The organism is Calidifontibacillus oryziterrae (genome assembly GCF_000331575.1).
Taxonomy (GTDB): domain Bacteria; phylum Bacillota; class Bacilli; order Bacillales; family Bacillaceae_J; genus Calidifontibacillus_A; species Calidifontibacillus_A oryziterrae.
Map to the genome: position 1 here is coordinate 448,198 of NZ_KB223527.1, position 57,671 is coordinate 505,868.

At 36.7% G+C, this 57,671-nt stretch carries 50 protein-coding genes, 1 pseudogene and 2 riboswitches (1 of these 53 running past the window's edge); of the genes and pseudogenes, 18 read left to right on the top strand and 33 right to left on the bottom strand.

What is annotated here, in order from left to right:
* Positions 1 to 40: 40 nt before the first annotated feature.
* From dapF to D612_RS0110785, 5 genes and pseudogenes are all read right to left on the bottom strand, one after another.
* Positions 41 to 904, bottom strand: coding sequence for a diaminopimelate epimerase (gene dapF, locus D612_RS0110765; protein WP_017755479.1), 864 nt, complete (start codon positions 902 to 904; stop codon positions 41 to 43).
* Positions 905 to 919: 15 nt separating this feature from the next.
* Entirely contained in the window at positions 920 to 2,164 is a 1,245-nt protein-coding gene (locus tag D612_RS0110770; RefSeq protein WP_017755480.1) for an LL-diaminopimelate aminotransferase, read from the bottom strand.
* 79 nt (positions 2,165 to 2,243) lie between these two features.
* Entirely contained in the window at positions 2,244 to 6,764 is a 4,521-nt protein-coding gene (gene gltB, locus D612_RS18290; protein WP_017755481.1) for a glutamate synthase large subunit, read from the bottom strand.
* Positions 6,765 to 7,203: 439 nt separating this feature from the next.
* A pseudogene (locus tag D612_RS0110780) lies at positions 7,204 to 7,674 on the bottom strand (methyl-accepting chemotaxis protein); the annotation flags it as partial.
* Positions 7,675 to 7,734: 60 nt separating this feature from the next.
* Positions 7,735 to 8,508: an ABC transporter ATP-binding protein gene (locus D612_RS0110785; RefSeq protein ID WP_017755483.1), complete on the bottom strand. Its 774-nt coding sequence runs from the start codon at positions 8,506 to 8,508 to the stop codon at positions 7,735 to 7,737.
* A 229-nt stretch (positions 8,509 to 8,737) separates the two neighbouring features.
* A riboswitch (glycine riboswitch) is annotated at positions 8,738 to 8,815 on the top strand.
* A gap of 94 nt (positions 8,816 to 8,909) precedes the next feature.
* Between D612_RS0110785 and D612_RS0110790 the strand changes: the two genes are divergently transcribed.
* Positions 8,910 to 9,185, top strand: coding sequence for an ACT domain-containing protein (locus D612_RS0110790; RefSeq protein ID WP_017755484.1), 276 nt, complete (start codon positions 8,910 to 8,912; stop codon positions 9,183 to 9,185).
* A 20-nt stretch (positions 9,186 to 9,205) separates the two neighbouring features.
* Complete coding sequence (locus D612_RS0110795; protein WP_026092468.1) at positions 9,206 to 10,567, top strand: PFL family protein; 1,362 nt, start codon at positions 9,206 to 9,208, stop codon at positions 10,565 to 10,567.
* A 106-nt stretch (positions 10,568 to 10,673) separates the two neighbouring features.
* Here the strand turns inward: D612_RS0110795 and D612_RS19775 are convergent, their stop codons facing one another.
* Complete coding sequence (locus tag D612_RS19775) at positions 10,674 to 10,853, bottom strand: hypothetical protein (protein ID WP_017755486.1); 180 nt, start codon at positions 10,851 to 10,853, stop codon at positions 10,674 to 10,676.
* 99 nt (positions 10,854 to 10,952) lie between these two features.
* Here D612_RS19775 and D612_RS0110805 point away from each other — a divergent pair, with 99 nt between their 5' ends.
* Positions 10,953 to 12,149, top strand: a complete 1,197-nt coding sequence (locus D612_RS0110805) for an MFS transporter (RefSeq protein ID WP_017755487.1) — start codon at positions 10,953 to 10,955, stop codon at positions 12,147 to 12,149.
* A gap of 22 nt (positions 12,150 to 12,171) precedes the next feature.
* On the opposite strand, the gene D612_RS0110810 is transcribed toward D612_RS0110805, so the two are convergent.
* Complete coding sequence (locus tag D612_RS0110810) at positions 12,172 to 12,387, bottom strand: hypothetical protein (protein WP_017755488.1); 216 nt, start codon at positions 12,385 to 12,387, stop codon at positions 12,172 to 12,174.
* Between the two features lie 278 nt (positions 12,388 to 12,665).
* On the opposite strand from D612_RS0110810, the gene D612_RS0110815 reads away from it, so the two are divergent.
* Positions 12,666 to 13,094, top strand: coding sequence for a hemerythrin domain-containing protein (locus D612_RS0110815; protein ID WP_017755489.1), 429 nt, complete (start codon positions 12,666 to 12,668; stop codon positions 13,092 to 13,094).
* A gap of 103 nt (positions 13,095 to 13,197) precedes the next feature.
* On the opposite strand, the gene narI is transcribed toward D612_RS0110815, so the two are convergent.
* The 4 genes from narI to D612_RS0110835 are packed head-to-tail and all read right to left on the bottom strand — an operon-like array spanning position 13,198 to position 19,739.
* Positions 13,198 to 13,926 (bottom strand): respiratory nitrate reductase subunit gamma, encoded by a 729-nt coding sequence (gene narI, locus D612_RS0110820; RefSeq protein WP_017755490.1) that lies wholly within the window; start codon positions 13,924 to 13,926, stop codon positions 13,198 to 13,200.
* 42 nt (positions 13,927 to 13,968) lie between these two features.
* Positions 13,969 to 14,541 carry a nitrate reductase molybdenum cofactor assembly chaperone gene (narJ, locus tag D612_RS0110825; RefSeq protein WP_233274992.1) on the bottom strand — a complete coding sequence of 191 codons (573 nt, stop codon included), beginning with the start codon at positions 14,539 to 14,541 and terminating at the stop codon, positions 13,969 to 13,971.
* The gene (narH, locus tag D612_RS0110830; protein ID WP_017755492.1) at positions 14,507 to 16,063 is read right to left on the bottom strand and encodes a nitrate reductase subunit beta; all 1,557 of its coding nucleotides are present in this window, start codon (positions 16,061 to 16,063) and stop codon (positions 14,507 to 14,509) included. The genes narJ and narH overlap by 35 nt, the downstream gene beginning before the upstream one ends.
* Positions 16,053 to 19,739, bottom strand: a complete 3,687-nt coding sequence (locus D612_RS0110835; RefSeq protein ID WP_017755493.1) for a nitrate reductase subunit alpha — start codon at positions 19,737 to 19,739, stop codon at positions 16,053 to 16,055. The genes narH and D612_RS0110835 overlap by 11 nt, the downstream gene beginning before the upstream one ends.
* Before the next feature lie 338 nt (positions 19,740 to 20,077).
* Between D612_RS0110835 and D612_RS0110840 the strand changes: the two genes are divergently transcribed.
* Positions 20,078 to 20,341, top strand: a complete 264-nt coding sequence (locus D612_RS0110840) for a CGCGG family putative rSAM-modified RiPP protein (protein ID WP_017755494.1) — start codon at positions 20,078 to 20,080, stop codon at positions 20,339 to 20,341.
* Positions 20,338 to 20,604, top strand: coding sequence for a hypothetical protein (locus D612_RS18295; RefSeq protein WP_017755495.1), 267 nt, complete (start codon positions 20,338 to 20,340; stop codon positions 20,602 to 20,604). The genes D612_RS0110840 and D612_RS18295 overlap by 4 nt, the downstream gene beginning before the upstream one ends.
* Positions 20,605 to 20,638: 34 nt before the next feature.
* On the opposite strand, the gene D612_RS0110850 is transcribed toward D612_RS18295, so the two are convergent.
* The 3 genes from D612_RS0110850 to D612_RS0110860 form a co-directional block, all read right to left on the bottom strand.
* Positions 20,639 to 21,121 (bottom strand): hypothetical protein, encoded by a 483-nt coding sequence (locus D612_RS0110850; RefSeq protein ID WP_017755496.1) that lies wholly within the window; start codon positions 21,119 to 21,121, stop codon positions 20,639 to 20,641.
* Positions 21,122 to 21,279: 158 nt separating this feature from the next.
* Positions 21,280 to 21,513, bottom strand: a complete 234-nt coding sequence (locus D612_RS0110855) for a DUF2249 domain-containing protein (RefSeq protein WP_017755497.1) — start codon at positions 21,511 to 21,513, stop codon at positions 21,280 to 21,282.
* Positions 21,514 to 21,631: 118 nt separating this feature from the next.
* The gene (locus tag D612_RS0110860; protein WP_017755498.1) at positions 21,632 to 24,004 is read right to left on the bottom strand and encodes a nitric-oxide reductase large subunit; all 2,373 of its coding nucleotides are present in this window, start codon (positions 24,002 to 24,004) and stop codon (positions 21,632 to 21,634) included.
* Positions 24,005 to 24,195: 191 nt separating this feature from the next.
* Between D612_RS0110860 and D612_RS0110865 the strand changes: the two genes are divergently transcribed.
* Positions 24,196 to 24,882, top strand: coding sequence for a Crp/Fnr family transcriptional regulator (locus D612_RS0110865; RefSeq protein WP_017755499.1), 687 nt, complete (start codon positions 24,196 to 24,198; stop codon positions 24,880 to 24,882).
* A 76-nt stretch (positions 24,883 to 24,958) separates the two neighbouring features.
* Positions 24,959 to 27,016 (top strand): formate dehydrogenase subunit alpha, encoded by a 2,058-nt coding sequence (gene fdhF, locus D612_RS19980; protein WP_407637462.1) that lies wholly within the window; start codon positions 24,959 to 24,961, stop codon positions 27,014 to 27,016.
* Positions 27,017 to 27,735: 719 nt separating this feature from the next.
* Here the strand turns inward: fdhF and D612_RS0110885 are convergent.
* Complete coding sequence (locus D612_RS0110885) at positions 27,736 to 27,939, bottom strand: tautomerase family protein (protein WP_017755503.1); 204 nt, start codon at positions 27,937 to 27,939, stop codon at positions 27,736 to 27,738.
* The gene (locus tag D612_RS0110890; RefSeq protein WP_017755504.1) at positions 27,920 to 29,128 is read right to left on the bottom strand and encodes a YbfB/YjiJ family MFS transporter; all 1,209 of its coding nucleotides are present in this window, start codon (positions 29,126 to 29,128) and stop codon (positions 27,920 to 27,922) included. The genes D612_RS0110885 and D612_RS0110890 overlap by 20 nt, the downstream gene beginning before the upstream one ends.
* 155 nt (positions 29,129 to 29,283) lie before the next feature.
* Between D612_RS0110890 and D612_RS0110895 the strand changes: the two genes are divergently transcribed.
* From D612_RS0110895 to D612_RS0110905, 3 genes are all read left to right on the top strand, one after another.
* On the top strand, positions 29,284 to 30,153 hold the full coding sequence (locus D612_RS0110895) for a LysR family transcriptional regulator (RefSeq protein ID WP_017755505.1): 870 nt from the start codon (positions 29,284 to 29,286) through the stop codon (positions 30,151 to 30,153).
* Between the two features lie 112 nt (positions 30,154 to 30,265).
* A complete protein-coding gene (locus D612_RS0110900) occupies positions 30,266 to 30,937 on the top strand; it encodes a response regulator transcription factor (RefSeq protein WP_017755506.1) in 672 nt (223 codons plus the stop codon).
* Positions 30,927 to 32,342, top strand: coding sequence for a sensor histidine kinase (locus tag D612_RS0110905; protein WP_017755507.1), 1,416 nt, complete (start codon positions 30,927 to 30,929; stop codon positions 32,340 to 32,342). Before D612_RS0110900 ends, D612_RS0110905 begins: the two co-directional genes overlap by 11 nt.
* A gap of 289 nt (positions 32,343 to 32,631) precedes the next feature.
* On the opposite strand, the gene D612_RS0110910 is transcribed toward D612_RS0110905, so the two are convergent.
* Together D612_RS0110910 and D612_RS0110915 are read right to left on the bottom strand one after the other, a co-directional pair.
* Positions 32,632 to 32,934 (bottom strand): spore coat protein, encoded by a 303-nt coding sequence (locus D612_RS0110910; RefSeq protein ID WP_017755508.1) that lies wholly within the window; start codon positions 32,932 to 32,934, stop codon positions 32,632 to 32,634.
* Positions 32,927 to 33,136 (bottom strand): hypothetical protein, encoded by a 210-nt coding sequence (locus D612_RS0110915; protein WP_017755509.1) that lies wholly within the window; start codon positions 33,134 to 33,136, stop codon positions 32,927 to 32,929. The genes D612_RS0110910 and D612_RS0110915 overlap by 8 nt, the downstream gene beginning before the upstream one ends.
* Before the next feature lie 180 nt (positions 33,137 to 33,316).
* On the opposite strand from D612_RS0110915, the gene D612_RS0110920 reads away from it, so the two are divergent.
* The 3 genes from D612_RS0110920 to D612_RS0110930 are packed head-to-tail and all read left to right on the top strand — an operon-like array spanning position 33,317 to position 35,060.
* Entirely contained in the window at positions 33,317 to 33,523 is a 207-nt protein-coding gene (locus tag D612_RS0110920; RefSeq protein WP_017755510.1) for a hypothetical protein, read from the top strand.
* Between the two features lie 19 nt (positions 33,524 to 33,542).
* Positions 33,543 to 33,905, top strand: coding sequence for a spore coat protein (locus D612_RS0110925; RefSeq protein ID WP_017755511.1), 363 nt, complete (start codon positions 33,543 to 33,545; stop codon positions 33,903 to 33,905).
* Positions 33,906 to 33,923: 18 nt separating this feature from the next.
* Positions 33,924 to 35,060 carry a zinc-dependent alcohol dehydrogenase gene (locus tag D612_RS0110930; RefSeq protein ID WP_017755512.1) on the top strand — a complete coding sequence of 379 codons (1,137 nt, stop codon included), beginning with the start codon at positions 33,924 to 33,926 and terminating at the stop codon, positions 35,058 to 35,060.
* A gap of 74 nt (positions 35,061 to 35,134) precedes the next feature.
* Here the strand turns inward: D612_RS0110930 and D612_RS0110935 are convergent, their stop codons facing one another.
* Positions 35,135 to 36,004, bottom strand: coding sequence for a 5'-3' exonuclease (locus tag D612_RS0110935; RefSeq protein ID WP_017755513.1), 870 nt, complete (start codon positions 36,002 to 36,004; stop codon positions 35,135 to 35,137).
* Between the two features lie 197 nt (positions 36,005 to 36,201).
* On the opposite strand from D612_RS0110935, the gene D612_RS18760 reads away from it, so the two are divergent.
* From D612_RS18760 to D612_RS0110950, 3 genes are all read left to right on the top strand, one after another.
* Positions 36,202 to 37,728, top strand: a complete 1,527-nt coding sequence (locus D612_RS18760) for a TIGR00341 family protein (protein WP_017755514.1) — start codon at positions 36,202 to 36,204, stop codon at positions 37,726 to 37,728.
* Positions 37,729 to 37,829: 101 nt separating this feature from the next.
* The gene (locus tag D612_RS0110945) at positions 37,830 to 38,078 is read left to right on the top strand and encodes a hypothetical protein (RefSeq protein WP_017755515.1); all 249 of its coding nucleotides are present in this window, start codon (positions 37,830 to 37,832) and stop codon (positions 38,076 to 38,078) included.
* A gap of 371 nt (positions 38,079 to 38,449) precedes the next feature.
* Positions 38,450 to 38,650 (top strand): hypothetical protein, encoded by a 201-nt coding sequence (locus tag D612_RS0110950; RefSeq protein ID WP_017755516.1) that lies wholly within the window; start codon positions 38,450 to 38,452, stop codon positions 38,648 to 38,650.
* Between the two features lie 125 nt (positions 38,651 to 38,775).
* Here D612_RS0110950 and D612_RS0110955 read toward each other — a convergent pair whose 3' ends face one another.
* From D612_RS0110955 to D612_RS18310, 10 genes are all read right to left on the bottom strand, one after another.
* Positions 38,776 to 39,420 (bottom strand): response regulator, encoded by a 645-nt coding sequence (locus D612_RS0110955; RefSeq protein ID WP_017755517.1) that lies wholly within the window; start codon positions 39,418 to 39,420, stop codon positions 38,776 to 38,778.
* An 11-nt stretch (positions 39,421 to 39,431) separates the two neighbouring features.
* The gene (locus D612_RS0110960; protein ID WP_017755518.1) at positions 39,432 to 40,535 is read right to left on the bottom strand and encodes a HAMP domain-containing sensor histidine kinase; all 1,104 of its coding nucleotides are present in this window, start codon (positions 40,533 to 40,535) and stop codon (positions 39,432 to 39,434) included.
* A gap of 13 nt (positions 40,536 to 40,548) precedes the next feature.
* Entirely contained in the window at positions 40,549 to 41,412 is an 864-nt protein-coding gene (liaF, locus tag D612_RS0110965; RefSeq protein WP_017755519.1) for a cell wall-active antibiotics response protein LiaF, read from the bottom strand.
* Positions 41,413 to 41,561: 149 nt separating this feature from the next.
* Positions 41,562 to 42,263 (bottom strand): PspA/IM30 family protein, encoded by a 702-nt coding sequence (locus tag D612_RS0110970; protein ID WP_017755520.1) that lies wholly within the window; start codon positions 42,261 to 42,263, stop codon positions 41,562 to 41,564.
* Between the two features lie 51 nt (positions 42,264 to 42,314).
* Entirely contained in the window at positions 42,315 to 42,752 is a 438-nt protein-coding gene (locus D612_RS0110975; protein ID WP_017755521.1) for an MFS transporter, read from the bottom strand.
* A gap of 364 nt (positions 42,753 to 43,116) precedes the next feature.
* Positions 43,117 to 43,806 (bottom strand): ECF transporter S component, encoded by a 690-nt coding sequence (locus D612_RS0110985; RefSeq protein WP_017755523.1) that lies wholly within the window; start codon positions 43,804 to 43,806, stop codon positions 43,117 to 43,119.
* On the bottom strand, positions 43,782 to 45,452 hold the full coding sequence (locus D612_RS0110990; RefSeq protein ID WP_017755524.1) for an ABC transporter ATP-binding protein: 1,671 nt from the start codon (positions 45,450 to 45,452) through the stop codon (positions 43,782 to 43,784). Before D612_RS0110990 ends, D612_RS0110985 begins: the two co-directional genes overlap by 25 nt.
* Complete coding sequence (locus D612_RS0110995; RefSeq protein ID WP_017755525.1) at positions 45,443 to 46,318, bottom strand: energy-coupling factor transporter transmembrane component T; 876 nt, start codon at positions 46,316 to 46,318, stop codon at positions 45,443 to 45,445. The genes D612_RS0110990 and D612_RS0110995 overlap by 10 nt, the downstream gene beginning before the upstream one ends.
* Positions 46,311 to 47,093, bottom strand: coding sequence for a DUF4430 domain-containing protein (locus D612_RS18765; RefSeq protein ID WP_017755526.1), 783 nt, complete (start codon positions 47,091 to 47,093; stop codon positions 46,311 to 46,313). Before D612_RS18765 ends, D612_RS0110995 begins: the two co-directional genes overlap by 8 nt.
* Positions 47,094 to 47,195: 102 nt before the next feature.
* A complete protein-coding gene (locus D612_RS18310; protein ID WP_017755527.1) occupies positions 47,196 to 53,309 on the bottom strand; it encodes a DUF4430 domain-containing protein in 6,114 nt (2,037 codons plus the stop codon).
* 177 nt (positions 53,310 to 53,486) lie between these two features.
* Positions 53,487 to 53,669, bottom strand: a riboswitch (cobalamin riboswitch).
* Between the two features lie 164 nt (positions 53,670 to 53,833).
* Between D612_RS18310 and D612_RS0111010 the strand changes: the two genes are divergently transcribed.
* Entirely contained in the window at positions 53,834 to 55,252 is a 1,419-nt protein-coding gene (locus tag D612_RS0111010; RefSeq protein ID WP_017755528.1) for a hypothetical protein, read from the top strand.
* Positions 55,253 to 55,306: 54 nt separating this feature from the next.
* Here D612_RS0111010 and D612_RS19480 read toward each other — a convergent pair whose 3' ends face one another.
* The 4 genes from D612_RS19480 to D612_RS18315 form a co-directional block, all read right to left on the bottom strand.
* Complete coding sequence (locus D612_RS19480; protein WP_017755529.1) at positions 55,307 to 55,474, bottom strand: hypothetical protein; 168 nt, start codon at positions 55,472 to 55,474, stop codon at positions 55,307 to 55,309.
* Between the two features lie 145 nt (positions 55,475 to 55,619).
* On the bottom strand, positions 55,620 to 56,726 hold the full coding sequence (yfkAB, locus tag D612_RS0111020) for a radical SAM/CxCxxxxC motif protein YfkAB (RefSeq protein ID WP_017755530.1): 1,107 nt from the start codon (positions 56,724 to 56,726) through the stop codon (positions 55,620 to 55,622).
* 154 nt (positions 56,727 to 56,880) lie between these two features.
* Positions 56,881 to 57,039 carry a hypothetical protein gene (locus D612_RS0111025; protein ID WP_017755531.1) on the bottom strand — a complete coding sequence of 53 codons (159 nt, stop codon included), beginning with the start codon at positions 57,037 to 57,039 and terminating at the stop codon, positions 56,881 to 56,883.
* A gap of 126 nt (positions 57,040 to 57,165) precedes the next feature.
* Positions 57,166 to 57,671, bottom strand: partial view of a sensor domain-containing protein gene (locus D612_RS18315; protein WP_017755532.1) — the 3' portion only. The gene runs 1,198 nt beyond the window's last position; the window shows 506 of its 1,704 coding nt (coding positions 1,199–1,704); the start codon falls outside the window, past its right edge — the gene reads right to left on this strand; its stop codon occupies positions 57,166 to 57,168.

Sequence of the window (57,671 nt, forward strand, 5' to 3'; positions counted from 1 at the left end):
TACCTCCAATTAATAATTTTTAAGTTTAATACCTTCGATGTTATAAATCTTGAATATTCATCAATTCTCCTTGGCAAATATACGCTGCTTCACCTCTTTTCCAAACGTGGTTATTTTCATCCCATCTTATTGTCAAATCCCCTCCGGGAAGATGAACTGTGATCGGAATATATCTGTCAATCATGTTGTTTAAAGTAGCTGCTACAACAGCAGCACATGCACCTGTACCACATGCCATTGTTATACCGGATCCTCTTTCCCAGACACAATAATGAATCTCCTGGCGATTTTCCACATTAACAAAACCTACATTTACTCGTTCTGGAAACAGCTCCGAATTTTCAATTGTTGGACCAATCTTTTCCACAGGCACTTTTCCTACATCATCAACAAATAGAATCGTGTGAGGATTCCCCATCGATACACAAGTCATATGGTATATCTCATTGTCAATCGTAAATGGTTCATTAATCGTTGTTGTCGAAGGGTTACCGAGCATTGGAATCACCCCCTTTAATAATTGTGGTTCCCCCATATCAACGGTTATATATCGTATAAATCTCTCACCTACTTCAACTTCCACTTTGACTTGAACGATTCCTCCTAACGTTTCGATCGTAAAATCAGGGTTGGCGGCATACATATGATCATATAAATACTTTGCTACACAGCGTAATCCATTCCCACAATTCTTTCCTTCTGACCCATCCTCATTAAAAATCCTCATTCGGAAATCAGCAACTTCAGAAGGGCAAATTAAGATGATTCCATCTGAACCAATACCAAAATTCACATCCGAAACTTGTCTAGCAAGTTGAGCAAAATCTATATTCTCCAATGAAAAATCTAATAAATTGAAAAAAACATAATTGTTTCCTAACCCATGCATTTTAGTGAATTGCATTCTTTATCCTTCTTTCTAAAAGATAAACTTTGACTTACTCAATCTATCTTTAATTTCTGCCAAGACACGCTCTTCATCGTCATAATCCTTTGCTTGGAATGTTACTGAAAATCGAACATATTGACCTACATCGTCCCAAGGAACGGTAGAAATTAGATGCTCCAAGATTAAATATTGACTAAATTCTTCTGCCGATTGAAACTGTGGTCCATTCTCCACACCTTTAGGAGCCTTTGTATATAAGAAAAAGGACCCTTTTGGTTTTTTCGCATGAAACCCACACTCTTCTAATATATTGGCTAACTGTTCATGACGGCGCGAATACTTCTCAGCTGTTTTTTCAGTAATCTCAGGGTGCTGAAGCGCGAACGCAGCTGCTTTTTGAATCGCTATAAATTGACCTGAATCATTATTATCCTTAACCGTCGCAAACGAATGGACAATTTTAGGATTTCCGGCTATAAAACCAATGCGCCAACCAGTCATATTAAAGGATTTAGATAACGAATGGAGTTCGACACCAACATCCTTTGCCCCTGGAACAGAAAGGAAGCTTAGCGGTTTTACACCATCAAAGACTAAAGCAGCATAAGCCGCATCGTGAATGACAATCAATTGATGATTCTTGGCAAACTGAACAACCTCTTCAAAGAACTCCTTATTTGCAACAGCACCTGTTGGATTGTTTGGATAATTTAAATAAAGCAACTTCGCTTTATCTAGAACGCCGTCACTCAATGAATCAAGCTTTGGAAGAAACCCGTTTTGCTCTAAAAGCGGTAAATGAACAACTTCTCCACCACAATACTTTGTATGTGTTCCTAAAACCGGATAATTAGGTGATGGCATTAGTGTAATATCACCACGATTTATAAATGCTGTTGGGAGCATTGCTAACGCTGGCTTCGAACCGATAATATGGTTAATTTCTGTTTCTGGATCTAGATCAATAACACCAAAAACCTCTTTCATATATACGGCAGCTGCCTTTTTAAACTCAGGGATTCCATTATCCGCATAAAAGCGATTCTCTAGTTTAGCTGCTTCCTCTGCTAATTTCCCGACGACCCTCATGTCTGCCATTTCATCTGGTTCACCTACACCTAAATCAATTAACTCAATATTTGGATTGGCTTTTATAGCTCTTCTTTTAGCCCTTTTAATTTTTTCAAATTTATATATTTCCTCTTTCAAACCGAATTCTGGTCCACCAATACGATCTGCAAAGAGTTGTTGAATGTAGTCTGTATTAGTTGGCATGACTATTCCTCCTAGTCTTTTTCCCTATACATGGGATTTGAGTTAGATGAGAAAACTTCACTTTATCCCACACATCCCCTTATAAAAGTGAATTTACTTCCTCATTCTCTTGAATAGACTGAACAACACGTTTATATTCTTTTGGTATAACCTTCACCCACTTTGTTAAGTTTTCATTCCAATGGTGTAGAATATAGGATGCACGAGAACTGCTTGTGTAATGGTAATGATTTAGAATGAGCTGTTTCACTTCCGATATTTCTCTTTGATCAACTAAAGGATCTAACTCGACCATTTCTTTGTTACAAAGCTTTGCAAATCCTTGAATATCATTTGCATACACATATGCAATTCCACCTGACATTCCTGCTCCAAAGTTTTTGCCAACAGTTCCAAGAACAATGACACGTCCACCTGTCATATACTCGCAGCCGTGATCGCCAACCCCTTCGACAACCGCTTTCACACCACTGTTTCTTACACAAAAACGTTCACCAGCAAGTCCGCGGATATATGCTTCTCCTGATGTCGCTCCATAAAATGCAACATTCCCAATAATCGTATTTTCTTCAGGTTCTAAAATTGATTTTTCAGATGGATTTACAATGATTTTTCCGCCAGATAAACCCTTACCTACATAGTCATTTGCATCTCCTTTAAGGGATAGCTTGACACCTTTTGGAAGAAATGCACCAAAGCTTTGACCGGCTGTTCCTATAAACTGCAATTGAATTGTATTTTCTGGCAAACCAGCTTCTCCAAAGCGTTTTGATATCTCGCTGCCTAAGATTGTTCCGACAGCCCTATGAATGTTTTGAATTGAAAAGCTTGCTTTTACTTTCTGCTTGTTTTCAAGTGCTGGTTTGCAAACTGTTAGTAATTCTTGATAGTCGAGTGAGTCTTCTAAACCGTGATCTTGAGCTTTCTGGTTGAACATTCCACAATTTGTTGATACTGATGGTTGATACAGAATGTCTGATAAATCTAAATCTTTGGCTTTCCAATGTGCCAGAGCTGCATTACTTTTCTCTAATAAATCTGTTCGTCCAACCATTTCATTCATTGTTCTAAACCCTAATTTGGCCATCAATTCCCTAACATCCTGAGCAATAAAACGCATAAAATTCTCTATGTCTTCAGGCTTACCAATGAATTTTTTGCGAAGCTCTGGATCTTGTGTCGCAATTCCAACAGGGCAAGTATTAAGGTGACAAACACGAACAAGGACACAGCCTAAAACAACTAATGCACTTGTTGCAAAACCATATTCTTCAGCACCTAATAATGTTGCCATAACGACATCTCGACCAGTCATCAATTTTCCATCTGCTTCTAAAACAACCCTGTCGCGCAGACCGTTAAGTAACAACGTTTGGTGCGCTTCAGCTAACCCAAGCTCCCAAGGTAATCCTGCATGTAATATACTTGATCTTGGTGCTGCACCAGTTCCACCATCATGGCCGCTAATTAGAATTACATCAGCCAAGCCCTTGGCAACACCAGCCGCAATCGTCCCAACACCAGCTTTCGATACAAGCTTCACACTAATTCTTGCTTGTGGATTAGCATTTTTTAAATCATAAATAAGCTGTGCTAAATCTTCAATTGAATAAATATCATGGTGTGGCGGAGGTGAGATCAAACCAACTCCAGCTGTAGATCCACGCACTTCAGCAATCCATGGAAATACTTTACTACCTGGTAGTTGCCCACCTTCACCCGGTTTTGCACCTTGTGCCATTTTGATTTGAATTTCATCAGCGTTTACTAAATAGTGGCTAGTAACTCCAAAACGACCTGATGCAACTTGCTTTATCGCACTGCGACGATAATCACCATTTTCATCACGCGTGTAGCGGCTTGGGTGTTCGCCACCTTCACCACAGTTACTTTTTCCACCAATTCGATTCATGGCAATCGCTAGTGTTTCATGTGCTTCCTGACTTATTGAACCGTATGACATCGCACCTGTTTTGAAGCGACGAAGTATAGATTCAACAGGTTCTACCTCTTCAATTGGCACTGGGCTAGTTTGTTTGAATTTAAACAAATTACGAACAAAGATTAGCTGGTCTTCATTAGCCTTTTTTGTATAATTTTTATAGAGTTCATAGTCATTGTTACGACAAGCTGTTTTTAACATACGGACTGTCTCCGGATTGAAGGCATGTGCTTCTCCATCTTTCCGATATTGAAAATTACTCCCTGTATCTAAACGTCTGTTTTTTTCAGCAAACGCTTTTTCATGACGCATTAGTACTTCTTTCGTAATTGTATCTAGTTTAATTCCACCTAAAGCTCCAGTTGTTCCAGTAAAATAGTGATCAATAACAGAAGAATCAATTCCAACTACTTCAAAGATTTGTGCTCCACGATAGCTTTGAATTGTTGAAATTCCCATTTTTGATAGTACTTTTACAATTCCATCTGTTGTGGCTTGAATATAATTACGAACAGCTTCTGAGAAACTAATTTTCTCCTTAATATCACCGTTAGTTAGCATTTCTTCTATACTTGCAAATGCAAGATAAGGATTAATTGCATCAGCTCCATAACTTATTAACATTGCTACTTGATGTACATCTCTTGCCTCGCCGGTTTCAGCAATTATACTTACCTTTGTTCTTGTACCGTGCCGAACTAAGTGGTGGTGAAGGCCACTAACTGCTAGCAATGCCGGAATCGCTGAAAATTTCTGGTTCAACCCTTTATCTGACAAGATAATAATCGACGCACCATTGCATATCTCATCATCTACTGATTTAAATAAGTTATTCAAGGCAGCTTCTAATCCTATTTCTCCGTTAGCCACTTCAAAAAGAATTGGATATGTTTGCGACTTAAATGGTAACATTTGATTACTACGAATCTTTGCTAATTCGACATCTGACAAAATTGGCGTTTCCAAGCGAATACGCTGGCAGCTTTCCGCTGTTGGCTTAAGAAGATTACCCTCTACACCTAGAAGTGTTGCAGTAGATGTAACAAACTTTTCGCGGATCGCATCAATTGGTGGATTCGTTACCTGTGCAAATTGCTGTTTGAAATAGTTATATAAAAGTTGGGAATGATTTGAGAGTACCGCTAATGGCATGTCATTACCCATTGAAGCAATTGGCTCCTTACCGTGGACAGCCATCTCTGCAAGAACTTTCTTTAATTCTTCCACCGTATAGCCAAACACTTGCTGATATTTCGAAATATCAATATCATTTTTTGCTTGTTGTGTACGAGGCGCAGGTAGTTGGTTAATATGAACACAGTTTGTATTTAACCACTCGCGATATGGATATTCAGTTGATACGGTACGTTTTACCTCTTCATCACGGATAATACGTCCTTCTATTAAATCAACAAGTAACATTTTACCTGGACTTAATCTTCCCTTTTCGATAATTCGATCTGGTTCAACCTCAACTACTCCTGCCTCAGATGCAAAGATAATTGTTCCATCAATCGTGACGTAATAACGAGCTGGCCGGAGACCATTACGATCTAACATCGCACCAATTAAGCGACCATCTGTAAAACCTAGTGCTGCCGGACCATCCCATGGTTCCATTAAATGACTGTGATATTCGTAAAATGCTTTTAATGAATCATCCATGGTTTCTATTTGCTCCCATGGTTCAGGAACCATCATCATTGCCGCTTGTGGCAACGAGCGGCCAGATAGAGTTAAAAATTCTAAGCAATTATCAAAAGAAGATGAATCACTACCATTTAAATCTATAATCGGTATTATTTCTTTTGTTTTCTCTCCAAAAACAGATGATTCAATTATTTGTTCCCGTGCTTTCATCCAATTGACATTACCTTGCAGTGTATTAATCTCACCATTATGGATTAACATTCGGTTTGGATGTGCTCTTTCCCAACTAGGAAATGTATTCGTACTGTAGCGTGAATGAACAAGCACATATGATGATGTAAATGTTTCATCTTGCAAATCAAGATAATATTGATCTAATTGCTCAGGAGTCAGCATCCCTTTGTAGACAATTGTTCTTGATGATAGACTTGCAACATAGAAGGTTTCATTCCCTGCAAGCAGTTTTTCTTTGATCACTTTTTCAGTTCGCTTGCGTATAATATAAAGCTTTCGTTCAAATGTCTGTTCATCCATTATTTCTGCTGCCTTTTCAATAAATAACTGACGAATAAAGGGCTGACTTTGTTTTGCTGTTTCACCAATAGCAGCATCATTTGTCGGAACGGTTCGCCATCCAAGAAGTTGTTGTCCTTCTTCTTTGATAATTTTGTTGAATACTTCCTCACACTGAAGTCTAAGTTTAGAATTTTGAGGTAGGAATACCATTCCTACGCCATAGCTTCCTTGTTTATAAATTCTTAACTGTGACCAACACCTACGAAAAAATTGATGTGGCAACTGCGTCATGATTCCTGCACCGTCACCTGTGTCAGGATCACTCGCTTGCCCACCACGGTGTTCTAATCGGCAAAGCATCGATATTCCTTGCTTTACGATATTGTGAGAAGTTTCTCCGTTGAGATTAGCAATAAATCCTATACCGCACGCATCATGTTCATAAGCTGGTTTATAAAGTCCTTGTTTAACTGGTGGATTCATTTGTTTCATCCTTTCACCCTTTCCATTCTTTCTCAACATTAGTTATAAAAGATAAAAATTTGACATTTATTGATTGTAATACAATATTAAAAACAATTAGAATGTTCTTGGAATTTATTATATGTTTCATGTATCAATCTTTCCAATATTTATTTTTTATTTAATTAATCTAATTTTGAGATCGATTATAATGTAAGCGCTTTAATTTTTAAATATATGAAATTTTGTACAAGCTTCGAAACCAGGCGGAATCTACGTTTTTTAAGTAAAATTAAAGTTTAGGACAAAATTAAGAATTTTAAGATAAATACTCAAAAAAAATACTTTTTTTGAAAAATATATAAACATTGAGATTAATTTTTTATTTTTCGTGCATTTAAGAGATTGATTCACAAAAAAACAGCTAACATTTGATTGTTAGCTGTTTTTTGCGTTGTCAATATTACATTTAGACAGTAAATCGATTTATCTCTTGTTGAAGTTTACTAGATAAAAGCGCTAAGTCTTGAATGCTTGCAGTTATTTGTTCGACGGTAGCAGATTGCTCTTCACTTGAGGCTGCCACTTGTTCTGCTCCCGCTGCCGTTTGCTGAATAATTCCTGATATGTCATGAATCGAACTTAATACTTGTCCTGCGTTTTTATTTAATATATCTAATACATCATTTACATCTCTTACACTTTTCTCCGTTTGTTCAACTCTCTGTACAATCTCTTGAATCGATGTCCCACTATTTTCAATAATAGTTACTTGGGTTTCAAATGCTTTTAAATTACTCTCCGTCTTTTGGATCGTGTTCGTCGTTTCCGTTTGAATATCAACAATTAAACTAGTAATTTTTTGTGATGCACTCTTTGATTGCTCTGCTAATTTTCTAACTTCGTCAGCCACAACTGCAAAACCTTGTCCGTGCTCCCCTGCTCTAGCAGCTACTCAATTAAGTGAATATATGTAAAAAATACTATGTAAATTTTCTTTTTAGTCAAGAATTTTTAAATATTTGCGCTGATTTAGCTCGTCAATTTTTACATTTCTTTGTAAAAAATCAGTTAACGTTTGTTCATTTATCAAGCTTTCTATCGGTCCCTTCGAATACAATTGACCATTTCGTAGTAACAAAGCATGACTAAAAACAGGCATAATCTCTTCAATATGGTGAGTTACATAAAGTAAAGTTGGTGTCTCCAAATCATTACCAAGAGCATTAATAAGCTCCAAAACTTGCTCACGAGCTAGAACATCTAAGCCAATACAAGGCTCATCGAGAATAAGAAGGTCTGGTTTGGCCATCAATGCTCGCATGATCATTACCTTTTGCTTCTCACCTTGTGATAACGTTTCAAACGTACGATGGATAAGCTTACTACAATGAAATCTTTCCATAAGTGTAAGTGCATAATCAATATCTGCATCGTCTGGATTTTCATAAAGACCAATTGACGCATATTTCCCGCTTAAAACGATATTCTCGGCATAATCATAATCAGGAAGTCTTTTATCAATGGCTGAACTAACAAAACCGATTCTCTTGCGTAGCTCATAAAGGGGATATGTACCAAACACTTTCCCTAAAACTGTCACTTTTCCCGTTGTCGGCCAAAGATACCCGCAAATAATATTAAGTAAAGTTGTTTTACCTGATCCGTTCAAACCGAATAAAACCCAGTTTTCACCTGCATTCATATCCCATGTAATGTTTTGGAGTAAATATTTATCTTCGCGTCTGCAAGATACATTTTCCAATGAAATCACAATTTGTCCTCCTTCAAATCACTTTTTTTATGTAATATAATATGGTAATTTTGACATCTAAGCTTTAATTAGTTAAATAAACAAGTACAAAAAGCAATATGTAATTGTTAATAAAATATACATTATTTATTTTAAACAATATTATATTGACTAGTATAATATAAATTGTTATTATCGCATTATTCTTTTTATATTATTAGCGATGACTGTTATGGATAAAACTATAACACGAGCAGCTTCTGGAGAGACTGTTACATAGCAGCGCCGAAGGATTCACAATCTCAGGCAAAAGGACAGAAGAGTAACCTTTGTATATTCATTTGGTTATTCTACTTGCCTAGATTGGAAAAATCCAATCTTTTTTTATTTTATTTTCACAATACTATATGAGGTGATTTATGATGGCAATGAAAAGAGCAGTTGTAAGTGTAATCGGAAAAGACCAAGTAGGAATTATCGCTAGAGTAACGAACGTTTTGGCTGCTAATTGTGTTAATATTCTCGATATAAGCCAAACGATATTACAAGATTTCTTTACAATGATGATGCTTGTTGATGTATCAGAAATTGGAAGTCTTGACTCCCTCCAAAAACAATTTGATGAGATTAGTCAAGAGATGAATCTTAAAATAAACATTCAGCTTGAAGAAATATTTCAAGCTATGCACCGCGTTTAAAGGAGAGAGGAAATATGAAAATGGGTATCGCAATTGACGAAATGATCGAAACGATCCGTATGGTGCAAATGGAAAACTTAGATGTTCGCACAGTTACGATGGGCATTAATTTAAGAGATTGTGCAGATTCGAATTTTGAAAAAATGAACGAGAACGTATTTGTGAAAGTTACTACATATGCAAAAAGGCTAAAGGAAGTTGCTGAGCAGGTAAGTAAAGAATTTGGGATTCCAATTATTAATAAACGAATTTCAGTTACTCCGATTGCCGAAATATTAGGAAACGCTACGAAGGAACAAGCGATTGAATTAGCCAAAACTTTAGATAAAGCAGCACACCAACTAGAGGTTGACTTCATTGGTGGCTATTCAGCCCTCGTTCATAAGGGAATTGCTAAAGGTGACCAAACCTTACTAGATGCATTACCAGAAGCCTTAACTGTAACAGAACGTGTCTGCTCATCTATTTCCGTTGCTTCAACAAGATCAGGTATTAATATGGATGCAGTTCGCAAGGCTGGTGAGATAATTAAAGAGGCATCTGAACGAACGAAAGATCAAAATGGTATTGCTTGTGCAAAGTTAGTTGTGTTCTGTAATCCAGTTGAAGATAATCCATTTATGGCAGGTGCTTTTCATGGTGCTGGAGAAGGAGAAGCTGTTATCAATGTAGGTGTTAGTGGTCCCGGAGTTGTGTTGAGCGCTTTAAAACGGTATCCTGATGCAGATCTTGGCGCAGTCTCTGATGTCATCAAAAAAACAGCGTTTAAAATTACCCGTGCAGGAGAATTAATTGGTCGTGTCGTTGCTGAACGTCTAAATGTACCATTTGGCATTATGGATTTATCATTAGCACCAACAAACGCTATGAATGACAGTGTTGCTGAAATCCTTGAGGAAATCGGCCTTGAACGCGTTGGAACGCATGGCACAATTGCTGCCCTAGCACTTATGAATGATGCTGTCAAAAAAGGCGGAGCCATGGCTAGCTCATATGTAGGTGGGCTTAGCGGTGCTTTTATTCCAGTTAGTGAAGATAACGGAATGATTAAAGGGATAGTCGATGGTGCCTTAACATTATCAAAGCTTGAAGCAATGACATGTGTATGCTCTGTTGGGTTAGATATGATCGCAATATCTGGTGATGCGTCGGCAGCAACAATTTCTGGAATTATTGCTGATGAGTCAGCGATCGGAATGATTAATAAAAAGACAACAGCCGTCCGTGTTATTCCAGTACCAGGCAAAGCTGAAGGAGAAATGGTTGAGTTTGGTGGTTTGCTAGGAAGAGCTCCGGTGATCGGTGTCAATCCATTCAATTCTGATAAGCTAATACAAAGAGGTGGTCGCATTCCTGCACCACTTCAAGCATTAATTAATTAATTAATTCATTATTGGTTGAGTTAATATGTAAATAAATAGTGCAATTCGTGAATAAACGAGCGAATTTGTAAAATAAAAAGTGTGTCCATCAAGAGACACACTTTTTTTATCCTAGTGAATTAGACCATTCAGTAAATAAACCTGTTCCATTGCAGCTCGTACAATTAATCGGAGATGCAACAAAGAAGTCACTCCCAACAAAATAATGAATTCCTCTACCTTTACAATCAGGACATTTATTCTTCTTTTCCATAGCTTGAAGGCGTTTTCCCTTATTAAAGAACAAATTCCATCACTCCTTTTTCTTCCCTACGATGATTTTTCTTATTCTTATTATGTTCAATAATAGAATGTGTATGTGTATAATATCGTTAGGAGGGATTTAATGGATGCCATCGTCGAAAAGCGACTTGAGAAAGAAAAACTTTGGACAAAGGACTTTATAATACTATCGCTTTCAAACTTATTTTTATTTTTTGGATTTCAAATGCTGTTACCTACTTTACCCATTTACGTGAAGGAATTAGGGGGCCGAGATACAACTGTAGGCCTTGTTATAGGAATATTTACGATATCAGCCCTGCTTATACGACCATTTTCCGGGGCTTTTTTAGATACTTTCGGAAGAAAATTATTTTTATTAATTGGACTACTTATTTGTTTAATAGCGATTGGAACCTATGTTTTGGCAACAACAGTATTTTTACTTTTATTGATTAGAATTATTCATGGATTTGGCTGGGGTGTTTCGACAACAACATTTGGAACTGTCGCTTCAGATATTATTCCTGCTTCTCGCCGCGGTGAAGGGATGGGGTATTATGGAATGTCTACAACATTTGCTATGGCTGTTGCACCTGTAACTGGAATTTGGATTATCAATCATTCTGGTTTTTCTTTACTTTTCTTACTCGCTTTTATAAGTACTGTTATTTCTTTAATTCTTAGCCAAGTTCTAAAAATCAAAACGCAGAGAATTGACACAACTACTTCAAACAATACCAATTTCGCCTCCCGTCTTTTCGAAAAAACTGCTCTATTCCCTTCATTACTTGGAGCATTAATGACATTTACTTATGGTGGTATAGTTGGCTTTATTACACTATTTGGTAGCGAAGTAGGTATTGAAAATGTAGGCTGGTTCTTTTCCATAAATGCGTTGTTTGTTTTACTTGTACGACCGATTTCGGGCAAATTATTTGATAAAAATGGACACCAATGGGTGCTAATCCCTAGTGCATTTTTTGGTATCATTAGCCTGTTAATTTTATCATATTCAACAACGCTTCTAGGACTAATCATCTCAGCAACTTTTTTTGGGATCACATTTGGATCAATTCAACCTGCTCTCCAAGCATGGTTGATTCATAGAGCTGCCCCTAATCGAAGAGGTGCAGCAAACGCCACGTTTTTTTCAGCATTTGATTTAGGAATTGGTGGTGGATCAATCATATTAGGTGCAATTGCTGCTGTTAGTAGCTACGCAATGATGTACCGCTTATCATCCATACTATTTGTTATTTTCTTTATTATTTATGTAACTTATCTACTAAAAACCCGTACACAAAAGTTCTATCAATAGCTGTAGCATGGGAAAACCCATGCTACATTTTTTGTACTTCTTGATCAAACATTTGTTTTTGTTCAGTCATTATTTCTATTGCTTGATCAGAAATCATACTCAACTCCTTATATAGCTCTCTTGATGATTGATCATCACCTTCATTAACTTCTTGAAAGATTTGTTCTGCCAATTCACGTCTACGATGTCCAAGCTGTCGCAACTCATCACCTAACTGTTCAAGCTTATTACGATCCATATTAATACCACCTTTACTGTTATATTTTTCTTGTGTAAAAGTAAACTGTTGATTATGAAACGAATGAACACTTTTGATGGTAGTTTTTTCGAATTTCGATCAATAATCCCTATAATATTTTTCCAAAAAACGGATTCGAAATTTAAAACTGTGTTTAGCATTGCGTGTTCTGATCATAATAAATACTAAAGTTGCTCTCTAGGAAAGTCTTTCGAGAGGTTATATCAAAGTTAGAAAATGCCTACAATAAAATATAAAGATCTAGGAGGTGTAACAATTTGTCAGGACCATCACTTCATAAATTAACGGCTCACAAATCAATACACGATGGAGCAGTTTCTGAAGGAAGAGATTTGCTAGAAATAGTAGAAAAACTGCACCAAAAAGGCAATAAAAAGCAAGCAAAAATTGCTGCAGATGCATTAGTTGAGCACTGGGAAACAAGGACAATCACCCATGCAGATGCAGAGGAGGATGGCTTCTATAAAAGTAAGCTTGAAGAAAATCCTGAAATGGAGCTAACCCTTGCAATGCTAAAACGTGATCACGCCTTGCTGCGGATACTTATTGCAGACATAAAACAATCCTTGTCTGAACAAAATAATGTAAATCAAGAGGTTATTGATCGATTTAGAGCTATATATGTACTCGTGCAAATTCATAATCGTGATGAGGAACAGCTACTGCTTACTAATGATTTTAGCTAAATAATTACATATGAATTAATAATCAGCTCCGCTTTTGTCATCATAAACAAGAACTAAGCCACTCAGGGCTTTCACCTAAAGTGGCTTTTTACTTTTATCATGGCTAATTTTTCCGCTCGGTATTTTCAGCAAACTCCATCGCTTTTTTAGGATTCATTTTTCGAAATACGATATATTTTCGAGTTAAATATTCTAACGGTAGGCTCCAAACATGAACAAGCCTTGTATATGGCCAAATCGCAAATAATATAAAAGCTGCTAAGATGTGAAGCTGAAAGCCTAGAGGTGCATTCATTACAAGTTCTGGTGATGGTCGAAGCGTTAAAATTCCACGAAACCAAGGTCCAATTGTAGTTCGATAATCAAAAGTACCACCAGTTGCCGTATAGCCAACTGTGTTAGTAAAGCCAACAACAGTAACAACGCCGAGGATCAATAATACAATAAGATCAATCGGCGAGCTATTTCGCTTCAACCTTGCACTATTCAAACGACGAATTGTCAACAAGGCGCCACCTATAACCATTGCAATTCCAGCAGCTCCACCAAACCAGGTTGCACCAAAATGATACATCTCTTCAGTGACTCCAATTACATCATAAAAGCCTTTTGGAATTAACACACCTGCAACGTGTCCGAAAAATACAAAGATAACACCATAATGGAATAAATTACTTCCCCATCTTAATAGATTATCTTTTTGTATAAACTCACTGGATTTTGCGGACCATCCCATTTGGTCTTTATTATATCGGTGAATATGTCCAACTACAAAAATTGTTAGTGATAAGTATGGAACAATTACCCATAAGAAGTAATCAAAGTTTGTCATGAAACGCCTCCATTTTTTCTAGTTGAGTAACTCTATAGCAATCTAGCCTGCATTAAAATCTTTAATCTCCTCAATTCCAATTTGTAAATAGGGAGCCATGGCAATCGTACAAGCCTTTAATAAATATGCGTAAGGATTATCATCCTTCTCTAACTCACAAAGCAACCGCTCAATAGCTTGCTTATGTATTAAAAACATTTTTTGAACATACTTTGCATCAGCCAATGCTGCAAACTCTAAAATAAGCGGTAAATAATCAGGGAGCTCATCGTTTTTTATATAAAATCCCGCCTTTGCAAATTCCATTTTCAATTTTACAAAGGCTAAACCTCTCTCTTTATTTTCGCCAAATCGTTCATGGGTTAAATAAAGGGTGGTCCGCTCACTGAAGTCAAACCACCTAACGTAATTCTCACATAATAGCTGAATTGGAGTATTAGCCACATAGGTAAAAAACGTCTCAAAACAATACCGCATTCCTTTATTTTCCACACAACTTATGAACTGATTTATCTCGACATTATCAATCCATTCCTCGTTTGGATAGCGCAACATCAACGAGCATAAATGAAAACTATGTTTATGTTCTTCCATCCATTTCCGTTCCAGTTCCACCAAGATCACCCCAATACTGTTCGCTAAAAGCATAAAGATCATCATAATTTTCCGTACCTAAACTACAACCGCTACAATCTTCCATAAACTCATAACCTGTACTTCCTTGGCCAATATACATATTTCCAGCTTGTTCACGATGTGATTTAGGTATAACGTAGCGATCATCGTATTTTGCGATAGCAGAAAGCTCGTACAGTTCAATAACATGATCTTTCGTTAAACCAGCTTCCTCTAGAATTGTTTCATCAAACGGTTTGCCTAAATTAGAGCTCCTCATATAGCTTCTCATTGCAACAAGCTTCTTCAATACCCCTTCTATCACTTTTGTATCACCGGCACTCAGTAAATTCGCTAAATATTGAATTGGGATGCGGAACTGTTTTATCGTTGGAAAAATCACATTCGCACTTAATGAATCAATTTGTCCACCAAAAGCATTTGTTATTGGACTTAATGGTGGAACATACCATACCATAGGCAGCGTTCGATATTCAGGGTGTAATGGTAACGCTACTTTGTACTTTACTGCTAGCTTATATACTGGGGATTCCTGTGCAGCTTCAATCCAATCATCCGGAATTCCATCTTTTTTGGCCTGCTTGATAACCTCTGGATCACTCGGATCAAGAAACATTTTTAACTGGGCCTCATATAAATCCTTCGGATCTGAAACTGATGCAGCTTTTTCTATTTGCTCAACATCATAAAGAACAATGCCAATATAGCGAAGTCGGCCTACGCATGTTTCTGCGCAAACCGTTGGTTGACCATTTTCTATTCTTGGAAAACAAAATGTACATTTATCTGCTTTTTGTGTTTTCCAGTTGAAATAAACTTTTTTATACGGACATCCCGTCATGCAAAAACGCCAGCTCCGACAAGCATTTTGATCTACGAGAACAATGCCATCCTCATCCCGTTTATAAATTGCACCAGAAGGACAAGAAGATAAACAAGAGGGATTCATACAATGCTCGCAAATGCGAGGCAGATACATAAGAAAAGCATGTTCAAATTCCTCTATTACCTTTTCATCTATACCATTCATGTTTGGATCTTTTTTCCCCGTTTTATATACACCAGCTAAGTCGTCCTCCCAGTTAGGTCCCCAATTTATTTCCATGTATTCTCCCGTCAGTTGTGATTTTGGACGGGCTACAGGTTGATGTTTGCGCTCCGGACTTTTAATTAAGTTTTCATAATCATAGGTCCAAGGCTCGTAATAATCATCAATTTGCGTTAAATTTGGGTTGTAAAAAATGCTTAGTAGCTTACTTACACGACCACCCGCTTTTAATTCGAGCTTCCCGTTTCTTAACTCCCAACCACCTTTATGAGTGTCCTGGTTCTCCCATTCACGTGGGTAGCCTACACCTGGTTTTGTTTCAACATTATTCCACCACATATATTCCGCACCTTGACGGTTTGTCCATGTATTATTACATGTCACACTACAAGTATGGCAACCGATACATTTATCAAGGTTCATGACCATACCAAATTGGGCTTTAATCTTCAAGCCAATCCACCTCATCCCGTTCTAGTTTACGGATGATAACTTGTTCATCTCGTTGATTTCCAGTTGGACCGTAATAATTAAATCCATAACTAAGCTGAGCATAACCTCCAATCATCTGTGTAGGTTTCATGTTAATTTTTGTTGGACTATTAAAAGTACCACCCCGATCCTTAGTAATGGTCGTTCCAGGGACATTAATAAGACGGTCTTGGACATGGTACATAAACGCGACTCCTTGCGGTAAGCGATGGGTTACAACGGCCCTAGCAACAACAACACCATTGCGATTGTATAGTTCGAGCCAATCATTATCCTGGATTCCGACACTTTCGGCATCTCTGTTATTCATCCATACATTTGGTCCACCACGGAAGAGCGTTAACATTGGAAGGGTGTCATAGTACGTACTATGATAGGACCATTTATAATGTGGAGTTAAATACCGTAACTCTATTTCCTGTTTGGTTGTTTCAGGCTTACCATTTTTATTATAGAAGGCTGCCTTTCTTAGCGGCGCTTTAAAGGTTGGCAGCTCTTCACCAAATTCCAGCATCATTTCATGATCGAGATAAAAATGCTGCCTTCCAGTTAACGTCCTAAAAGGGATTAATCGTTCTATATTAGTTGTAAACGGATTATAACGGCGGTTTCCTGTTTCCGTGCCACTATATACTGGAGACGAGATCACCTTTCGAGGTTGTGCGGTAATTTCATCAAAGGACATATGCTCTTCCGCTCGTTCAATTGCTAAATCCTTTAGCTTTTGACCAGTTTTCTTCTCCATTGCTCCCCATGCCTTCATTGCTAGTGAACCATTAGTTGTACTAGAAAGAGTTAAAATTGCTTCCGCCGCATGACGGTCGAATGAAAGGTCTGGACAATCTTTATATTCTTTTGTTCCTTTTGCATGTCCTAATATATCCTTCAGTTCATCATATTCTTCTTTTGCATCCCAAATAAGTCCCTTTGCACCAATCGTTTCGCGAATATTTGGTCCAAGTGCGATAAATTTTTCGTATACTTTTGTATAATCTCTTTCAACAATATGAACCCGCGGAAAATTCTCACCAGGAACAGGCTCCGCTCCAGTCTGTTTCCAATCGGATATAAGACCATAAGGCTGTGCCGTTTCATCAGGTGTATCGTGAAGAAGCGGACCTACCACAACATCCTTAATTGGATTTGGAAAATGCTTTTCTGCTAACGTTTGAAAAACCTTAGCAAGATTTTTAAAAATATCCCAATCCGGCTTACTTTCCCATGGTGGAGTAATTGCTGGATTAAATGGATGAATAAATGGATGCATATCTGTTGAGCTAATATCGAACTTCTCATACCAGGTTGCTGCCGGAAGAACAATATCTGAATACAGCCCCGTTCCTGACATCCGAAAATCTAAATTCACTAATAAGTCTAATTTCCCTTCTACTGCATCTTCGTTTGTCGCAATTTCATCAGTATCCAATGACTCGTTTTCTGTTGTTAACACATGTGAATGTGTACCTAATAAATATTTTAAAAAATATTCATGACCCTTTGCCGAACTTCCAATTAAATTAGCCCTCCAAACAAACATTGTTTTCGGAAAATTTACCGAATTACTAGGCTCTTCAATTGAAAACTTCATCTCACCTTTTTTTATTTGGTTAACTACAAATTGAACGGCTTCATCGTTTGTCTTAGCATTTGCTTCCTCGTACAACTTAATTGAATTTTTGTTAAACTGTGGATACGAAGGAAGCCAGCCGAGTCTTGCTGCTAAGACGTTATAATCACCGATATGACTAAATCGTGGCGTATCAACAAGGGGTGAAATTAAATTTTCCGTTTTCTGATCCTCATATCTCCACTGTTCAGTTACGAAATAAAAAAATGAGGTCGCATTTTGTAAACGCGGTGGACCACCCCAGTCCCGAGCCATTGCAACGGTTTGCCAGCCCTCTAATGGTCGAACTTTTTCCTGACCGACATAATGTGCCCAGCCTCCGCCGTTCACACCTTGAGAGCCAGTTAGTAACACAAGATTAAGAACTGCCCGATAAATCGTATCTGAATGGAACCAATGATTAATTCCTGAGCCCATGATAATCATGGAACGACCTTTGCTATCAATTGCATTTTGCGCAAACTCCCTCGAAATTTGCGCAGCAAGCTTACGGTCTACTCCGGTAATCCCTTCCTGCCATGCTGGGGTAAAAGGTTTCGGATCATCATAACTTTTCGGATAATCACCTGGTAATTCAGCGCGGTGAACACCAGCTTGCGCTAGCATTAGATCTAATACGGTTGTCACATAGATTGTTTCTCCATTTTGATTGATTGTTTTTACAGGAACTCCGCGCTCAAAAATTTGTCGATCCTCAAGACTAAAGTATGGAAAATGAACAGTTACACTTTGATCTTCCATTCCTAACAAAGTTAATGCTGGTTCAATATCTCCAAGTCCATTATCAAGGTCCTTTAATTCTAAATTCCAATGCCCCCCTTCAGACCATCGCTGCCCAATCGTACCATTTGGTGAAGCAAATTTGTTATGGGACTGATCAAATACAAGTGGTTTCCACTCTGCCTTGTTAACATTTGCACCAAGATCACTAGCTCTTAAAAAACGATCAGCAACATAGCTTTCTCCTCGCTTTTTCAATTTCACTAAAAAAGGTAAATCAGTGTACTTTTTAACGTAATTTTGAAAATATGGTATTTGTTGATCGACATAAAACTCTTTTAGGATGACATGTGTCATAGCCATAGCAAGTGCAGAATCCATCCCAGCTTCTACGCATAGCCAATTATCAGCAAACTTAACAAATTCAGCATAGTCAGGACTGATAGCAACAACTTTTGTTCCGTTATATCTCGCCTCTGTATAAAAGTGAGCATCTGGTGTGCGAGTTTGTGGAATATTTGAACCCCAAACTAGCAAATAACTTGAATTAAACCAATCTGAACTTTCTGGCACATCGGTTTGCTCACCCCAAACCTGTGGTGAAGATGCAGGTAAATCCGCATACCAATCATAAAAGCTAAGTAGAGGTGCACCTATTAAGTTTAAAAAGCGGCCACCACCTGCATAGCTAACCATTGACATTGCGGGTATAGGAGAAAAGCCAAAGATCCGGTCTGGTCCGTGGTTCTTAATGGTATGGATAAGCTGAGCAGCTATCATTGCATTAACTTCATCCCAATTTGCTCGAACAAATCCACCTTTCCCGCGGGCTGTTTTATATAGCCTTTTCATTTCAAGATTGGTTGAAATTAGTTCCCAAGCTTTTACTGGATCATTTGTTTTCGCCAAAGCTTCCTTCCATATTTTTAGCAATGATGCTCTAACATACGGATAGCGCACACGCTGCGGACTATAAATATACCAAGAAAACGTTGCTCCTCGTTGACATCCACGCGGTTCATACTCTGGCATATTTGGACCTGTTGTCGGATAATCGGTTTGCTGCGTTTCCCATGCGACGATCCCATCTTTCACATGGACCTTCCAACTGCATGATCCTGTACAATTTACACCATGTGTTGTTCTTACAACTTTGTCATGCTGCCACCTTCTGCGATAATGTTTTTCTGATTCTCGATCAGCATGTGATAATGTACTATGATTTGAAATATCTGTTGTTTTTCCGAAAAATGTAAATTTCTTCAATAACGGTGGAATTTTTTTTTGCATACCTATTCTCCCTTCTTAGAAAAGCGTCTGATACGTGCGTACTGTAAAGCTAGGCTTCTAAACAGATTAGCTTCCATAATAGCCACTTAGTTTTTTACATTTACTGCATTCTAGAGCTAGTTAATTTTTCTATGGAAATTATTTCACTATATTAGTTGTTTTTCCCATTGGCTTTTTTTATACATGAAATGTTTTTTTGTTTAAGGATCTGTTGCGTGAAAATCCCCTTTAAATAGATTTGAGAGAGTGATTTCCCTCACTTAAAAAAGAATTGACTTTGTTACAATAATTTTTATAGTAAAAAAACAATAATCATAAATTAAGCGAAGGTGATAAGAATGGTAGCTAAAGATTGGTCAAAGGATTTAGAGCATGATGACTATGAAAACAATATAGATTTCATTATTGAGGATGCAGTAAAAGCCGTTGAGCAAACATCGATTGGCCATTATGTAAATCTTGTAACCTCAAATACATTCGGCAACCCAGATTCGTATTTAACACCGGTTTTAGATGCACGATTCGGAAAGAAAATTAGGACTAAGTTTATCGATCAATGTGGTTGTGGCGGTTACGTACTAAGGGTGTGGAAATTAGCATGAAAATAAGTGAAGAAGTATTAACTACATTTGAAAATCGTCAAGTTGTCGTTAATGTTTATGAAGATGAAGAACTTGTAAAGAGAGAAGGATTTTTCTTTGATTCAATAACAATTTCAGAAAGGAATATAAATTTTGTAAAAAACAACACTAATAAGCTCTCAATTGAGTACACTCCTTTTAATGAATTTGTGAAAGGCGATACGTTTAAAGATTATTTCATTCTAAAAAACGGTAATAACTACATTGAGATTTATTTCCCTTAAAATTTAAAACGAGCTATAGCAAGCTCGTTTTAATTTACACAAAAATATGTAATAGGAAGAAACCTAAAAATACAAACGCCATTCTCAAATGGAATTTCCTTCGAAACCCTGATGCCTTTTTTCGACGAAGCCATCCACTATATAGATGGATCACTAAGATGCAAATTGCCACAAAACCACTTAGTTTTTTCATATGAAAAACACCATATGGATGAAAATAAATCATGATAACTGCATGAATGGTAATGATTGCCGTGGCTGTGATCCCGATCGGCACATGCGCCTTCATCAGTTTCCGTGAAAACAGCGCTAGGTTCTTTTTTAAATCCTTCCGCTTACTTTTTTTGATAATTAAAAAAATGAAAAACATATTCACATTAATTAAAAACAAAAGAACAGCAATAACTGCAAATGATTGACCAATACTTAGAATCGGTGAATGGTATTCTTCGTTCCAAAAACTTAAAAATATAATAATAAAAATGAACAACAAATTACTAATGATCCATCCTCGCATCGAATCCCACCATTAATCAAGATCTTTCAAATGTATTTGCTTTGTAAAAATTGCTATATAGTAAAAAAGGCCACCCCTAACAGTAGAGATAGCCTTCTAGATGAATATTATTTTTAGTTTCAACCCATCAAATTACGAATTAACTTTCATTTACTATTTTATTTTTTACCGATTGCCACACGCCATACATCAGGACCTTCTTCAAGGTATTCCCAAGTGAATTGATCCTGTCTTTCCATCATAAATTGATATTGTAAAGGACGTGGATCATGGTCGTTTGTTAATTCCATGAATTCCCCAGATTTTAACTCATCAAACGTTTTAAAAATCATTGGGTGCTTCTCTCTTGGCGGAAAATCTGGTGCATTTATCTTAGCTGCAAATTGTAACATGTTGTTGTCCCCCTTTAAAAGATCTACATTGTACACTTTTATTATAAATACTAGTTCACCCGTAAGGTGTGGTCTATATCACTTGTTTAGATGCTATTATATCCCACCTTCTAATGAGCTATTCTTCATCAATTGCTAAATCTTTAACTGGTAAAGCTTCTCCATCTTTATGTGTTGGCTTACGCAAATTCAATAATGCCTTTACGCTAACAATCACTATTCCAACAACGCCTAGCAAGAAAATTGTGTCCGGTATCGCACGGATCGTGATCAATTGTTGAACAGTATCTTGTTGCAAAAACAATTCAGGCGAACGAGATGCCCAATAGCCTTCCTTAAATGCCATTTTTAATTGCATGAAGCCAACAGGAAGTAATGAAATAATAATCATACCTGCTAAACCAATATTTAATAGCCAGCAAGAAATTTTAATAAGTTTGTCATTCCATTTGTCGGGTTTTACAATATTTCGCAATGAGAATAATAGAACGGCAATCGCAAACATTCCATATACACCCATCATTGAACCATGTCCATGTGCTGGTGTTAAGAATTGACCATGTTCAAAATAGCTTACTGCTGGCAAGTTAATTAAGAAACCTAATACGCCTGCCCCAACTAAGTTCCAAATACCTACAGAAATTAAAAACCAGAACGTTGACTTATAAGGGAAATCATGACCGCCATCACGCATAATCTTATAGTGTTCATAAGCCTCTAATATTAACAATGTTAACGGAACTACTTCAAGTGCTGAGAAAACTGCTCCTAATCCAATCCAGGCTTCAGCAGAGCCGTTGTAGTAGTAATGGTGACCGATGCCAATTACACCACTTCCCATTAGTAAAGTTAATTGGAAATAGAGGGCTTTTACAGTTGAACTTTTTGTAACTAAGCCTAGTTGTACTAATAAGAAACCGATAATAACAACTGCAAAAACTTCGAAAATTCCTTCTACCCATAAGTGAATAATCCACCAACGCCAATAATCTGCCATTGTAAAATGTGTATCTGGATTAATTAATAATGCAAATACATAGAATAAAGGAACAGCAATAGCTGCATAGAATAATAAGTGAATCAATCCACCTTTATCAGTTTCCCGCTTCAAACCACTTTTAATACCTCTAAATACTAGGAATAACCATATGCTCATTCCGGCGATTAATACTAGTTGCCATACACGGCCAAGCTCGATATACTCCCAACCATTGTGACCAAATAAGAACCAAAGGTTACCTAACTTTCCATTTGCTCCTAACCACTCACCAATCATACTTCCGAACACTAGCACTACTAAAGCCCAAAATAACACATCTACTAATAATCCTTGCTTCTTTGGTTCGTGTCCACCTACTAATGGTGCAACATATAAACCCATTCCGAGCCATGCTGTTGCGATCCAGAATACTGCCAATTGCAGGTGATAACCTTTCGTAATTGAGAATGGTAAAACGTCATGTATCCATTTAATTCCAAAGAAACTATCAGGTTCAATATAGTAGTGTGCTAATAACGCACCAAACATTGCTTGAATAAAGAATAATATTGAAACAACTGCAAAATACTTACCGGTTTTAACTTGTGATGGTGTTACCGGTTGATTTTGTAAATCAATCTTTGGAAAATTACTATCTTTATATGCAGGGTGCATATCTAAGTGATAACGGTAGAAAATAAATAAAATGATACCAATGAATAAAACTAATAACGTTACACTAACGCCACTCCACCATACTGCTGAAAATCCCATTGTATTACCGGCATCTTCATAGTAAGGCCAGTTATTTGTATAAGTAATTTCGTCACCTTGGCGTAATGTACTGGATAACCAAGCAGTCCAGAAGAAGAAGTCAGCGATTTGTGTGATTTGATCCCCTTCTGCTACATATGCTCGGTTACTCTCTGGCATGTGTTCTTCCTTAATTAATCCAGCTTTTAATCCCCAATTATCACCATTTGTAAATACATCTTTATAATAAGTTCTAACTTGTTCAAGTCCATACACTTGCGCAGCTGTTAATGGTAAAACATCCTTCGCTGCATCATAACGATTTTCCCGCATTTCTGTTATGACTTGTTCTTTAATGATGTTCTGTTCATCTGCTGCTAACTGTTTGTATAATTGACCATATATTTCATTTGCTTTGTAATCCTGCATTCCTTCTGTATACACTTTTAAGCTTTCCGCAGTGTAGTCTGGTCCCATATAAGATCCATGACCAAGCACAGTTCCATAATCCATTAAAGCATACTTTTGAAACACTGCTTGCCCGCCCATGATTGTCTCTTTCGTTAGTAACACATCACCATTTTCATTTGTTACCTCTAATGGCCTAGGAGCATTTTCTTTAAATATCCAATAACCCCCAACCAATAAAACTGTAAAGGATATGAGTAATGTGAAAACTAAAACAGATTTCATAAAGCCATTCTTTTTCTTTGGCTTACTATTTGATCCCCCATATGTATCTAGTTTCCTAGCTTCCATCTTTTTCACTCCAATTAAAATTCTAATCTTCTGGCATGCCGTCGACATTCAAATCATAGCACCACCTCGTTAAACCCTTCTGTGATTCACAACAATAGTAAGGTGTGTTTTTAATCACTGTCCGCATAGTGTTAACGTTGTAAAATATTCAAGAATGTAAATTTTCGAAGAAACTGGGGTTGGCGGTTTTTATGGAGCGAATAACTACTCATTTAAAAAAACTCCCGCTATTTAGGGAACTTGATGACCAAGATTTAAAAGAATTCAATAAAATTATGAAACTTCGTCATTATAAATCTAAAATGACCGTTTACATGCAGGATGATATTTTTAATCGTGTCTTTTTTATTTTAAAAGGAAAGATTAAAATTTTTAAAAATGATATGACGGGTAAAGAGCAAATAGTTAGCATTTTACAAAGTGGCGATATGTTCCCATTAGCCGTATTTCTAAAAAATGGCAATTACCCAGCGAATGCACAAGTGCTTGAAGATTGTACATTAATTACGATTAATATAGAGGATTTAGAAAAAATTTTGGTTAGTCACGCTGAAATAAGCATAAAATTATTTAGATTGATGGGTGAAAGAATTATCGAATTGCAGGACCGTTTAGAAGAACAAATATTACATAATACAACAGAGCAAATCATTCTATTACTTCTGCGATTGTGCAAAAGCTATGGCCAAAAAGGTACAAACGATGAATTTGTGTTACATACTCATTTTACAAATAGACAGCTTGCTAACATGGTAGGCTCAACTAGAGAAACAGTTAGTCGAACTTTAAACAAACTAAAAAAACAAAAACACTTATATTTTGATGAAAAAGGATTCCTCCACCTCTATCCGGAAAAACTTAAAGCTGAAGTTTACTAGTGTGTTACTCCTCATTTTCTGTTAAAATACTAATAACTATCTTCACTTACTAAATAGGGATTAGGAGGAAACTATAGTGGGGGAAACGAAACAAGTTCACACGATTTGCGGTTACTGCGGTACTGGCTGTGGACTAATACTCGAAATTGAAGATAACAAAATTAAGAAAATTAGAGGAGATAAAGACGCTCCTGTTAATAAAGGTCAAACATGTGTTAAAGGTGCTTTTGCCTTTAATTATGTTCATGCTGAGGAAAGACTACGTTCACCGCTTATCCGAAAAGCCGATAAGTTAGTTGAAACAACGTGGGATGAAGCTTTACAATATGTAGCTAATAAGCTTGGTAAGATTAAAGCTGAGTTTGGCCCAAATGCAATTTCAATGTTTGCTTGTGCGCGAACAACAAATGAGTCTAACTTTATTACCCAAAAATTTATGAGAACAGCTATTGGCAGTAACAATATCGATGGCTGTAATCGTACTTGACACGCTCCAAGCGTTGCCGGTCTGGCAACTGTATTCGGAGATGGTGCTCCAACAAACACATTGGATGATTTTGATGATGCAGACGTCTTACTTCTGATGGGTTCTAATACGACTGAAGCGCACCCGATCATTGCAAATCGGATGAAAAAAGCTGCGAAAAACGGTTTAAAAATAATTGTAATTGATCCACGAAAAATTGATATGGTTAAAGCGGCTGACCGTCATTTGCAAATCAAAGTAGGTACAGATATTGCGTTTATGAACGCCATGATGCATATGATTCTAAAAGAAAAACTATACGATGAAGCGTTTATAACTAAAGTCACATTAGACTTAGACAAGTTACAAAAGCAGGTTGAACGGTATACTCCAGAATATGCAGCTTCTATTACTGGTCTTACAGCAGAAGAGATTGTACAAACAGCACGGGATTATGCGACAGCTCCAAATGCAATGGTTGCTTACACATTAGGGATTACGGAGCATCATTGTGGAGTTAACAACGTTTTCGATATTGCTAATCTTGCCCTTTTAACCGGTCATGTCGGTAAAAAAGGAAATGGAATTATGCCACTCCGTGGTCAAAACAACGTTCAAGGAGCCGGCGATATGGGCTGCCTTCCAAATCAGCTTACCGGCGCTCTTCCGATTACAAACGAAAGCTATCGTATACGCTTTGAGGAAGCTTGGAATGTAAAACTTGATGCAAAAGTTGGCGATACACAAACAAGGACATTCGATCGAATGGAAGCCGGTGAAGTAAAAGCACTGTATGTAATTGGTGAAAACCCATTAATGGCTGATGTTAACATGTCACATACGAGAAAGTTATTAGAAAGATTAGATTTGCTCATCGTTCAAGATATTTTCCTGACGGAAACTGCACAAATGGCTGATGTCGTTTTCCCTGCTAAATCATGGGGAGAAGTAGAAGGGACGTATACAAATACAGAACGTCGTGTTCAACGTGTCAGAAAAGGCATAGACGCTGACCCTAATGTGAAAGAAGACTGGGAAATCCTTTGTGAGTTATCAACGATGATGGGATATCCAATGAGCTATGAATGTAGTGAACAAATCTGGGATGAAGTACGTGAGTTGGCACACGAAATGTATGGCGGTATGTCATATGAGCGTCTAGATCAAAGTGGTTTACATTATCCGTGTCCTACTATTGATCATCCTGGAACGTTTATTATGCACGAACATTTACATGACGAATCTACTAGCGGACGGAAATCACCATTCATTCCTGTAGACTTTACAGAACCAATCGAATTGCCGGATGCGGACTATCCATTTATGCTTACAACAGGAAGACGCTATGAATCATATAATACACATTCACAAACACGTTACTATCCTGATAATGTGAAAATAAAGCAAAAGGAAGAAACGGTTGATATTCATCCAGAAGATGCTAGTTCGTTAGGAATTAATGACGGAGAAGTCGTTGAAGTATCTTCACGAAGAGGTTCATTACAAGTGAAAGCAAAAATTACAGATCAGGTTGTCCCTGGCTTAGTATTTATGAGCTTCCATTGGAGCGAAGTTCCTACTAATGTATTAACAATTAATGAATTTGACCCGATTTCAGGTACTGCAGAATTCAAGGCATGTGCGGTGAACATTCAAAAATTGATGTAACAATTAACGAGTTCACCCCAATTTCAAGTACTGCTGGATTGAAGGCATGGGCTGTGAACATTCAAAAATTGTAATTAAACATCTTTCTTAGATAATTGCGTGTTCCGTGAAGAAAACAAATTATTTTAGATAATTTTTGCATAATATTACTTGTTAAATAGATTTAATGAAGTATTAAAATTTGAGCAGTCCGCAATCGGACTGCTCGTTTTACATATTTTGCAATGTATAATCGATTATATTGATAGAACGTTCAATTCGTCGATAGAACACCAAAGTATATTGATAGAATGTCCAATTATATTGATAGAACCATTAATTTCGTTGATAGGATGCCTTATTTGGTTAGTAGAATTCCCAATTCAGTAAATTAGGGGGTGAATAAGTAGATTCAACAAGACATTTCGGCATTTTACCCATATGGTTTGGCATTTTACCCATATGGTTTGGCATTTTACCCATATATCTGTGCATTTTACCCATATATCTGTGCATTTTACCCATATATCTGAGCACCTTACCCATAAATCTGAGCACCTTACCCATAAATCTGAGTACTTTACCCACATGGTTTGGCATTTTACCCATATATCTGTGCACTTTACCCATATATCTGTGCACTTTACCCATATATCTGAGCACTTTACCCATATATCTGAGCACCTTACCCATATGTTTAAAATTACACTTCTTAATTAAGCACCCATTTAGAGATAATACTATTGTCCTCGCTTTCTCCGAACTGTAACGGTTTCGCCACCAATTCCCCAGTTATCAGTATCTACTTCATCTATGACAACTACGGTTGTTTGTGGGTTTTTTCCAAGTACATCTCGTAATAAATTAGTAGCTCCTTCAATTAATTGTCTCTTCTGCTCTGGTGTTGCTCCCTCTTTTGTAATTTTAATATTTACGTATGGCATATACATCTTCCTTTCGTTTATTTATATTTTTAATAAAAACCCGGCCAACAATCAATACAATTACAGCTAGGAGTAGTACACCTGATGCTAGACCTAGTGCAATTGTGTATTGACCGTATTTTGCTACTAAAACACCGGCAGCGATTGGACCAATTACCATCCCAATACCGTAAATCGTGGTCATGATTCCGATTACTAAATTGCTATTTCTAGGCTGGAGCTCACGAGCGTATGAAGTGGCTAAAGATGTAATCCCCATAAAAGTAGCACCAAATAAAAACGCCCCTACTAAAGCACCGCTAGCATTAAACATTATAACGGGTAAGACAACGCCGACCGCTTGAATGAGCAATGCAATATTTAATGCATTTATGTAACCAAACCGCTCTCCGAGTTTAACCCATAGAAAAGTTGAAGGTATTGCTGCAATCCCAACAAATACCCAACTTAATGCTGCATACTGGGACAGCGAAGGAATGCCCTTTACAATATCGACTATAAATGTTGCACTTACGATATAACCTAACCCCTCTAATCCATATGCAATAATAAGCCACGGTAAAAAATTAGCTATCTTGCCTTTTCCCGCCTCTATATTACTAGTATTAAAGGTTTCAATCATTGAATGGTTGTCATCCTTGAGCGTGAATAGAACGACAAAGCCTAGAAATAATGAAATAATAGCTAAACTAAACCATGCTCCTCTCCAACCGAAAAACGAGTCTAACAATGGAACAACAAGCCCAGTCATAAATATTCCAATTCCTACTCCACTATAGAAAAACCCAACCCATGTCAAGCGACCTTTTGCTGCAAGAATGTCTAATAATATACTAGACGTAAGAACAAAGATTAATCCACTAGTAATACCAGCTATAAATCTTAGAAAAAGCCAAGCATAATAGTCTGTTGAAAACCCCATCCACGCAACAGACAAGATATTAATGAATAGCGTCCAGGTTAGCCACTTCTGTTTACGTGCTCCCCCGTTTATGAAACTAGCCAATAAAGCCCCAACGAGATAACCTAAATAATTACTAGAAGCTAAGATGCCAGCAGTTTTCTCAGAAAAACCAATAGCTTCCTTCATAAGTGGTAAAATCGGTGTGTAAGCAAAGCGGCTAACGCCCATTGCAATGATTAAAGAACAAATCCCCCCAATTACAGGCAATACTGGCCGTTTAGACATTCTTTTTTCATAACCCCCTTTCGCTATGTCAAGTTTAATTGTATAGTAGAATTGCTATTATGAATAGTGAATGTTTTTGATTATAGATATCAAAATATTTGATATCTATATTTATACAAATATTTTTTGATTTACAAAGATAGGAGTGATTCCATTTGGATACCACTAGTTTAGAAGTATTTCGTACAGTTGCACAAAAGGGTAGCATCAGTAAAGCTGCTCTTTCTTTAAATTTTGTCCAATCAAATGTAACTGCCAAAATAAAACAATTAGAGAAAGAACTGAACACTCAAGTTTTTTATCGACATAGCCGAGGAGTATCCCTTACACCATCAGGAAAAACATTGCTAGAGTATACAAACAGAATTATGTTTCTTTTTGATGAAGCTCGTAAAGCTGTTCAAGACTCACATATTCCTAAAGGACCACTTTCAATAGGATCAATGGAAACGACTGCAGCTGTTAGACTTTCTCCTATTTTAGTAGCTTACCATCAAAACTACCCAGATGTTGATCTATCAATTAAGACCGGTCCAACTGAAGATCTTATTCAATCCGTACTTCGTTATGATTTAGATGGTGCCTTTGTAGCAGGGCCTGTCCATCATCCGGAAATCGTTCAAAAAGCTTTCATTGAGGAAGAATTGGTATTAATATCTGATTCCAAACTAACCTCAAAATCTGTGATTGAAAATATTAATAATAAAACAATCCTCGTTTTTCGACCTGGATGTTCCTACCGGGCAAAACTGGAGGAGTGGTTACGGAGTACAGGAAATTTTCCAATTAAAATAATGGAATTTGGTACACTTGAAGCTATATTAGCTTGTGTAATGGCGGGAATGGGAATTTCTCTCCTTCCAAAATCAGTTATTGAGAACTTAGATCATAATAAATTTCACTATTATTCAATTCCTGAAAATTTCAGAAAGACGACTACAGTCTTTATTCACCGAAATGATCTTTATAAGACAAGTGCAATAACAAAGTTTTTAGAAATGATAGAAACTACAAAAAATGACTAAAAATTAATTATTCAGTAGTTTGTTTTCACCTATTTTTCACTCACTATTGCTATACTCAAAACTAAAAATGGTACACTAAACGAAAGAAAGAACTTGAAAGGAGTTCTGCAACATGAACATTCTTCTTGCTGAGGACGATGTCGGATTAGGTGAACTAATTCAATATATGTTAATAAAAAGTAACTACAATATAGATTGGGTTGAACGCGGTGATGATGCCTACGATTACGCAGTTAGCTCGCATTATGATGTTATCATTTTAGACTGGATGATGCCTGGCGAGGACGGTGTAACTGTTTGTAAACGGTTGCGGACGGAAGGATATTCAGGAGCAATTCTAATGCTTACTGCAAGAGATTCTGTTCAAGACCGGATTGAAGGACTGGATTCTGGTGCAGATGATTATCTTATAAAGCCTTTTGAAATTGAGGAGCTGCTGGCGCGCTTGCGGGCACTTTCAAGGCGGAACTATGCACCTATAAAAGAAGAAATAGTTGAAATTGATGATTTTGTGCTTAATCGATCAAGCCAAACCGTACAACGAGGTAGTACCATCATTCAACTTACTCCTAGGGAATTTCAGTTACTTGATTTATTAGTACAAAATAAGGGACAAGTTCTGACACGGGACATGATTCTTGACAGAGTGTGGGGATATGATGCAGATGTATCGTATAAAGCAATTGATGCTACTGTTAAATTGTTACGGAAAAAGCTAGATGCATTTGGAAAGCCTGATCAAATCCAAAGTATCCGAGGAGTTGGCTATCGACTTGAAGTTTAAATTACGGTCATTTTTACAACGGAGCTTTCATAATGATTTGTTTAAAAAGACACAATTTCGTTTGACATCATTATATAGCGGCTTATTAATATTATTCCTAGTATTATTTATCATCATCGTTTATTCCTTATTTTATACAGTCATGCTTACAGAACAAAAACATGAAACAAAAGCATTAGCAAGAGATGAGGCAAGAATCATTACGGAGTTTTTAATTCGGGATCAAGAAGATCCTAGCTATAGAAATCCAGGAATAATTGTCGCTCGAGAAGAGCAGTTTTTCTACTATGTCGTTAATACAAATTTTGAGTTTTTACTAGGGGACGAATTAATACCTGAAACACGTAATAATCTCCTTACTATAATAAATAATTGGAATTTTGACCGAGATGAATTTTTATTCGATTCCATAAATGTTACAGTACCTAAAAGTGATGGAGAACTATTATATAATCAAGATGGAACACCTTTATTTGAAACAGAAATTAGAACGATTGATTTGATGATGACAAGCCATCCACTTATATACAATGGACAAATCCTCGGAACAGTATTTATTGGTAAGGATATATCTTTTTTTCATGAATTATTAAGAGGATTATTAGTAGTGCTATTGGCAATTGCAATATTGTTTTTCGGAGTCGCTTTTTTTATTAGTTATATCATGTCAAAACGGACAATGGTGCCGATTTCCGAGGCATTTACTAGACAACGTGAATTTGTAGCTGATGCTTCTCATGAGCTAAGGACCCCCCTAAGTGTTCTACTTTCATCAATCAATGCAATTGAAATGACTGAGCCATTCGAACAAAATAGTTATCCACGAAAACTATTAAGTAATATGAAAGAAGAAGTAAAGAGGATGAGCAAATTAGTAGGTGACTTATTAACAATTGCACGATCGGGTACTAGTACAATGGAGATTGTGAATAAAGAAATTTTTGATTTTCATGATCCTGCTGAAAAAGTGATTCAATCCGTTCAGGCACTAGCTGACACAAAGCAAATTACGATTCATTTTAATGCTCCCAATTCACTTACCATTAATGGGGATTTAGAAAAACTAAAACAACTGTTATACATTTTATTGGATAATGCCATTAAATACACGCAAAATGGTGGAGCTGTCCACGTAGCGCTTGAAATGAGAGGCGATGAGAAGGAATCGGCCCTTGTTATTGAAGTGAAGGATACCGGCATCGGAATCAGCTTAGAAGATCAACAACGAATTTTTGATCGTTTTTATCGCGTTGATAAAGCAAGAACTAGACAGTTAGGCGGCCATGGTTTAGGACTATCGATTGCAAAATGGATTGTAGATATTCACGGTGGGACGATTCGTGTTACTAGTGAATTAAATCGAGGAAGTACATTTACAGTATGTATTCCCACCACTTTACATTAAACAAAACTATGACGAGTTAGTTTAGTCACGATTCTACTATTCATTAACCCAAGTATCTCGAAATTTTATTATTTTTTGGAGACTTTTTTCTAGCTTTTCACTATATTTTCACCGTTCTTTATTAAGATAAGGACAAATGCCCAGTTAATTATATATTGTACGGACCCGATTACCTTTTTAGAGACAATCGGGTTTTTTATTTCCGTTTATTGCACGGTGTGATTCCTATAAGCTCGATTTTCTTCCTTAAACGCACTTGTGTAGTTCGCTTTCGTTTCGTTAGCAAATATCACATTTGTTCACTTAGCTTTATTGCAGTCTCCGTTATCTTTAAATCCGTTTGTAATTGTTCCGTTAAATCATAAGGGTGATAAAACCCTCGTGACATCATATAATTTGTAATCATCTCATGTGTTGTGACTGCATTTCTAAGTTCCTCTCGTAATGTTGCTCTTACTGCAGGTGTTGCGCTTTCAGTAATAGCAAATGCTATATTCCGGATACTTGCTTTTGCTGAAATTAAAAAATCAGTAGCAATCACTTGATCCGTCATACCCCCCATTCCCATCAAACTTTTTACTAAGTTATTCATAATCGTTACTCCTATCCGTAATTAGTTCTTGTAATCGCTGAACAAATATTTTGCTGGATTTCACATCATTTGCAAAGATCGTTTTTAGCTTAGGATCTTGAACTAAACCAACCATCGTAATAGATTTTGTTAAACATAAATTTTTAAAAACTAGAAGCTCATGAACCTCTAATGTCTCATGTAAGCCCATATATCTAGTCATAAAAATACTCCTTCATTTTTTAGTTTGTATTTTATATTATGTACAAAATTGCAGCAATACTTAGTGGTATTTTTAGTGGTATTTATTGTAAAAAAACTAACAATGACAGAATTCAGTATAAAGCAAACAAAATAAAGCAAATTAACATTTAATAAGCATTTGTTTATAGGGGGTGTTGATTTGGAAAAAATACCTTTAGGTTTCCATGAAACAATGGATACACACGAAATGATAAACTTTAAAACTATATGTTTAATGAAAGCAAAATTGATGCAAGGCCTTTGTTTTGATAATGATTTAAAAGCACTTATGGAAAAAGATGTGAAACAATCAATTGAAGATATTCAAGAGCTTAAAGAACTATATAAGAAAGCAAGGACACTATAATGGTGAGGTGAAATCTTAAATGAATCAAGATTACTTGGATCCAAAATATGCGGAAGGAATGCCCAAAATGGCTGACGCAGCTTTTGCTTTAGACTTTTTATCATCTATTAAAACGGCAATAAGATATTATGCTATTACGATAACTGAAACAGCAAGTTCTGACTTAAGAAGAGCATTATTTCGACAAATGGATGCTGCAATTGACTTGCATGGTGAAGTAACAGATTTAATGATTGAAAAAGGCTGGCTTTATCCGAATGATGTTAATAAACAAATCGAGCTAGACTTAAAATCAGCTGATATGGCAATTAGTATAGCAAAATTGGAGCTCTTCCCTATTGATACAGACCGGCTTGGTACATTTGCAACACCTAATCAATAAGACTAGGAGGAAATCTGAATGAAGGCAGTGACATATCAAGGCATAAAAGACGTTGCCGTGAAAGAAGTCCAAGACCCTAAAATCGAAAAATCAGATGATATTATCGTGAAGATTACAAGTTCGGCAATATGCGGGTCTGATTTACATTTAATTCACGGGATGATTCCAAATACACCTGAAGATTATATTATCGGTCATGAACCAATGGGAATTGTTGAAGAGGTTGGTCCAGAAGTTACGAAATTAAAAAAGGGAGATCGTGTCATTATTCCTTTTAATGTAAGCTGTGGTGAATGCTGGTACTGTAAACACGATCTAACAAGCCAATGTGACAATTCGAACCCTCACGGTGATATGGGTGGTTTTTTTGGCTACTCTGGAACAACCGGTGGGTATCCCGGTGGGCAAGCAGAATACTTACGGGTCCCTTATGCAAATTTTACTCCATTCAAGTTGCCTGATGACAGTGAGGTTGATGATGAAAAATTAGTGTTGTTAGCAGATGTTGTGCCAACTGCATATTGGTCAGTTGATAACGCTGGGGTGAAGGATGGTGACACTGTAATCGTCCTTGGCTGTGGCCCTGTAGGTCTTCTTGCTCAAAAATTCTCCTGGTTAAAAGGTGCAAAACGAGTCATTGCCGTTGATTATATCGATTATCGTTTGCAGCATGCAAAACGGACTAACAATGTTGAAATCGTAAATTTTGAATCTGAAAAAAATATTGGAAATCATCTGAAAGAAATCACCAAAGGTGGTGCTGATATCGTCATTGATTGTGTAGGAATGGATGGGAAAATGACTCCACTTGAATTTTTAGCAACTGGCTTAAAGCTACAAGGCGGTTCAATGGGAGCAATTGTAATCGCTGCCCAAGCTGTTCGAAAAGGTGGAACGATCCAAATCACAGGTGTTTATGGCTCACGATACAATGCGTTTCCACTAGGTGATATATTTCAACGTAATGTCAATATCAAAACAGGACAAGCACCTGTCATCCCATACATGCCTTTTCTTTACAAATTAATTCAAGAAGGAAAGATAGATCCAGGTGATATTATTACCCACGTTCTACCATTGGATCAAGCTAAAAAAGGGTACGAAGTCTTCGATACGAAAACAGATGGCTGTATTAAAGTAATCTTAAAACCTTGATAAGCTAGTTAACTGTTCGAATGCAAATACAAAAAGAGCATTCCTAAATGAATGGAAATGCTCTCTTTAGTATTTTATCCAATAAATTTTTCCAATCCTTTAAACTCGAGCTCTGCAAATTTATCAAATACTTTAGAACGATCGATGGTCAACATTGCTACTTGAGGTGGGCAGCTGACAGGTACACCACGATGAATTGTTGCAAGTTTACGAGAAAGATGTAGCATTTCTAAATCCTGCTCAATTTTTGCACGCTGTCCTTTCGTTAAAGAATGTAAATTTTCTAAAATGCCTTCGATCGTTTCAAATTCCTGCAATAATTTTAATGCAGTTTTTTCACCAATTCCACGAACGCCAGGGTAATTATCGCTACTATCACCCATTAACGCCTTTAAATCGATCAATTGTTGCGGTCTAATTCCTTTTCGTTCAACTAGTAATTCAGGATGATATACTTCATAATTACCATAACCATTTTTTAATAGTACAACATGTGTATTTTCATCAATTAACTGAAGAATATCCTGGTCCCCAGTTAAAATATATACTAAATAGTCATGTTTATACTGATTGGCCAACGTTCCGATACAATCATCTGCTTCAAATCCTTTTAAACCAACATTCGGGATGTCAAAGGCAGCAACCACATCTTTAACTAAATCAAATTGCGGAATCAACTCTACTGGGGGCTCGCCACGATTAGCCTTGTAATCAGGGTATAGCTCTTTCCGAAAAGTAGTACTCCCCATGTCCCAACAGCAAACGACATGACTTGGTTTAAAGTGATTTACAGCCGTCAGTAAATGACGGACAAAACCATGAATACCATTTGTAGGGATTCCTTTACTATTTATCATATAATAACCGCTCATCGCAGTTGCATAAAATGCTCGAAATAATAATGCCATTCCGTCAATAAGTAATACCTTATTGTCTCGTTTCAATTGTTTCTCTCCTTTCAAACGAAAATCGAAATAATAAAATCTATCAGCACAATAGTTCATATTATATCATATTTCCGTTATTCGACCGTACTCCAAAAGTTTCTACAAATTTAACCAACTAATTTCTATGATTCGACCATCTAAAGTGCAAATAAGTATATAATAATTATACAAGTATACGGAAGGATTTGCTTATTATGGAACCAGTCATTAATCAACCAAACGTCGTTGATGTGAAAAAAAAGAATAAGTATTTACTAGAATATGAAACCCGTGAAAAAATTATTGAAACGATTCGAACTGATTCACAGCCAGATGCCTATTATTACATCATGGTTGTTCTTTCTTGTTCAGTTGCTACATATGGTCTACTTTCAAACAGTACAGCTGTTATTATTGGAGCGATGTTAATTGCTCCATTGATGAATCCAATCTTAGGTGGCGGACTTGCATTAATTACAGGGAACAATCGCTTATTAAGAGTGACCATCAAAGCAGAACTTATGGGGGCCGTCATTGCCATTATTTTATCAACACTATTAACGCTTTTATTACCTGTCTCCCATTTAACGCCTGAAATACTAGCACGGACAGAGCCGACTTTCATCGATTTAATTATTGCGCTTGCATCTGGTGCTGCAGGAACTTATGCAATTTGTTATCGTTCGGGAGCTACCTTACCAGGAGTAGCTATTGCTACAGCATTAATGCCACCATTATGTGTTGTTGGAATTTCTTTAGCGAAACAAGAATTCCAAATGGCAGGCGGAGCATTATTATTATTTATCGCAAACATGGTAGCTATTAATGTCATTGCTATCTTAATCTTTAAATTTGCTGGATTTACGACACCATCGATTTCGAAGTATTTAAACTTACATGTGAGCGAAGACAAAAATACATATTTTTCTCGTTTAGTTGAAAATAAAATTATATATCCAATTACGCTATTGCTGCTTGTATCGATACCACTCGTCATTCTATTGAATGGGTCAATTGAAGCTGATAAAAAAGAAAAGCTTATACGTGGTGCGATCGAGGAAGGACTTGCTGTATTAGCCCCAGATGCTAAAATTGTCTCGTTACAATATACAGAGGCTGAAAATTCCTTTCAAATTAATACAGAGCTTAATTCTGCCCAAATTATTCTTCCAGAAGATATACGTAAAATCGAAAATAGTCTTGAATATAAGCTAACAGCACCTGTACACTTAGTAGCTGATGTTTCAATCATTCAGAAAGTTAGCAATGAGGCTTCCACGGATGGACTTAAATCTTTGCTTCCTAAGCCTGAAAAAGAGGTCGTAACTGTCGTCCAAACAGAGGCCGGTACACCAGAGGAAATAATTGAACAAGTCATCATAGAAAAGTTAGCACTTTTTAACGGGGTGTTGGACGATTTTAGCTTTGAATATAGACGTGGAACAGGAACATATAACGTTTTACTAAATGTTACTACACCTGAACCGTTGGACCAAAAGTTTGTTGTAACGATTGAGAATGTGTTAGAGGAAAAATTAAAAAGAAAGGTTATTGCAACCTTACAAGAAGAAATAGAACCACCCCTTGTTGAAAATGAAGACATAAAGGATTTAGATCCTTCTGAACAAAAGGACAAACCGTTTGTGAAGGATCTCGAACCTAATCTAGACAATAAAGAACAGACCGAACCAGGACCTGAAGAATTAAATGCGGGTGAAATCGTGCCTAGAAACAAAAAATAGGATGTTTCATGCTAATAATCATTCTAAATCTTACTAAAAAGTTCAAGTTCCCCTCATAAATTTACCTTTTATGTACAATCTAAATTTAGGAGGGATGAATAATGGCAGGACCATATTTATGTCCTAATTGCGGAACAAATCGCTCAAGGTTTAATATTATTGAACAGGTAGCGAAACCTGTTAAAATGGATTCCCAATCTGGAGATGTCGTTCAAGAATATACGAATGAAACGCTTGACCCTTTCCATATTCCATACCGGGGACCCGCTTATAAAGTCCAATGTGGTGTATGCGGTTTAATTGAGGATGAACGCCAATTTGCAAGCTTTGCCAAAAACTCTCGTCGTTAAAAGGACGGGAGTTTTTTATGATGGCCAAAAACAAAAGCTATAAGCGCCCTGATTCGCGACGTATAAACTAAGAGCGCTTCGACTGAGATAAACAAAACACGTCGAGGGACGAGTCGATGTTGACTTATCGCAAAAGAGATGAGCGAAGTTTACTAGTCGCTGGGCGCTGGAGCTGGACGATTACTTTCTGTGCTATAGTTTTTATCCACAGGATCAAATTTTATACTTTCCTAAACAAAATCTAAAGTTATAAGCTATGACTTTTTAAAGCATACTAAATTCGATTGATTCAAAAAAGCTTCAATCAACAATAAATTAAATATCAACATCACGATTAACACAGCCAAAAAAAATAATGGAGGGTTAAAATCATGGCAAGAACCAAAACATCTGCAAGCCATCATGAGGCACAACAAAAACAAGTGCGCAACACAAAAGTAGAAATTGCCGAAGAATTTGTAACAGATGTAAAAGAAGAAAATCAAATTGCAAAAAAACGGTCAAAGCAACAAAGAAAACGAAGCAGCGAACCAACAGATGCAAAAAGCAAAAATGTAAAAGGACCGCGCTAATATACATCAGGTTCCATAATCTACAACAGGTCCCAGGACCGGGTCAGGGACGTCCCGGGGCGGGTGCCAGGGTGGTGTCCATAGTAGTGTCCATAGAGGTTCCTGACCCCTCCATTTATTGGTAATCATTTGCAAATTCCGTGCTTATGAGCATAAATTGCGGCTTGAGTCCGATCGTCCACTCCTAGCTTACTTAAGACGTTGCTAACATGAGTTTTTACTGTCTTGATTCCAATGAATAGTTGATCAGCTATTTCCTGGTTCGTTTTCCCTTCAGCAATCAGTTGTAGGATTTCCATTTCTCGAGGGGTACATTGAAGGTGTGGAGCATCCTGATTTTCTCCACCCATCATTCTCGTCAAAATTTTACTTGTAACCTTCGCTTCAAAAACTGTTTGGCCACGGTACGCTTGTTGGATAGCCTGAACAATATCGGGTGCTCTTGAAGTTTTTAACAAATAGCTAAATGCCCCCGCTTCAATCACAGGGTAAACTTTTTCGTCATCAATAAAACTTGTTAAAACGATCACCTTGCCTTTTGGATGAACTTTACGAATTCTTCGCGTTGCTTCTATTCCATCCATTCCTTCCATAACTAAATCCATTAAAATGACATCGGGCTTAAACTGCTCAGCGAGTTGAACACCTTCTGCACCATTCGAAGCTTCTCCGACAACCTCAATCATTGGCTCAGTTGCTAAATAAGCAGCTAAGCCCATCCGTACCATTTCATGATCATCCACTAATAAAACTTTAATGATTTCCTCCATGCCTTTACACCTCACTTGAGCGGCAATATTGGTACCGTGACTTCAATCATTGTACCCTGTCCTGGTGCCGTCGATAATGTCATCACTCCACCAATTTCGGCTGCTCGTTCTTTCATTAGTGACATTCCATAAGAGGATGTTTTCGTTTCATCCTCGTTGAAACCTATGCCATCATCCGTGATCTTTAAGCGAATTTGATCATTTACAACAGTTAAGCGAACCTCGACATTTTCTGCCTTTGCATGCCGTAATATATTTGAAAGCGCTTCTTGGACAATCCGAAATAAGTGGTCTTCGATTGCTTTTGTAACGGTATTTGGTAATTCAGCTAGTTTCCAAGAAAACTGGATATTTTGATGCTTTTCTAAAAACTCAGCTAAAAGCCCGCGAATTCCTTCATTGAGTGTCTTCCCTTCTAAATGAGCAGGCCGTAAATGCAGCAGTAAAGCGCGCATTTCCGATTGTGCAGTTGCTGCCATCTCTTCAACTAATTCTACCTGTTGGGATGCCTTTTCTGGATTCAGTTGTACAGTTCTTTTTAACGCCGCCATTGTCATCGAAATCGCAAATAGCTGTTGACTAACTGCATCATGAAGCTCACGGGCGAGACGTTGTCGTTCTTCGATAATTGCAGCTTCCTTAACTTGATCTGCTAGTTCTGCGTTATGGGTAGACAGTCTTTGCAATGAACTAACTTGTTCTTGAAATCTTTTTGCCATTTCATTAAAATGACGCCCAAGTTCCCCAATTTCGTCACGACCTAAATCTGGTATTCTTGTTGCAAGATTGCCACGTTCAAGCTTTATCGTTGATTGCAATAAAGTTTCAATCCGCTTTTTTAAGAGGTTCCCTTGAATGTAGCCCCATACTATTCCAACGAAAGCAGCGACAAAACTCATTACAATAATCATAAAAATTGCAAATAGTAAACCAGGATACGCTGGAATAGAAAGATTCAAGTATTGCAATGACCAGCTTTGTAAAGCATCAATAGAAAAAGCAAACTCCCATAAAACGAAGAAAACAACAGCGCCGAACAAAACTGAAGTAACAGCTGCTTGTGAATATTGCCGAATAAATTGCCATTGAATATTTGTCAATTTACGATCTGGCATCACTTTACATCCTTTACAAGTAATTTACGTCAATATCACCAATGAATAAATTAATTACAATTTCCACCCGTTTAACAGCGGTACGATAGTTAGCTGTTTCAACGGTCGTCGTTTGATTTATGCCACCTTCTTTATTACCGAATATTTCAATTTCACCTATACTAACCCTAGCTATAATTGTCACATCAAGGTCATATGGGACATAAATATCAACATCGCCTATCCAGCCATTTATGAGAAGAGTTGACTTTTGTTCAGTAATATTTGCCCGCGAAAGGTCAATTTTCACCTCACCTAATCCATACCAAATATCCATATCTTTTAATTCCCAACGCGAATCCGTTAAAAAACAGTTTCCAATGAGTGAATGTTTCTTCTGCGGGGTTAAAAACCTATAATTGTTATAGGAATCGTTTATATTTTGTGAAAATGTATTTTCATTATTGCCATTATTATGGTCATTACTGATTTGTTCATTATCATTTTGTTCAGTAACTTTTTGATCACTGAAATTGGTAGCATGTTTATTTACTTCATGAATGAAAGGGGCCGAGGTAGTCTTTTTATTTTCGTATGAATTCTCTTCTTGCTTTTTGCGGATTAGCCGATACCCAAAATAAATAAAAGCAAAAGCAAAAATAAAACCAATAATATCCCCAATATCAATATTTAAAAAATTTAAAAGTCCAAGGATAAAAAATATATAAGCAATCACTTTCTTTTTCTTTCTATAAAAATAATAACCAAGTAAGATCAGAACGAGCGGAAAAATGCTGCCACCATCAATATGAAAGCCAAGACTGTTTAGCAGAATAACTACTCCAATGTAAATAATTAAAAGTCCAAAAATTAATGGAATGATTCTAGACTCTTTCACATTTTCCACCTCCTCACTTTTTCAATCACATGCATGCTTTACAATTCAACAGGAAATATAAAATATTAAATACGTTATATATGGAGAAAGAAAGACAGCGATAATCAACAGCTATTGTAGCCTATCGTGTCTTTCTCATTGTATACCGATTAATTTTCGTTAGCAATTACCGTTTCATTACTAATTATATTTCTAGCAGCTATAAGCTTCGCTAATTCTCGTTCTACTTTGTCGTTTGTTTCTGCTTTATGAAGATTATCATAATTCAGACCAGCATAAACACGGCGAATACTTTGAATGGCTTGGGAATCAGCCTCCATCATCATAACCTTTTCTTCCATCCGCGCAAATCCTTTTCCTGCGCTTTCCGTATCGATAGATACTAGTGCTTGATTCATATCTTTTATTGCTTTTGCTGCATTCGCTCTTGATACTAGACTTAACTTCTTATTACGAAGCTCATAATATTGATCCTTTAATTCTTTCAATTGCCCCAGTAAAATTGCGACTTGTTGTTTTGCACTTTCAAATAACGCACGATACTCGGTAAGCCTACTCTCTGCAAATTGCTTATCGGCTATAGCTTGTCTTGCAATTTTTTCATCACCATGATCTACGGCCAGCTCAGCTTGACGATTACGTTTCGTAACACGCTCTTCAAATTCATTGACAAGCGTTTTCCACTTCTTCTCAATTGCAACTTGACGTGATACTGCAATTTCAGCTTTAGAAATTTCACTTTCTAAGTCACGTAAATACTGATTTAACATCGCTACAGGATCCTCAACCTTATCTAGCATGTCGTTAATCGATGCTACCGTAATATCTCTTACTCGTTTAAAAATGGTCATGTTAAACTCCTCCTAATTATTTTTATTTAAATTTATTATTTTGTGCCTTACTCATTTATCATCTTTGTTTATTTGATTTTCCCATTCGTCTAGCTCATCATACGGATTAAAGGAATGATCACCTGCAAACGGATTTCTATTTACCTCCTCACCCATTGCTACCATTTCTGGTGCTGCCTTATATGTTTGATGATTTTTCACTAATTTAATGCCATAGTAGATTAATAATCCAGCAACTAAAATCCCAAGAATAACAGGAATCAATGCTGTTAACCAGAGAACTCCTACTAGCAACAGGCAAATCCCAAATCCCTTTTTGAATATGCTATTTTCTATTTCTACAAACAACCCCCAGCCTTTGTAGACAAAGTACGATGCAATTGCTAACCCAATGATCCATCTAATGTTAATGCCTAGCTGGCCTAGGAAAAGCACTATTCCAAATGCCATGATTACAATTCCCAGCATATAGGTTCCTTTCTTATTCATCTTTATCCTCCTAATCACAATAGATTTTGTTGTGTCCTTTCCTTGTCTTTATCTTATCCGAATCGTAAAACCACGTTAACGAGCCTAAGTTTGATTTTGTCCTCAGACTTAAGACTGAATACCTCTCCATCCTTAACATCAAAAAACCTTATTCTCAAAAAAATGAGAATAAGGTTTTCGCATATATGTACTAGTTTAGATTGGGGAATGTATATTTCTACCAACCATTATAAATATTCATCGTGATGAAATACAATGTTCGTATAGCCATCATACCATCTATTTATTTGTTTATTTAATATTTCCACACCATCATTACGAATACTATCATTAATCATGAAAGACCCTTCTTTAAAACGAAAGTTCAAATTTCACTCATCAATCCATATTTAACTTTGAACCGTTCAAACGTTTTTTTCCACTTTGTACTAAAGATATATAAAAAAAACACATTTGATAAACCATGAGCTAGATCAAAATAAAAGCTTGATGCGATTGACATTAGTATGATTTCAAATGAGATATTTCCCATAAATCCAACAAGATACCAAAGGTTCATAGTCCAGCCAAATAAAAAACCTGAAATAAAACCAAATAATAGTAATGGAATTTTATTATTTACAAACAACCAATTTTTAAAAAGACCAGCTGTTAGCCCAATCATGCCCCAGGCAAACATTTGCCACGGTGTCCACGGGCCCTGACCTAAAAATAAATTTGAAACTAAAGCAGCGATTGCGCCTATGATGAAACCTGATTCGGCACCAAATACGATAGCAGACATGATAACGACAAATGTAGTCGGTTGGACACTTGGCAATGCAGCAAACGGGACGCGACTGACTGCGGCAATTGCAGCTAAAATAGCTAGAAGTACAATACTTCTAGCATCAAGTTTTTTTTTCTCAAACCTTATAAATATGGGGAACATCGCTACTATAAGCATTAAAAAACTAAGTAGCATGTAATGTTCCTCGCCTTGAAAAAAAGTTAAATAGAAAAGAACGAAAAATAATAAAATAGTAGAAATTAATAATAGTTTACTACGTTCCATAACTTTAACACGTCCTCGTAATTTAGTGCTTGAGGAATATAGTTTCGCACTAATCTGTTAATCGCTGTTGTGTAAAAATAGTTGTCACTTAACATTTGGTTTGTCGTTCCTTCGGAAACAATAGTCCCTTTAAATAACAAGGAACAATGATCTGCATATTGGGCCGCAAACTCAATATCGTGGGTCACCATCAAAATAGTTAAGCCTTTCCTTTGCAAGTGTTTGAGTAATAAACCAATATTTTGTTTAAATTTAGGATCAAGACCTTTTGTCGGTTCATCAATTAATAATAGTTTCGGATTTTTTAACAGTATGAGCGCAAGTGCTAGCTTTTGTCTTTCACCACCACTTAAGTCATATGGATGTTTATCGAGTACGTTTCTTAACTCAAAAAAGTCAATACTCTCTTCAACAGCCTGTATATATTCTTCATCATTAATTTTTCCGTCCCGATACTTTAGCTCTTCTGCAACAGTATCTTGGGTAAATAATGCAAGTGGATTTTGTGACAAATAACCAATTTTCTTATATCGTTGATCAGTTTTTATTTTCATCATCTGTTTCCCATCCAAATATACCTTACCACGTTGCGGGGTATCTAAACCCGCTAGCATTCGTAATAATGTTGACTTTCCTGCTCCATTTCCACCAATAATTGCAGCGAACATTCCTGTCGGCAATCTATAATTAATCCCTTCTAGCACCAATTTTTGGCCACGCTCATATTGAAAAAAAACATCCTTACACTCTATAATTGGGTGGCCATTCCATTCCTTAAACTCAGAAATTTCTTCTTCACTTTGTATTTCATTAGCAATAGTGCTCAGCCATTTCTTTCCATCCCTCACGGTAACAGGAACAACATCCGTCAACAACCGGTCTTCATTCATAAAGAGAAACAACTTCGAAATTTCCGGTAAATAATGGAAATAATCTTCCGTTTGTTTAATTTGTTTAATGACATTTTGGGGATTGTCATCAAATTTTATTTGGCCATTTTCTAATAAAATAACGCGATCAACAATTGGAAATACGTCTTCCAAGCGATGTTCTACAATCACCACAGTTGTATTAAACTCCTGATTTATGCGTGGAAGAATATTTAAAAATTCTCGTGCTGCAATCGGGTCAAGCTGTGCTGTTGGTTCATCTAATAGTAACAGCCTCGGTTGCAGGAGTAATACTGAAGCTAAATTAACAATTTGCTTCTGCCCTCCAGAAAGAGAATGAATCGATAAATTCAACCAATCTTCAATTCCAAAAAAAGTTGCCATTTCAGCTACCTTTTTGCGGATCTCATTTGCACAGTAGCCAAAATTCTCCAAAGAAAAGGCTAACTCATGCCAAACGGTACTAGTTACAATTTGATTTTCCGGATCCTGAAAAACCATACCAATTTCTTTTGCCATTGCTCTTGGATGAACTTTTTCTATTTCCATTTCATTATAATAAATGTGTCCCACTCTTATTCCGATTGGGGCAATCTCAGTTTTCATTTGTTTTAGTAAAGTTGTTTTTCCACAACCTGTTCGGCCACAAAGTACAATCATTTCACCTTCGTTAATAGCAACGGAGACATTATGAAGTGCTTCCGTATTCTCACCAGCATATATAAAGGAAAAATTTTTTATTTCTATTAGTGCCATCTTAATAATTCTCTCCCCTCAATAATATGTGGTGTAAAAAGAAATAGGAAGAATAGCCCAAATGCAGTATATTCTATCCTCGACATCTGTAGTGCTTCAAGCTGTGGATAGATCTCTAAGCTCCCTTGACCGAACAATGCAATAATGAATAATACTATCAAAAGCACGCTTAACCAAATGAGTAGAAAAATATCCTGATTATAAAAGCGATATGTATAAAATGAACTGCGCTTCCCTAACCCATATCCACGGGCTTTCATTGAGTCTGCTGTTTGGATAGCATCCTCAAGTGACCAAGTCAATAAAATATGGAGTAAGCTTATACCTGCTTTCGCTCGTTGTTTTAACGCTCCTGACATAACACTGATCCCGTTAGCTTTTTGTACAACAGTTATTTCCATTAATCTCCGTTTAAGAAGTGGTACAAATCTAAACGTCATCATGATAAGCAAAGTAGTTTTTGGAGCAAACGATGAAAATAAATACATGAACTTATCTTCAGAAATTGTAAAATTAAAAGACAAGAAAGCTATCAATATCGTTAAAATTGACAGCATTATTAAAAAACCATACATGATACTTTCCAATGTTATTGGTTGATCTAAAAAATAAAATAAAATCGTTGCACCCCGATGTGAAAACAATGGATTAATTATTAAAATCACAATACCTATAAAAATATAAAAAAATAAACCTTTTCGAAGCTTTTTACCTCGATCATGAAATATATTTAACAAAACTACAGAAATTAAAGCAGTAATTAAAAAATAAGGATGTAAAAAAAGCATGCTTAATGAAAACAATCCTACATAATATATAAAACTGACGGCTGGATGCAAAGCATAAAAGCCTTGATGATTATTCATTCACGTTTACACCCAAATCTTTTCCAAGCTCTAACGTATAATGCCATCCAATGTCATCTCCATGATTCACTTCAATTACTCCGGCACCTTTTTGCATAAAAATGCCATTTATACTAAACATCCAACCACTTTTCGGCCCTTTATCAAATTCGTATAAATTTGAAATACCCTCAATATAAGCTGTCGCCCTACTACCACTATATTCCATTTGTATCCGTTTTTCTTTTGTCACTTTTTTCAACACATCAAGCACTGTATCACCTGTTTTATATTCAACTTCTGTTGAGGGCAAAATGATCCCTGCCTGTTCATCACCCTTAATTGTGATAGTGACGACATTTTTGTGATCACCGTTTTTATTTAGTGTAGCAGTTTGCTCATTCTCAACAGCATTTGTGGATGAAGTGGAGTTTTCATCTGCTTGGATTGATTGACTTCCCACTGCTGCTTGTTGGTTATTACTGTCATTCTTTAATTCTTTATTTGCAGTTTGTTGGTTTGTTTCTTCCTTGAATTCTTTTGTAGTTGTGTCCTGTTCAGCTTCAATAGGAGTAATTTGTTCCTGTATGTTTGTACCAATTATTTCAGTTTCTTCGGTTTCAAAATTCGCTTCTATAGACTCTTGCGATGTAATTTCATTACTTTCTGAAATTACAATTTCTTCTTTAACAACTTCCTGATGCTGCTGTTTGTTTGTTGCATCATCTGTACCACAACCTACAAGAAAAACTGCGAACATGGTAAACAAAAATAACACGGTTCTAATTTGTTTCATCGTATCGTTCCACCTTGTTTAATAGTTTTAAGGATAGCCAAAAGTGTCGGGCGTCCATTGTTCATTACGCCTGACACTTTAGTCCATCCTCATTTACTATTTTTATAAATTCTCATCAATACGGACTGATATTACAGCACCCATTTCTCTTGTAACATTATCACTTGGGCTAAATAGATCACTAGTTGTTCCTTTCATAATATCGTGATCATAAAGAGACTGAATTGCAGCTTGAACATCGTTACTTAAAGATGATATATCCCTATAATTAGCGTGATTCGAATTGCTTTGTTTTGGCTTTAAACCATAAGCTCTAGCAATAATAATCGCGACTTGTTCTCTAGTAACTGGTTCATTTGGACCAAAAGTAGTTTCAGAAATACCTTTGACAATACCGAGTTGGTGTGCACTCATAATAACACCATAATACCATTGATCCGGTTTTACATCTTCAAAAATGACATTTTTCCCCTCGTAACTTTTACCTTCCAATAATTTTACCAAAATCGCGGTAAATTGGGCACGTGTTAATTGTTGCTTTGGCGCAAATCGCAATTGATCTTTATCTATACTATGCATAATCCCTTTCGCATAAGCTTTATACACGGATGGAAGGGCATATGCTGAAATATCCGCAACATCCACATAAGCTGGGATGACAGCTGTGCTTTCAACATACTCTTGTTTATCTACAAACTGATAAATGGAAGACATATTGTTGTTATTGCGGTCTAATGCAACCATTGCCAATAACGCTTGTTCTGAAGCAATTTGATCTGATGAATCATTTTTAAGATTCGAGAAGCCGCCATCTTCGTTTTGGTATGATAGTAAATTCGAAACGACATTTCCATTCGCTTTTGTAAATAAATCTCCTTGTGGGTCAACGCCAATTGTAGTTAAAGCAATAATGACTTGTGCCGCACTTTCACTATTTTCATTTCCGTCAGCAATAAATCCACCACTTGCTTGTTGGGCATTGCTCAACCAAGCAACAGCTTTATCAATCGCAGTTTTCACAGTATCCTGTTCTTTGTAGGGAGCCAAGCTGCTTATCGCCATCGCTGTAATATCAACATCGGACGTATCGCCATTTACTAACGAAAATCCACCGTCTTTATTCTGGTTTGCTAAAATTTCGGCTAAGATTTTTTCTTTATTCCATTTTGAATAATTCGGCACTTTGTAATGTCCGCTTTCTAATGCGATGAGCGCAAAAATCAAGCCATTTGTACCTTGTAATGTCATTCGCTCATTGTTGTAAATTTTTTCGATTAGATCGTATCCGCCAATATTCGTTGCGTCTCCACCAAGGGCTTTGATTGTTAACACATAGCGTTCATAATCTGTAATTTTTCGGAATTCTCCATCTACCGCCTTTAATTTCTCAACGATTGAAGCTAAAACAGCTTCGTTATTCGATAGATTCAAACGGGCTAATCCAAAATCCTCCCATTCAGACTGCGTTTCGTCACTTTGGAGGTAATCGATTAAATTGTTCATTTCAGTTGTTATGTCCAATTTGTTTTTCGCTGACTTATCGATTACAGCAAATTTTGTAAAGTGATCGACTTTACCAGTAACGATTCCTGATTTAGCATCAATTACTGTTGGGATTGGAATCCATTCATTTTTTTGCTCATCAAAATAAGCCATAACAATATTTTCAAGGTTTTCATCTTCAATCGGTATATTTATAGAAATGTAGACCGGTTTTTCAAATTTTGTTCCCTTTGGTGAGAATTGATAAATAGAAGACTTAATTTGCCCTACCATTTCTGAAGTTGACGCAAGTTCTTCTATTTTGATCGTTTTCTGCTCTGTTAGCGCAGCTTTCGGAATCACAATTTTTGCTTCATCAACTGTTGCTCCTTCAATAACTGTCTCCACCGTTGGATCTACTGTTTTTTCAAGGTTTACTTTGTTTTCAGTTAGCTCTTCTTTTAGTTTCTGCGCAGCTTCGCTTGACATTTTTTTGTCAATATTAAGAACTGCATTTATTTTTTGCGAATCTTTGGTTATAGATTTAAGAGAATCAAAGACAGCAATGCTGATGGACTCTGGTCTTGTATCTTTATTGGCTGCTTCCAGTTCTTTAATTTCATTCGCTGCAGCAGCATCCTCTACTACATATATCCACTCAAGCTGGTCTCCGTCACTAAGTCTATACGTCCCTGCCCCACTACTAGGAAAATATCCATTTACTGAAAATTTCCAACCACTAGTAGGTCCATGGTCAAATTCTGCTAATCCATCAATTGCAATGACGTATCCTGATGAGCCCGAACCGCTTGTTTCCACTCTACCACCTAGTTCGTCTACTAATACACTTAAAGCGGTCGCTCCTTTATTCACTTCAATTGTTCTAGGGGATAAAATAGTAGAGTTGTGTGTTTTAACGCTAATTGTAACGGTTTGTTTGATTTCTTCTGCAGGTGGGAGATTGCCTGTTCCGCCACCTAGTTCCCCTTCAACTAATGGTGGTAAATTAGATAAATCATAGATAGAGCCTTTACCGTCTAAATATGTAGCATAAGCTACAAGCGCTAATAATCCTTGTTCTGTTGCCACATGATCAGAAGTGTCGTCATCTACCTTATGCTTAAAACTACCATCATTTAATATATAGGAAGATAAATAGTTAATTATGTTACTATTTCCCTTTGTAAATTGATCACCAGTCGGATCAATTTTTAGTACAGAAAGGGCAGTTAATACTGCAGCTGTTGTTTCTAAATTCTCACCATACTTCCCATTAAATCCACCGTTTGTTAGTTGAATTGTTGACAACCAATTAATTCCGTCATCAATTGCAGTTGCTACATCGGTCTGTTCTTTATAAGGTGCAAGTGCTGATAACGTCATCGCAGTCATATCAACATCAGATATTGATCCCATTAAAGACCAGCTACCATCGTTATTCTGGGTATTTAAAACATATTGGATTAGCTTCTCACGATTCCAGTTAGCAGACTCTGGAACGACAAAATCTTTGCTATCTAAAGCTAATAAGCCATAAATAATGCCGTTCAAACCTTGCACTGTCATTCGCTCATTATTATATATTTTTTCTATTAAATTATAGCCTTGAATATTTGTAGGATCCTTGTCACCTACTATAAGAGCTATTGCAATTTTTTCATAGTCTGTTACGTTTGTGTACTGACCTTTATTTTCAACAACTCTATTTTCAATGCCTTGGAAATAGGAAAGTGGTATCCCTTTCCCTAATTGTCGTAATACTAACGCTTCCCAAGTTGACGTAACTCCCTTCGTTTGTATCCACTTAGCTGTTTGATCAAGTTGGTCTGTTAAATTCCCAGCTGGAAATTGCCCATTTATCTCATCACCTGGAGATTCCTCTTCAACTGGTGGCTCACTTGGTTGCTCCCATGATTCATATTTAAATGTAAGAATATCGTTTGCTGCAGGTATATATGCACCTGCTCCAATTTGAGACGACTCTCCATTTACATAAAATCCCCAATAATATGTACCTGCTGCTAGTAATCCATTAATTCCATTAATCATCGGACCATAGTCTGTTTCAAGTACTTCTACTTCTGCTACTGATTGCAGAAGTGATAAAGCTGTTGCTCCTTCCTCGATAGCAAGCTTTCTTGTAGTTGTTGTTTCCCCTTCGATTTTTATTGTTGCTTCTTTTGTAACTGTTTTCCATGATTCATATTGAAATGTAAGTATATCGTTTGCTGCTGGTTCATATTCCCCTGCTCCAATTTGAGATGACTCTCCATTTACATAAAATCCCCAATAATATGTACCTGCTGCTTGTAATCCATTAATCCCAGTTATCATTGGGCCATAGTCTGTTTCAAGTACTTCTACTTCTGCTACTGATTGCAGAAGTGATAAAGCTGTTGCTCCTTCCTCGATAGCAAGCTTCCTTGTAGTGGTTGTTTCCCCTTCAATTTCTATTGTTGTTTCTTTCGTAACTGTTTTCCATGATTCATATTGAAATGTAAGTATATCGTTTGCTACTGGTTCATATTCCCCTGCTCCAATTTGAGACGACTCTCCATTTACATAAAATCCCCAATAATATGTACCTGCTGCTAGTAATCCATTAATTCCATTAATCATCGGACCATAGTCTGTTTCAAGTACTTCTACTTCTGCTACTGATTGCAGAAGTGATAAAGCTGTTGCTCCTTCCTCGATAGCAAGCTTTCTTGTAGTTGTTGTTTCCCCTTCGATTTTTATTGTTGCTTCTTTTGTAACTGTTTTCCATGATTCATATTGAAATGTAAGTATATCGTTTGCTACTGGTTCATATTCCCCTGCTCCAATTTGAGACGACTCTCCATTTACATAAAATCCCCAATAATATGTACCTGCTGCTAGTAATCCATTAATTCCATTAATCATCGGACCATAGTCTGTTTCAAGTACTTCTACTTCTGCTACTGATTGCAGAAGTGATAAAGCTGTTGCTCCTTCCTCGATAGCAAGCTTTCTTGTAGTTGTTGTTTCCCCTTCGATTTTTATTGTTGCTTCTTTTGTAACTGTTTTCCATGATTCATATTGAAATGTAAGTATATCGTTTGCTACTGGTTCATATTCCCCTGCTCCAATTTGAGACGACTCTCCATTTACATAAAATCCCCAATAATATGTACCTGCTGCTAGTAATCCATTAATTCCATTAATCATCGGACCATAGTCTGTTTCAAGTACTTCTACTTCTGCTACTGATTGCAGAAGTGATAAAGCTGTTGCTCCTTCCTCGATAGCAAGCTTTCTTGTAGTTGTTGTTTCCCCTTCGATTTTTATTGTTGCTTCTTTTGTAACTGTTTTCCATGATTCATATTGAAATGTAAGTATATCGTTTGCTACTGGTTCATATTCCCCTGCTCCAATTTGAGACGACTCTCCATTTACATAAAATCCCCAATAATATGTACCTGCTGCTAGTAATCCATTAATTCCATTAATCATCGGACCATAGTCTGTTTCAAGTACTTCTACTTCTGCTACTGATTGCAGAAGTGATAAAGCTGTTGCTCCTTCCTCGATAGCAAGCTTTCTTGTAGTTGTTGTTTCCCCTTCGATTTTTATTGTTGCTTCTTTTGTAACTGTTTTCCATGATTCATATTGAAATGTAAGTATATCGTTTGCTACTGGTTCATATTCCCCTGCTCCAATTTGAGACGACTCTCCATTTACATAAAATCCCCAATAATATGTACCTGCTGCTAGTAATCCATTAATTCCATTAATCATCGGACCATAGTCTGTTTCAAGTACTTCTACTTCTGCTACTGATTGCAGAAGTGATAAAGCTGTTGCTCCTTCCTCGATAGCAAGCTTTCTTGTAGTTGTTGTTTCCCCTTCGATTTTTATTGTTGCTTCTTTTGTAACTGTTTTCCATGATTCATATTGAAATGTAAGTATATCGTTTGCTGCTGGTTCATATTCCCCTGCTCCAATTTGAGATGACTCTCCATTTACATAAAATCCCCAATAATATGTACCTGCTGCTTGTAATCCATTAATCCCAGTTATCATTGGGCCATAGTCTGTTTCAAGTACTTCTACTTCTGCTACTGATTGCAGAAGTGATAAAGCTGTTGCTCCTTCCTCGATAGCAAGCTTCCTTGTAGTGGTTGTTTCCCCTTCAATTTCTATTGTTGTTTCTTTCGTAACTGTTTTCCATGATTCATATTGAAATGTAAGTATATCGTTTGCTACTGGTTCATATTCCCCTGCTCCAATTTGAGACGACTCTCCATTTACATAAAATCCCCAATAATATGTACCTGCTGCTAGTAATCCATTAATTCCATTAATCATCGGACCATAGTCTGTTTCAAGTACTTCTACTTCTGCTACTGATTGCAGAATTGATAAAGCCGTATCTCCCTCTTCAAATAAGACGTCGGTTTCAATCGTGTCAGAAGGTGATAGTCCAACAATTTGAATTGTCGCTGCAGTTGTTATCTGAACATTCGAATCGGCAGGTTGAAATGCTAAGAGATTGCTAGATTCTGATAAAAATGTTTCCGTATTTGATTGATTAGTCCCGTTCGTATTTGAAATTTCAACATCGGTTTCGACCTGAGACAATGTCCTTTCATGACTAGTATCTTGATTCATTGTTGTCTCAGCTAAGACCCCCAAATTGATACCACTCAATATTTGCGCAACTAACAAAGTTGCTATAATTGTACAACGTAAAAATAACCTAATAGATTTCACCATTGCTCCTCCTATCGATATTTTCACACCACTATCGATCACTGAGCGTACACTCATTTTTGACCAACAAAAAACCACCTCGCCCTATTAAGAGAGGTGGTTGACGTCAGAAGAAACACACAATATGAAATAGTGTCTTAACTCATCACTACACCTCCCTATTCCTCGTAGGGGGTTTGGGTGTTATATGATTAGGTAGGTCTCCTGACTTATACCTCAAGCAAGTCTCACTGCCTTCCCATTATTAAATAGTGGCATGATAGTGAAACTCTAAGTATTTACAGTGGCGGGACCGTGTCGGATTTTCACCGATCTTCCCTATTAAGCAAAAAAAATTGCGCCTAATCAAACTATTATTAAATTTCTAAAATAAGAATACACCTTTTCATAACGCTTGTCTATCTTCTACATGATAATTTTTAAAATACAATAAAAATTGCACTGGATAATCACACCTTGTAGACTTCCTCATATCCTATATTACAGTATTTAGGTTTAAGTTTAAGAAAGGTGGCTAAAAGTAGATGGGGATTGAATTAACTGCCCTTCATTGGATCTATGTAGCCTTTATTCTTATAATAATTGGATTCATGGTGATGAGAAGGGATACATCGTTAGTTTGTATTGTCGGTATTTTCTTGCTTGCCTTTACCGCTACTCAATCACTTAGTTCCTCCATTAGCAGTATTTTTAATAGCTTCATTTTTGCAATTACTGAGCTGCTCGGTACGATTCTTGTTATTTCTATAATAGTTTCAATGAGTAAAGCGCTTACAAGGACAGGTGTCAACGATGTAATGATCTCACCCTTTACGAAGCTGATTCGAACTCCGGCACTTGCTTATTGGACTATTGGAATCCTTATGATGGTCATTTCTTGGTTTTTCTGGCCTTCGCCAGCTGTAGCATTATTAGGTGCGGTATTACTTCCGGTTGCTATTCGTGTTGGTTTACCAGCGCTCGGTGTTGCGATGGCCATGAACTTATTTGGACATGGGATTGCATTGTCAGGGGATTTTATTATTCAAGGCGCCCCCAAATTAACAGCAGATGCAGCTGGGATTCCGGTCATTGATGTAGTGCAAGCTAGTGTTCCACTCGTTTTTGTAATGGGTCTTGTGACAACCGTTACTGCATTTATTTTTCTAAAGCGCGACATGAAAAGAGGCGTCTTAAAAGCTGAATCCACAACCATTAGTGAGAGCTCAAATGAAAAACATTTATCAAGAAAGGAAAAAGAGCTTTTAAAAAACTTACTAACTCCTGGGGCTAAAAAGCTAATCGCAATCCTCATTCCGATCTTATTCTTACTAGATGTTGTGGCAATGTTTATTCTAAATCTTTCCGGTGGGGATGCCACAGCATTAGTTGGGGGTACAGCTGTATTTATTCTCATTTTGAATAGCCTATTAGCTCACAGAAATAACGGATTAGAGGAAACAACTTCTTATTTGATTGAAGGCTTTCAATTTGGTTTTAGAGTGTTTGGCCCAGTTATTCCAATTGCAGCGTTCTTCTATCTAGGGGATTCAGGCTTCATGAAAATAATTGGAGAGTTTCTACCAGCTACGTCTCAAGGAATTGTCAATGATTTAGGTGTTGCCCTTGCACATGTCGTACCGCTTAACGGTCAGATTACGGCTGTCACATTAACAGCTGTCGGAGCTATTACTGGATTAGACGGGTCAGGCTTCTCAGGGATTTCCTTAGCTGGTTCGTTGGCACAGTTATTTGCGACAGCGGTCGGCGCGAGTGCTGCAACCTTAACTGCTCTTGGGCAAATAGCAGCTATTTGGGTTGGCGGCGGTACATTAGTTCCTTGGGCTTTAATACCAGCCGCAGCGATTTGTGGAGTGGATCCATTTGAGCTTGCGAGGCGGAATTTAGTGCCGGTTGTAATTGGTTTAATTATAACAACAATAGTTGCGATGTTTTTACTATAGTGTTAAAAAAGAAGCCGTCTTATTACTAAAATAAGACGGCTAATTATAGATAGTTTACCACCACCATGAATATTGATTATTATCTACTTGCTCTAACATCGACTCAATATATAATAATCTTCCTTCTTCCTCTTCTGTAAATTCACCGGTTGTTTGAAGTTGTAACAATGAAGCTTTTTCTGCTTCAAGCTGAGCTTTCCAAGCTAATATTCTCTCGTGCAACTTCATCAGCTCCTTTTATTATGTCATTAAAAAGTTTTTATTAGTTTGTCCTTTTAAAAAAAAACGCATACTTTCAAAATGTTTTCAAATTTATTGTAAAGTATGTTCCTCATTCTTACTCCTCAAAAAATCGAAGGAATGCATCTTATAGATTGGAAACCTTCATTCCAAAATTTTCATTGCTGTAATATAAATTTTTCACAAAAACATTGGGTCCAAGACATTTTACACTTGGACAATAACAACTTAATTCGGATGCTAAATCTGTTTTTAGCCACCTATCGAAAGCATCTATTAAGCTTCCTCTTTTAATATTCCCTAATGGCGGAATATCACCAAAGTCAGTAACAATGATATCACCAGTAAATATATTTATATTCAAACGCGACCTGCCATCTGGATCATTCCGAACCGTTACATTTTTACTATTATACAATTTAGTTAATAGCTTTAAATCTTCCTGATTATCACTACAAGGAAAAAAGGGTAAAGTCCCAAACAGCATCCACGTATTTTGATCACGAATGTCTAATAGCTTCTCAATAGCTATCCTCATTTCATCTAGGCTTAACGCTTCTAATGTTCCTGCGAAATCACTAGGGTACATTGGATGTATTTCATGACGGCTACAGTTCATTTCGTGAACTACCTGATAATGAATTTGTTCTATATAAGGTAGAGTTTTTGGATTAAGCATCGTCTCTGCTGAAACCATTACTCCATTACGTGACAATGTTTTACTATTCTCTATAATCCTTTGAAAATAGCTTTCTCGTTGTTTGATTGAAGGTTTTTTCTCCATATTGGTAAAGCCGCGTTCAACAAAGTCGTATACTGTCCCCCAATTATGGGAAATATGTAATACATCTAGATAAGGTGCTATTAACTCATAGCGCTCTATATCCTGAGTTAAATTAGAATTTATTTGCGTATAAATATCTCGTTCATGTGCATATTTTAATAACGGCAGAACATACTCTTCAACAGATTTTTTTGAAAGCATTGGCTCGCCGCCCGTTATACTTAAACACGTTAAATCAGGTAATTCATCAAGTTTTTCAAACATTAAATCAATAGGAAGTGGTTCTGGATCCTTACTTGTTAAGGTAAAACCAACTGCACAATGCTCACAACGCATATTACATAAATTTGTAGTCGTGAATTCAATATTAGTTAATTTGAACTTCTCTTCCTGGCTAAATTTTAAGTAAGACTCCCATGGATCGAACGTAGGATTTATTTCCTGTTTCAAATGTTTACACCTCTTATCAAACTGGTTCAAGTAAATTATTTTTCCAAGTTCATATTATACATTTCTTTCTAACTGTTTGCTATATTCAAAATAAAGTTAATAGGTTGTCCAAAAAGTCATAGTAAATGATTTTTAGACAACCCCTTTCCGACATTTAGTGAAGCTTCTCCGATTTACTCCCTATTTTTGAACGATATTCCTTCCCTTTATTATCATCACCACTTGTCATCCCTTCACCAAGCATTACATCAGCATTTCCCCTTTTAGGAGACCCTTGGTTTTTGCTCTCAAATTTTTCTTTTCGATTCGCCATCATACCACCCCTTTTTTATTCACAATCATTTTTAGTTTGGATTTTGAGATAAAATTTCATGCAACAATTAAAAAGGTTATCTGAAAGTGTGTAATTTCTAATCACACCTCAGATAACCGTAAATGTTTATTTTTTTTGTTCTAATAGTGTATTTAAAGGTAATGGCTTCGAATAATAATAGCCCTGCATTAAGTAGCAACCGTTTTGCTCTAGGAACTTTATTTGATCTTGTGTTTCTACCCCTTCAGCAATCGTAAATAAATTTAGATTTCTAGCCAACGTTAAAATTGCTTTAACAATTGATGCATTTTCTACCTTTGTTGTAATCTCCTGCAAAAACGATTGGTCGATTTTAATTCGATCAACAGGAAAATCCTTTAAATATTTTAGTGAGCTATAGCCTGTACCAAAATCATCAATCGAAATAAATACCCCCATTTCCTTTAACGCTTTAAGCTGTTGCAAAACTTGTTTCGAGCGATGCATTGCTAATGCTTCAGTTATTTCAATATCTAAAATATGTGGTGGTATATTCGATTTAGATAAAGCTGCAACAACATGGTTGACTAAATCAGCTTGAAAATGCTGGGGTGATATATTAACACCTATTCTTGTCAAACTAGTATTGTCCC

Bases quoted from the DNA above. Each gene is read 5' to 3' on its own strand.
- dapF (WP_017755479.1), bottom strand. From the start codon at position 904: ATGCAATTCACTAAAATGCATGGGTTAGGAAACAATTATGTTTTTTTC.
- D612_RS0110770 (WP_017755480.1), bottom strand. From the start codon at position 2,164: ATGCCAACTAATACAGACTACATTCAACAACTCTTTGCAGATCGTATT.
- gltB (WP_017755481.1), bottom strand. From the start codon at position 6,764: ATGAAACAAATGAATCCACCAGTTAAACAAGGACTTTATAAACCAGCT.
- D612_RS0110790 (WP_017755484.1), top strand. From the start codon at position 8,910: ATGGCAATGAAAAGAGCAGTTGTAAGTGTAATCGGAAAAGACCAAGTA.
- D612_RS0110795 (WP_026092468.1), top strand. From the start codon at position 9,206: ATGGGTATCGCAATTGACGAAATGATCGAAACGATCCGTATGGTGCAA.
- D612_RS0110805 (WP_017755487.1), top strand. From the start codon at position 10,953: ATGGATGCCATCGTCGAAAAGCGACTTGAGAAAGAAAAACTTTGGACA.
- D612_RS0110810 (WP_017755488.1), bottom strand. From the start codon at position 12,387: ATGGATCGTAATAAGCTTGAACAGTTAGGTGATGAGTTGCGACAGCTT.
- narI (WP_017755490.1), bottom strand. From the start codon at position 13,926: ATGACAAACTTTGATTACTTCTTATGGGTAATTGTTCCATACTTATCA.
- D612_RS0110835 (WP_017755493.1), bottom strand. From the start codon at position 19,739: ATGCAAAAAAAAATTCCACCGTTATTGAAGAAATTTACATTTTTCGGA.
- D612_RS0110840 (WP_017755494.1), top strand. From the start codon at position 20,078: ATGGTAGCTAAAGATTGGTCAAAGGATTTAGAGCATGATGACTATGAA.
- D612_RS18295 (WP_017755495.1), top strand. From the start codon at position 20,338: ATGAAAATAAGTGAAGAAGTATTAACTACATTTGAAAATCGTCAAGTT.
- D612_RS0110850 (WP_017755496.1), bottom strand. From the start codon at position 21,121: ATGCGAGGATGGATCATTAGTAATTTGTTGTTCATTTTTATTATTATA.
- D612_RS0110855 (WP_017755497.1), bottom strand. From the start codon at position 21,513: ATGTTACAATTTGCAGCTAAGATAAATGCACCAGATTTTCCGCCAAGA.
- D612_RS0110860 (WP_017755498.1), bottom strand. From the start codon at position 24,004: ATGGAAGCTAGGAAACTAGATACATATGGGGGATCAAATAGTAAGCCA.
- D612_RS0110865 (WP_017755499.1), top strand. From the start codon at position 24,196: ATGGAGCGAATAACTACTCATTTAAAAAAACTCCCGCTATTTAGGGAA.
- D612_RS0110885 (WP_017755503.1), bottom strand. From the start codon at position 27,939: ATGCCATACGTAAATATTAAAATTACAAAAGAGGGAGCAACACCAGAG.
- D612_RS0110890 (WP_017755504.1), bottom strand. From the start codon at position 29,128: ATGTCTAAACGGCCAGTATTGCCTGTAATTGGGGGGATTTGTTCTTTA.
- D612_RS0110900 (WP_017755506.1), top strand. From the start codon at position 30,266: ATGAACATTCTTCTTGCTGAGGACGATGTCGGATTAGGTGAACTAATT.
- D612_RS0110910 (WP_017755508.1), bottom strand. From the start codon at position 32,934: ATGAATAACTTAGTAAAAAGTTTGATGGGAATGGGGGGTATGACGGAT.
- D612_RS0110915 (WP_017755509.1), bottom strand. From the start codon at position 33,136: ATGACTAGATATATGGGCTTACATGAGACATTAGAGGTTCATGAGCTT.
- D612_RS0110925 (WP_017755511.1), top strand. From the start codon at position 33,543: ATGAATCAAGATTACTTGGATCCAAAATATGCGGAAGGAATGCCCAAA.
- D612_RS0110930 (WP_017755512.1), top strand. From the start codon at position 33,924: ATGAAGGCAGTGACATATCAAGGCATAAAAGACGTTGCCGTGAAAGAA.
- D612_RS18760 (WP_017755514.1), top strand. From the start codon at position 36,202: ATGGAACCAGTCATTAATCAACCAAACGTCGTTGATGTGAAAAAAAAG.
- D612_RS0110945 (WP_017755515.1), top strand. From the start codon at position 37,830: ATGGCAGGACCATATTTATGTCCTAATTGCGGAACAAATCGCTCAAGG.
- D612_RS0110950 (WP_017755516.1), top strand. From the start codon at position 38,450: ATGGCAAGAACCAAAACATCTGCAAGCCATCATGAGGCACAACAAAAA.
- D612_RS0110955 (WP_017755517.1), bottom strand. From the start codon at position 39,420: ATGGAGGAAATCATTAAAGTTTTATTAGTGGATGATCATGAAATGGTA.
- D612_RS0110960 (WP_017755518.1), bottom strand. From the start codon at position 40,535: ATGCCAGATCGTAAATTGACAAATATTCAATGGCAATTTATTCGGCAA.
- D612_RS0110970 (WP_017755520.1), bottom strand. From the start codon at position 42,263: ATGACCATTTTTAAACGAGTAAGAGATATTACGGTAGCATCGATTAAC.
- D612_RS0110975 (WP_017755521.1), bottom strand. From the start codon at position 42,752: ATGAATAAGAAAGGAACCTATATGCTGGGAATTGTAATCATGGCATTT.
- D612_RS0110985 (WP_017755523.1), bottom strand. From the start codon at position 43,806: ATGGAACGTAGTAAACTATTATTAATTTCTACTATTTTATTATTTTTC.
- D612_RS0110990 (WP_017755524.1), bottom strand. From the start codon at position 45,452: ATGGCACTAATAGAAATAAAAAATTTTTCCTTTATATATGCTGGTGAG.
- D612_RS0110995 (WP_017755525.1), bottom strand. From the start codon at position 46,318: ATGAATAATCATCAAGGCTTTTATGCTTTGCATCCAGCCGTCAGTTTT.
- D612_RS18765 (WP_017755526.1), bottom strand. From the start codon at position 47,093: ATGAAACAAATTAGAACCGTGTTATTTTTGTTTACCATGTTCGCAGTT.
- D612_RS0111010 (WP_017755528.1), top strand. From the start codon at position 53,834: ATGGGGATTGAATTAACTGCCCTTCATTGGATCTATGTAGCCTTTATT.
- D612_RS0111025 (WP_017755531.1), bottom strand. From the start codon at position 57,039: ATGGCGAATCGAAAAGAAAAATTTGAGAGCAAAAACCAAGGGTCTCCT.